The 56,880-nt window shown below is 69.0% G+C and carries 48 protein-coding genes (2 of these 48 cut by a window edge); 26 read left to right on the top strand and 22 right to left on the bottom strand.

Annotation, left to right across the window (positions count from 1 at the left end):
- From ABNQ39_RS09630 to ABNQ39_RS09605, 6 genes are all read left to right on the top strand, one after another.
- Positions 1–2,338 carry the 3' portion of a response regulator gene (locus ABNQ39_RS09630; protein WP_376957231.1) on the top strand. Its footprint begins 1,499 nt before the window's first position, so 2,338 of the gene's 3,837 nt are visible here — the last part of the coding sequence; its start codon lies beyond the left edge, outside the window; the stop codon is at positions 2,336–2,338.
- An 8-nt stretch (positions 2,339–2,346) separates the two neighbouring features.
- Positions 2,347–3,264 (top strand): diguanylate cyclase, encoded by a 918-nt coding sequence (locus tag ABNQ39_RS09625; RefSeq protein WP_376957229.1) that lies wholly within the window; start codon positions 2,347–2,349, stop codon positions 3,262–3,264.
- A complete protein-coding gene (locus ABNQ39_RS09620) occupies positions 3,261–4,433 on the top strand; it encodes a molybdopterin-binding protein (RefSeq protein WP_376957227.1) in 1,173 nt (390 codons plus the stop codon). Before ABNQ39_RS09625 ends, ABNQ39_RS09620 begins: the two co-directional genes overlap by 4 nt.
- 47 nt (positions 4,434–4,480) lie before the next feature.
- Positions 4,481–6,469 carry a molybdopterin biosynthesis protein gene (locus ABNQ39_RS09615; protein WP_376957225.1) on the top strand — a complete coding sequence of 663 codons (1,989 nt, stop codon included), beginning with the start codon at positions 4,481–4,483 and terminating at the stop codon, positions 6,467–6,469.
- 241 nt (positions 6,470–6,710) lie between these two features.
- Positions 6,711–7,286, top strand: a complete 576-nt coding sequence (locus ABNQ39_RS09610) for a sigma-70 family RNA polymerase sigma factor (protein ID WP_376957223.1) — start codon at positions 6,711–6,713, stop codon at positions 7,284–7,286.
- Positions 7,287–7,296: 10 nt separating this feature from the next.
- Positions 7,297–7,971 (top strand): ChrR family anti-sigma-E factor, encoded by a 675-nt coding sequence (locus tag ABNQ39_RS09605; protein WP_376957221.1) that lies wholly within the window; start codon positions 7,297–7,299, stop codon positions 7,969–7,971.
- Between the two features lie 76 nt (positions 7,972–8,047).
- Here the strand turns inward: ABNQ39_RS09605 and ABNQ39_RS09600 are convergent, their stop codons facing one another.
- From ABNQ39_RS09600 to ABNQ39_RS09585, 4 genes are all read right to left on the bottom strand, one after another.
- A complete protein-coding gene (locus ABNQ39_RS09600; protein ID WP_376957219.1) occupies positions 8,048–8,515 on the bottom strand; it encodes a preQ0 transporter in 468 nt (155 codons plus the stop codon).
- Positions 8,516–8,663: 148 nt separating this feature from the next.
- Positions 8,664–10,265 carry a citramalate synthase gene (cimA, locus tag ABNQ39_RS09595; RefSeq protein ID WP_376957214.1) on the bottom strand — a complete coding sequence of 534 codons (1,602 nt, stop codon included), beginning with the start codon at positions 10,263–10,265 and terminating at the stop codon, positions 8,664–8,666.
- 222 nt (positions 10,266–10,487) lie between these two features.
- Positions 10,488–11,375: an NAD(P)-dependent oxidoreductase gene (locus tag ABNQ39_RS09590; protein ID WP_376957212.1), complete on the bottom strand. Its 888-nt coding sequence runs from the start codon at positions 11,373–11,375 to the stop codon at positions 10,488–10,490.
- A 30-nt stretch (positions 11,376–11,405) separates the two neighbouring features.
- Entirely contained in the window at positions 11,406–11,831 is a 426-nt protein-coding gene (locus ABNQ39_RS09585) for a tellurite resistance TerB family protein (protein WP_376957210.1), read from the bottom strand.
- Between the two features lie 20 nt (positions 11,832–11,851).
- Between ABNQ39_RS09585 and ABNQ39_RS09580 the strand changes: the two genes are divergently transcribed.
- A complete protein-coding gene (locus ABNQ39_RS09580; protein ID WP_376957208.1) occupies positions 11,852–12,919 on the top strand; it encodes an AEC family transporter in 1,068 nt (355 codons plus the stop codon).
- A gap of 204 nt (positions 12,920–13,123) precedes the next feature.
- The gene (locus tag ABNQ39_RS09575) at positions 13,124–14,815 is read left to right on the top strand and encodes a methyl-accepting chemotaxis protein (RefSeq protein WP_376957206.1); all 1,692 of its coding nucleotides are present in this window, start codon (positions 13,124–13,126) and stop codon (positions 14,813–14,815) included.
- Between the two features lie 54 nt (positions 14,816–14,869).
- Here ABNQ39_RS09575 and ABNQ39_RS09570 read toward each other — a convergent pair whose 3' ends face one another.
- A complete protein-coding gene (locus ABNQ39_RS09570; protein WP_376957203.1) occupies positions 14,870–17,635 on the bottom strand; it encodes an ATP-dependent DNA helicase in 2,766 nt (921 codons plus the stop codon).
- Positions 17,636–17,747: 112 nt separating this feature from the next.
- Between ABNQ39_RS09570 and mtgA the strand changes: the two genes are divergently transcribed.
- The 3 genes from mtgA to ABNQ39_RS09555 all read left to right on the top strand — a co-directional run bounded on the left by mtgA (position 17,748) and on the right by ABNQ39_RS09555 (position 20,703).
- Complete coding sequence (gene mtgA, locus ABNQ39_RS09565; protein WP_376957200.1) at positions 17,748–18,422, top strand: monofunctional biosynthetic peptidoglycan transglycosylase; 675 nt, start codon at positions 17,748–17,750, stop codon at positions 18,420–18,422.
- Between the two features lie 98 nt (positions 18,423–18,520).
- Positions 18,521–19,045, top strand: coding sequence for a flagellar basal body-associated FliL family protein (locus ABNQ39_RS09560; RefSeq protein WP_376957197.1), 525 nt, complete (start codon positions 18,521–18,523; stop codon positions 19,043–19,045).
- Positions 19,046–19,338: 293 nt separating this feature from the next.
- Positions 19,339–20,703 (top strand): DEAD/DEAH box helicase, encoded by a 1,365-nt coding sequence (locus tag ABNQ39_RS09555; RefSeq protein WP_376957194.1) that lies wholly within the window; start codon positions 19,339–19,341, stop codon positions 20,701–20,703.
- 136 nt (positions 20,704–20,839) lie between these two features.
- Here ABNQ39_RS09555 and ABNQ39_RS09550 read toward each other — a convergent pair whose 3' ends face one another.
- Genes ABNQ39_RS09550 through ABNQ39_RS09540 form a run of 3 tightly spaced genes read right to left on the bottom strand, consistent with a single transcriptional unit; the run spans position 20,840 to position 22,900 of the window.
- Positions 20,840–21,370, bottom strand: a complete 531-nt coding sequence (locus ABNQ39_RS09550) for a pyridoxamine 5'-phosphate oxidase family protein (protein ID WP_109047958.1) — start codon at positions 21,368–21,370, stop codon at positions 20,840–20,842.
- 52 nt (positions 21,371–21,422) lie between these two features.
- Entirely contained in the window at positions 21,423–22,067 is a 645-nt protein-coding gene (locus ABNQ39_RS09545; RefSeq protein WP_376957190.1) for a histidine phosphatase family protein, read from the bottom strand.
- Positions 22,064–22,900 (bottom strand): adenosylcobinamide-GDP ribazoletransferase, encoded by an 837-nt coding sequence (locus ABNQ39_RS09540; RefSeq protein WP_376957187.1) that lies wholly within the window; start codon positions 22,898–22,900, stop codon positions 22,064–22,066. Before ABNQ39_RS09540 ends, ABNQ39_RS09545 begins: the two co-directional genes overlap by 4 nt.
- Positions 22,901–23,041: 141 nt before the next feature.
- On the opposite strand from ABNQ39_RS09540, the gene def reads away from it, so the two are divergent.
- Genes def through truA form a run of 3 tightly spaced genes read left to right on the top strand, consistent with a single transcriptional unit; the run spans position 23,042 to position 25,301 of the window.
- Positions 23,042–23,554 (top strand): peptide deformylase, encoded by a 513-nt coding sequence (gene def / locus ABNQ39_RS09535; RefSeq protein WP_109047955.1) that lies wholly within the window; start codon positions 23,042–23,044, stop codon positions 23,552–23,554.
- Between the two features lie 47 nt (positions 23,555–23,601).
- On the top strand, positions 23,602–24,558 hold the full coding sequence (gene fmt / locus ABNQ39_RS09530; RefSeq protein WP_376957184.1) for a methionyl-tRNA formyltransferase: 957 nt from the start codon (positions 23,602–23,604) through the stop codon (positions 24,556–24,558).
- A 5-nt stretch (positions 24,559–24,563) separates the two neighbouring features.
- Entirely contained in the window at positions 24,564–25,301 is a 738-nt protein-coding gene (truA, locus tag ABNQ39_RS09525; RefSeq protein ID WP_376957182.1) for a tRNA pseudouridine(38-40) synthase TruA, read from the top strand.
- Positions 25,302–25,307: 6 nt separating this feature from the next.
- Here truA and ABNQ39_RS09520 read toward each other — a convergent pair whose 3' ends face one another.
- Both ABNQ39_RS09520 and ABNQ39_RS09515 read right to left on the bottom strand, forming a co-directional pair.
- Positions 25,308–26,273 (bottom strand): alpha/beta hydrolase family protein, encoded by a 966-nt coding sequence (locus ABNQ39_RS09520; protein ID WP_376957180.1) that lies wholly within the window; start codon positions 26,271–26,273, stop codon positions 25,308–25,310.
- 60 nt (positions 26,274–26,333) lie between these two features.
- Positions 26,334–27,218, bottom strand: a complete 885-nt coding sequence (locus ABNQ39_RS09515; RefSeq protein WP_376957178.1) for a LysR family transcriptional regulator — start codon at positions 27,216–27,218, stop codon at positions 26,334–26,336.
- An 85-nt stretch (positions 27,219–27,303) separates the two neighbouring features.
- Between ABNQ39_RS09515 and ABNQ39_RS09510 the strand changes: the two genes are divergently transcribed.
- Positions 27,304–27,939, top strand: coding sequence for a cysteine hydrolase family protein (locus tag ABNQ39_RS09510; protein ID WP_376957175.1), 636 nt, complete (start codon positions 27,304–27,306; stop codon positions 27,937–27,939).
- Between the two features lie 91 nt (positions 27,940–28,030).
- Here ABNQ39_RS09510 and ABNQ39_RS09505 read toward each other — a convergent pair whose 3' ends face one another.
- The gene (locus ABNQ39_RS09505; RefSeq protein WP_376957172.1) at positions 28,031–29,641 is read right to left on the bottom strand and encodes an ABC transporter substrate-binding protein; all 1,611 of its coding nucleotides are present in this window, start codon (positions 29,639–29,641) and stop codon (positions 28,031–28,033) included.
- Between the two features lie 200 nt (positions 29,642–29,841).
- Between ABNQ39_RS09505 and ABNQ39_RS09500 the strand changes: the two genes are divergently transcribed.
- Complete coding sequence (locus tag ABNQ39_RS09500; RefSeq protein ID WP_376957170.1) at positions 29,842–30,861, top strand: aspartate-semialdehyde dehydrogenase; 1,020 nt, start codon at positions 29,842–29,844, stop codon at positions 30,859–30,861.
- A gap of 86 nt (positions 30,862–30,947) precedes the next feature.
- Positions 30,948–32,258, top strand: coding sequence for a branched-chain amino acid ABC transporter permease (locus tag ABNQ39_RS09495; protein ID WP_376957167.1), 1,311 nt, complete (start codon positions 30,948–30,950; stop codon positions 32,256–32,258).
- A gap of 180 nt (positions 32,259–32,438) precedes the next feature.
- On the opposite strand, the gene leuC is transcribed toward ABNQ39_RS09495, so the two are convergent.
- The 3 genes from leuC to ABNQ39_RS09480 form a co-directional block, all read right to left on the bottom strand.
- Entirely contained in the window at positions 32,439–33,842 is a 1,404-nt protein-coding gene (leuC, locus tag ABNQ39_RS09490; protein WP_376957164.1) for a 3-isopropylmalate dehydratase large subunit, read from the bottom strand.
- 167 nt (positions 33,843–34,009) lie between these two features.
- Positions 34,010–35,425 (bottom strand): FAD-binding oxidoreductase, encoded by a 1,416-nt coding sequence (locus ABNQ39_RS09485; protein WP_376957160.1) that lies wholly within the window; start codon positions 35,423–35,425, stop codon positions 34,010–34,012.
- Positions 35,426–35,493: 68 nt separating this feature from the next.
- Entirely contained in the window at positions 35,494–36,438 is a 945-nt protein-coding gene (locus ABNQ39_RS09480) for a DMT family transporter (protein ID WP_376957157.1), read from the bottom strand.
- 298 nt (positions 36,439–36,736) lie between these two features.
- On the opposite strand from ABNQ39_RS09480, the gene gcvA reads away from it, so the two are divergent.
- Positions 36,737–37,687, top strand: a complete 951-nt coding sequence (gene gcvA / locus ABNQ39_RS09475; protein ID WP_376957154.1) for a transcriptional regulator GcvA — start codon at positions 36,737–36,739, stop codon at positions 37,685–37,687.
- Here the strand turns inward: gcvA and ABNQ39_RS09470 are convergent.
- Positions 37,647–38,642 (bottom strand): L-threonylcarbamoyladenylate synthase, encoded by a 996-nt coding sequence (locus ABNQ39_RS09470; protein ID WP_376957151.1) that lies wholly within the window; start codon positions 38,640–38,642, stop codon positions 37,647–37,649. The two genes, gcvA and ABNQ39_RS09470, sit on opposite strands and share 41 nt — an antisense overlap.
- A 114-nt stretch (positions 38,643–38,756) precedes the next feature.
- On the opposite strand from ABNQ39_RS09470, the gene parA reads away from it, so the two are divergent.
- Positions 38,757–39,401, top strand: coding sequence for a ParA family partition ATPase (parA, locus tag ABNQ39_RS09465; RefSeq protein WP_376957148.1), 645 nt, complete (start codon positions 38,757–38,759; stop codon positions 39,399–39,401).
- A gap of 50 nt (positions 39,402–39,451) precedes the next feature.
- Here the strand turns inward: parA and bfr (ABNQ39_RS09460) are convergent, their stop codons facing one another.
- Together bfr (ABNQ39_RS09460) and bfr (ABNQ39_RS09455) are read right to left on the bottom strand one after the other, a co-directional pair.
- Complete coding sequence (gene bfr / locus ABNQ39_RS09460) at positions 39,452–39,931, bottom strand: bacterioferritin (protein WP_376957145.1); 480 nt, start codon at positions 39,929–39,931, stop codon at positions 39,452–39,454.
- A gap of 14 nt (positions 39,932–39,945) precedes the next feature.
- Entirely contained in the window at positions 39,946–40,428 is a 483-nt protein-coding gene (gene bfr, locus ABNQ39_RS09455; RefSeq protein ID WP_376957142.1) for a bacterioferritin, read from the bottom strand.
- 388 nt (positions 40,429–40,816) lie between these two features.
- Between bfr (ABNQ39_RS09455) and tyrS the strand changes: the two genes are divergently transcribed.
- A complete protein-coding gene (tyrS, locus tag ABNQ39_RS09450) occupies positions 40,817–42,085 on the top strand; it encodes a tyrosine--tRNA ligase (RefSeq protein ID WP_376957139.1) in 1,269 nt (422 codons plus the stop codon).
- A 51-nt stretch (positions 42,086–42,136) separates the two neighbouring features.
- Here tyrS and ABNQ39_RS09445 read toward each other — a convergent pair whose 3' ends face one another.
- Positions 42,137–45,868 carry a YhdP family protein gene (locus ABNQ39_RS09445; RefSeq protein WP_376957136.1) on the bottom strand — a complete coding sequence of 1,244 codons (3,732 nt, stop codon included), beginning with the start codon at positions 45,866–45,868 and terminating at the stop codon, positions 42,137–42,139.
- A gap of 114 nt (positions 45,869–45,982) precedes the next feature.
- Between ABNQ39_RS09445 and ABNQ39_RS09440 the strand changes: the two genes are divergently transcribed.
- The 4 genes from ABNQ39_RS09440 (at position 45,983) to ABNQ39_RS09425 (ending at position 51,753) form a co-directional block, all read left to right on the top strand.
- Positions 45,983–49,012, top strand: coding sequence for a bifunctional [glutamine synthetase] adenylyltransferase/[glutamine synthetase]-adenylyl-L-tyrosine phosphorylase (locus ABNQ39_RS09440; RefSeq protein WP_376957133.1), 3,030 nt, complete (start codon positions 45,983–45,985; stop codon positions 49,010–49,012).
- A 44-nt stretch (positions 49,013–49,056) separates the two neighbouring features.
- Positions 49,057–49,521, top strand: coding sequence for a thioredoxin-dependent thiol peroxidase (bcp, locus tag ABNQ39_RS09435; RefSeq protein WP_149229686.1), 465 nt, complete (start codon positions 49,057–49,059; stop codon positions 49,519–49,521).
- A gap of 216 nt (positions 49,522–49,737) precedes the next feature.
- Entirely contained in the window at positions 49,738–50,601 is an 864-nt protein-coding gene (locus tag ABNQ39_RS09430) for a hypothetical protein (RefSeq protein WP_376957130.1), read from the top strand.
- Between the two features lie 39 nt (positions 50,602–50,640).
- Positions 50,641–51,753, top strand: coding sequence for an anhydro-N-acetylmuramic acid kinase (locus tag ABNQ39_RS09425; RefSeq protein WP_376957127.1), 1,113 nt, complete (start codon positions 50,641–50,643; stop codon positions 51,751–51,753).
- On the opposite strand, the gene ABNQ39_RS09420 is transcribed toward ABNQ39_RS09425, so the two are convergent.
- Together ABNQ39_RS09420 and aat are read right to left on the bottom strand one after the other, a co-directional pair.
- The gene (locus tag ABNQ39_RS09420) at positions 51,651–53,237 is read right to left on the bottom strand and encodes a hypothetical protein (protein ID WP_376957124.1); all 1,587 of its coding nucleotides are present in this window, start codon (positions 53,235–53,237) and stop codon (positions 51,651–51,653) included. The genes ABNQ39_RS09425 and ABNQ39_RS09420 overlap by 103 nt on opposite strands.
- Positions 53,238–53,371: 134 nt before the next feature.
- On the bottom strand, positions 53,372–54,025 hold the full coding sequence (gene aat, locus ABNQ39_RS09415; protein WP_376959774.1) for a leucyl/phenylalanyl-tRNA--protein transferase: 654 nt from the start codon (positions 54,023–54,025) through the stop codon (positions 53,372–53,374).
- Between the two features lie 150 nt (positions 54,026–54,175).
- Here aat and ABNQ39_RS09410 point away from each other — a divergent pair, with 150 nt between their 5' ends.
- Positions 54,176–54,922: a ribonuclease T2 family protein gene (locus ABNQ39_RS09410; protein ID WP_376957121.1), complete on the top strand. Its 747-nt coding sequence runs from the start codon at positions 54,176–54,178 to the stop codon at positions 54,920–54,922.
- Positions 54,923–54,925: 3 nt separating this feature from the next.
- On the opposite strand, the gene ABNQ39_RS09405 is transcribed toward ABNQ39_RS09410, so the two are convergent.
- Both ABNQ39_RS09405 and ABNQ39_RS09400 read right to left on the bottom strand, forming a co-directional pair.
- Positions 54,926–55,849 carry an NAD(P)H-hydrate dehydratase gene (locus ABNQ39_RS09405; protein WP_376957118.1) on the bottom strand — a complete coding sequence of 308 codons (924 nt, stop codon included), beginning with the start codon at positions 55,847–55,849 and terminating at the stop codon, positions 54,926–54,928.
- Positions 55,850–55,888: 39 nt separating this feature from the next.
- Positions 55,889–56,653 carry a histidine phosphatase family protein gene (locus ABNQ39_RS09400; protein WP_174470874.1) on the bottom strand — a complete coding sequence of 255 codons (765 nt, stop codon included), beginning with the start codon at positions 56,651–56,653 and terminating at the stop codon, positions 55,889–55,891.
- Between the two features lie 197 nt (positions 56,654–56,850).
- Between ABNQ39_RS09400 and ABNQ39_RS09395 the strand changes: the two genes are divergently transcribed.
- Positions 56,851–56,880, top strand: partial view of an alkene reductase gene (locus ABNQ39_RS09395; protein ID WP_376957114.1) — the 5' end (the start) only. 1,077 nt of this gene lie beyond the right edge of the window; only the first 30 of its 1,107 coding nucleotides appear in the window; its start codon is at positions 56,851–56,853; its stop codon lies beyond the right edge, outside the window.

The raw sequence follows: 56,880 nt of genomic DNA, 5'->3' as shown, positions 1-56,880 counted from the left end.
GAGCCACGAGATCCGCACGCCGATGAATGCGATCCTCGGGCTGATCCACCTTTTGCAGCAGACCGAGCTGAATGGCCGGCAGGCCGATTACGTGCAGAAGGTGCGGGTGTCGGCGCAGTCGCTGCTGGGCATCCTGAACGACATCCTCGACTTCTCGAAGGTGGAGGCCGGCAAGCTTGAACTGGAGCGGGTCGATTTCCGGCTGGACGACCTGTTGCAGACGCTGGCGGTCATCGTCGGGTCGGCCGCGCAGGAAAAGGACATCGACGTCCTGTTCTCCGTCGCGCCGGACGTGCCGCTGGATTTGATCGGCGATCCGCTGCGGCTCCAGCAGGTCCTGATCAACCTCGCCGGCAACGCCATCAAGTTCACCGAGGCGGGAGAGGTCGTGGTGTCGGTCGGGGTGCGGTCGCTGGGCGACGAGCGCACGGTGCTGGAGTTCGCCGTGCGCGACACCGGCATCGGCATCGCGCCGGAACAGCGCGACCGGCTTTTCCAGGCCTTCAGCCAGGGCGACAGCTCCACCACCCGGCGGTTCGGCGGCACCGGGCTGGGGCTGGCGATCTGCGCCCGGCTCGTCCGGCTGATGAAGGGCGCGATGGATGTGGAGAGCGAGCCCGGCAAGGGCAGCGTCTTCCGCTTCCAGGCGGAGTTCGACCGTCATCCCGGCGGGGCTGCGGCCGGCTGGCCCGACTCCCACCCGCGCCCGGTGCCGCGCGACCTGACCGTGCTGGTGGTCGACGACAACCCCACCGCGCGCGAGGTGCTGGGCGCCATCGCCACCGCCTTCGGCTGGACCGTCACCGCCTGTTGCGACGGCCAGAGCGCCATCGCCGAGCTGGAGCGTGCCGCTGCGGCAGGCCATGCCTACGACATGGTGCTGATGGACTGGAAGATGCCGGGGATGGACGGCATCGAGGCGGCGCGCCGCATCCGCGCCGACGTCCATGCCGGCACCCCCATGATCATCGTCATCAGCGGCTATGGCCGCGAGCGGCTGGGCGCCCGCTTCGAGGAGGCCGGGATTTCAGGGTTCCTGGTGAAGCCGGTCACCGCCTCCACCCTGCTCGACGCCGTGACCGTCGCCTATGCCCAAGCCGGGCATGGCGCGTCTCTCCTGCCATCCCCGGTTCCGGCGCCGTCCGGCGGCAGCGGGTTGGGCGGGCTGAGCGGGCCGGCCTGGGACGCCAGCCGGGCGCTGCATGGCCGCCGACTGCTGCTGGCCGACGACAACGACATCAGCCGGCAGGTGGCGTTCGAGATCCTGGAGCGCGCCGGCGCGTCGGTCACCACGGCGTCGACGGGGCGGGAGGCGTTGGAATGCGTGCGCGCGGCCGGCCAGCCGTTCGATGCCGTGCTGCTCGACGTGCATATGCCGGACATGGACGGCTTCGCCGCGACTGCCGCGATCCGCGCGCTGCCGGGCGGGCAGCAGCTGCCGATCATCGCCATGACGGCAAGCGCCCTGCCGGAAGACCGGCAACGCTGCCTCGACAACGGGATGGACGCCCATGTGCCGAAGCCGCTCGACCTGCCGCAGCTGTTCGCCACGCTGGCCCGCTGGATCGGGCCGCCGCTGGTGGCGGTGCGGCCCTGCGCGCCCTGCGGTGCCGGCCCCGTCCCGCTGCACGGCGACGCCATGCTGACGCGCGCCCCGGCTCCGCCGATGCCGGTTGGCCGTCCCGCCGGACCGCTGGCCGATTTGCCCGATGGATTGCCGGGCATCGACCTTGCCGATGCGCTCAACCGGCTGGGCGGGGACACCGACCTGTTCCGCCGCTTCATCGGCCAGTTCGCCGACGGCTATGGCACCGTCGCCGAACGGATCGCCGCGGCGGTGGACGGCAACGATCTGGCCACGGCCAAGTCCATCGCGCATGAGCTGAAAAGCGTTGCCGGCAACCTCGGTGCGCGCCGCCTGTCGGTCGCCGCCGACGCCTTGCAGGTCGCCGTCTACAGGGACGATGCCGTCGCGGCTGCGGCCCAGGTGCCGGTGCTGCGCAGCGAACTGGCGCTCGTGCTGGAAAGCGCGCAGCGGCTGCGTGCGGCACCCGGCGGAAAGATGGGACCGGCGGGAGGGCCGGGGATGCCAGGCCGGTCGGCGGAGAGCCGGGCGCAGCTGGCGAACCGCCTGCCTCAATTCGCAACTTTGCTGCAAGAGAGTAACTTCGCAGCGGCGGAGGAGTTCGCTATGCTGGCGCCGTTGCTGACGGACTGGGTCGAGCCTTCGACGATGAAGGGGCTGTCCGCCGCCATCGACGGTCTGGACTTCACCAAGGCGCTTGGGATCGTGCAGCGGATCGCGCGAGACCTCGGCCTCCCGTTAGCGACGGTCTGAACGCGCCCATGGCCGACCTCCGCCCGAAAATCCTGGTGGTGGACGATATCCCGTCCAACGTCCATGTGCTGAGTCGCATCCTGAAGGACGATTACGACATCTATTTCGCCACCGACGGCGAAAAGGCGCTGGATCTGGTCCAGGCGCGGATGCCGGATCTCGTCCTGCTGGACATCATGATGCCGGGGATGGACGGGTTCGAGGTGTGCCGGCGCATCAAGGCCGATCCCGCCATCCACGACATCCCCGTCATCTTCATCTCCGCCAAGAGCGAGGTGGAGGACGAGACCCGCGGGCTGGAGGTGGGGGCTATCGACTTCATCACCAAGCCGATCAGCCCGCCCATCGTGAAGGCGCGCGTGCGCAACCATCTGCTGCTGAAGCGGCAGACCGACCTGCTGCGCAGCCTGTCCTTCCTGGACGGGCTGACCGGCATCGCCAACCGCCGCCGCTTCGACGACGCGATGGCGCGCGAATGGCGGCGCTGTGCCCGGTCGAACCTGCCGCTGTCGCTCATCATCCTCGATGTCGATCATTTCAAGGCCTACAACGACCATTACGGTCATCAGGCCGGCGACGAATGCCTGCGCATGGTGGCCGAGCTGCTGTCGGACCGTGCGCGGCGGCCGAGCGACCTCGTCGCCCGCTATGGCGGCGAGGAGTTCGTCTGCCTGCTGCCGGAAACCGACGGTCCCGGCGCCGTCCGCGTGGCGGAAGGCTTCCGGACCGGCGTCGTGGAGTGCCGCATCCCGCATGCGCAGTCGCCGGTCATCCCCTATGTCACCATTAGCCTGGGGGTCGCCACCGTGATCCCGTCGGCCGAGGACAGCCCCGAACAGTTGGCTGAGATGGCCGACCAGCTGCTCTACCGCGCCAAGCGCACCGGCCGCAACCGCGTGCAGGACGCCATGGTGCCGGCGCTGTGACGGCGCCGCTGCCGGGCCCGTCCTTTTACGATGTCCGCGGCCGCGGTTTCCCGCGCCGTGCGCCGCTGGCGGATGGCTGGAACTGGATCGGCCGCCGGGTCGCCGTGCCTGCCGCAAGGATCCTGCCCGTGGCGGACTGCGGCGGGCTGCGGCTGGCCGACGCCGTCGCTGCGCTGGGGGACTGGCCCCCGGCCGGCCGTGCCGCGGTGGACGGCTATGCCGTGGCGGCGGCCGACACGCTCGGCGCCGGCTCCTACAACCCGGTGCCGTTGACGGCGGCGGTTGCGGTGAGCGCCGGCGACCCTCTTCCGGCAGGCTGCGACGCGGTGATCCCCTATGAGGCGGCGCAGGCCGTCGGCCCCTTCATCGAGGCCATCGACGCGGTGGCGCCCGGCAGCGGGGTGGAGCGACAGGGCGCCTGGACCACCGCCGGAAAGGCGCTGTTGCCGGCCGGGCGGCGCCTGCGCCCCGGCGATCTCGGCCTGCTCGCCGCCGCGGGGCATGACACCGTATCGGTCCTGCCGGCACCGCGGCTGCGGATTCTGATGGCCGGAGGTCCCAAGGCCGGCGCGCCGGAGCAGGTCGCGGCCATGCTGGCGGCGCTGGTCGGGCGCGACGGCGGGGCCGTCGAGGCGGTCGAGGTCGTGCCGGCCGACCCGGATGCCCTGGCTGAAGCCTTCGCCCGGCCGGGCGCCGACCTGATCCTGTCGGCCGGACGAACCGGCACCGGCCCCGACGATGTGGCGGCGCCCGCCCTGGCCCGGGCTGGCCGCATCGACCTGCACGGCATCGCCATGCGGCCGGGCGGCAGCGCCGGGCTGGGTGTCGTCGGCGACGTGCCCGTCCTGCTGCTGCCGGGGGAGCCGATGGCGGCGCTGGCGGCTTACGAACTGCTGGCCGGCCGCGCGGTGCGGCGCGCTGCCGGCTTGTCGGCCGATCTGCCTCATGTGACGGTCCGGGCGGTGACGGCCCGCAAGCTGGTGTCGGAAATCGGCTGCCTCGACCTGCACCGGGTCCGGCTGGACGGGGACGGCAGGGTGGAGCCGGTGGCCTCGCCCGGCTGGCCGGGGCTGGCGGCGGCGGCGCGGGCCGACGGCTTCGTCCTGATCGGCGCGGACAGCGAAGGCGTGCCGGACGGCGTTCCCGTCACCATGTACAGGTTCGACTGAGAGGCGAGGACGTATCCCGCCGCTCTTATCCAGCAAGGGTTTGCCGCGTGCACAGTTCCGACCGCAGCCGCGAGGACATCCGCCGTTTCGTCGCCCAGGCCGCCCGCCAGGACCAGTTCCTGGAGGTGGTCAGCGGCGAGGAGGCGCGCCCCCGCTTCCACCGCCATCTCGACCTGTCGCCACGGGGGGAGGAGCGGGTGCCGCTGTCGGCCTCCCTGGGGCGCGTGCTGTCCGCCGATGTGACGGCCGATGTGGATGTTCCCGGTTTCGACCGCTCGGTGGTCGACGGCTTCGCCGTGCGCGCCGCCGACACGGCGGGTGCTGCCGAGGACCGGCCGGTCGCCCTGCGCCTGAACGACGAGGTGCTGGCCGCCGGCCATGCCCCCGAACTGACGGTGGAGCCCGGCACCGCCACGGTGATCGCCACCGGCGGCATGCTGCCGCGCGGCGCCGATGCCGTGGTGATGGTGGAGACGACCGAGGCGGTGGAGCGGCCCGACGGCCTGTTCGTCACCCTGACCCGCCCGGCCACCCCTGGTGCCTTCGTCGCCGCCGCCGGCTCCGACATCGGCCGCGGCGAGGTGGTTCTGCGCAAGGGCCAGTTGCTGACCTCGCGGGAGATCGGCGTGCTCGCTGCCATCGGGCTGGGCGAGGTCGCGGTGGTGCGCCGGCCGCGCGTCGCCATCCTGTCGACCGGCGACGAGATCGTCGCACCCGGCCAGCCGATCCGCACCGGAGCGGTCTATGACAGCAACGGCGCCATCCTGGCCGCCGCCGTCGCCGAACTGGGCGGCGAGCCGGTGCCGCTGGGCATCGCCCCGGACGAGGACGAGGCGCTGGAGAGGCTGGTCGCCCAGGGGCTGGAGTGCGACGCGCTGCTGCTGTCGGGCGGCACGTCGAAGGGGGCGGGCGACCGTTCCCACCGCATCGTTGCGCGGCTGTCGGACCCCGGCATCGTCGCCCATGGCGTGGCGCTGAAGCCGGGCAAGCCGCTGTGCCTCGCGGTGACCGGCGGCAAGCCGGTGGTGATCCTGCCGGGTTTCCCGACATCGGCCATGTTCACTTTCCACAGCTTCGTCGCCCCGGTGATCCGCGCCCTGGCCGGCCTGCCGCCAGCGCTGGCGGAGGAGGTGCCGGCCACCCTGCCGGTGCGGCTGGGGTCGGAGCGCGGGCGCACCGAATATGTCATGGTCTCGCTGGTCCATATCGCCAATGGGGGCACCGGCGGGGACGAGCTGGCGGCCTATCCGCTGTCGAAGGGGTCGGGGGCGGTCACCGCCTTCAGCCATGCCGACGGCTTCCTCGCCATCGATGCCCAGGCCGAGGCGGTGGAGGCCGGCACGCCGGTGTCGGTCCAACTGCTTGGCCGTTCACTGACGCCCGCCGACCTGATCGTGGTCGGCAGCCAGTGCATCGGCCTGAATGCCGTGCTCGGCCGCCTGATCGGCGAGGGGATGACGGTCAAGGCGCTGAATGTCGGCTCGATGGGCGGGCTGGCGGCGGCCCGGCGCGGGGAGTGCGACATCGCCCCCGTCCATCTGATGGATCCCGCCACCGGCGCCTACAACACGCCGTTCCTGGCACCGGGTCTCGACCTCGTCACCGGCTACCGCCGCATGCAGGGCATCGTCTTCCGCCGCGGCGACCCGCGGTTCGAGGGGCGGACGGCGCAGGAGGCGGTGGCCGCGGTGGCCGGTCTGGCCGACTGCATCCTGATCAACCGCAATGCCGGCAGCGGCACCCGCATCCTGACCGACCGGCTGCTGGGGCCGGCGCGGCCGACCGGCTATTGGACGCAGGCCAAGTCTCACAACGCCGTCGCCGTCGCGGTGGCGCAGAACCGTGCCGATTGGGGCGTCGCCATCGAAACCGCGGCGAATCTCTACGGGCTGGGCTTCCTGCCGTTGCAGGAGGAGCATTACGACTTCGTCATCCCCGCCGCCCGCCGCGACCGTCCGGCCGTCCGCCGCTTCGTCGAGGCGCTGGAGATGCCGGAAGTTGCCGACGCCCTGCGCGCCATGGGGTTCATCAGATAGAGCCGGTTCGGCCCGCTCATCCGGCTAAATCGAACGAAATGCCGCAGGTCGGGTTTTTTCGTGATCCAGCGGTCGGACGGTTGCGTACCGAAGGTCACGATGCGACATACAGCCCGGTGTGAAAGCCCGTGGGGTGCAGGATTGACGCAGAGGTCTTGAAAACGGGGCGGCTGCCGCGAATTCCGGGAATGGGTGCCATCCCCGGCTTGTGCGGAAGCCGATGTTCCCCTTGAATGGGACCATGCAGGACCAGCACACCCCCGCGGCCGACATGGCCCCCAGCCTGGAAGACCTGCTCGTCGCCGTAGGGCGCGAGCGGGACCGCCAGGCGTTCGGGGTTCTGTTCGGCCACTTCGCGCCACGGCTGAAAACGTATCTGCGCCGGTTGGGATGCGATTCCGGCGCGGCGGAAGAGCTTGTTCAGGAGGTCATGCTGTTGGTCTGGCGTCGTGCCGAAACCTACGATCCGATCCATGCCTCGGCCGGCACTTGGGTGTTCACCATCGCCCGCAACAAGCGAATCGATGTGTTGCGGCGCGAACAGCGGCCGGAGATCGACCCCGACGATCCCGCCCTGGTGCCCGAACCCGATGAGGCCGCCGACCGCCGGATCGAGGCGAAGGAAAGCAGCGGGCGCCTGCGCGCCGCGCTGAAGGATCTGCCGCCGGAACAGGCCGAGCTTCTGCGCATGGCTTATTTCGAGGACAAGCCGCACAGCGTCATTTCCGCGGAGCACGGCATCCCGCTCGGCACCGTCAAATCGCGCCTGCGTCTGGCGATGGAACGCCTGCGCCGGTCGCTGAAGGATGTCGGATGAGGCATTTCCGATGAACCGGCCGAGCCACCACCCCGGCGACACCCTGCTGATCGACTATGCCGGCGGCGCCCTGTGCGAGGGCGCGTCGCTGGCCGTCGCCACCCACATGGCTTTCTGTCCCGCCTGCCGCCACGCCGTGGCGGAGATGGAGGCGGTCGGCGGCGCCCTGTTGGACGATCTGGAACCGGAACCGCTGTCCGATGGCTGCCTGGAAGCGCTGATGGCCCGCCTGGACCATGAGCGGCCGGCGCCTTGCCGCCCGGCCGTCAAGCCGTCGGTGCAGCAGTCGCGCTATCCGGAACCCCTGCGCAGCTATCTGCGCGGCCGGCTCGACCGCGAGGGGCGGCTGGGGGCGGGCGGTTGGCGGTTCCTCCAGCCGGGCATGCGCAGCATGGAGCTGCTGTCCGGTCCGGACGGGACCACCAAGCTGATCCGCATGAAGGGCGGCGTCGGCGTGCCGGTGCACACCCATGGCGGTATCGAGCTGACCGTTGTGCTGGAGGGCGGTTTCTCCGACGAGTTCGGCGCCTTCCTGCCCGGCGACATCGCCGTCGGCGACCCGTCGCTGATCCACCGGCCGGTGTCCGACCCGGAAGGCTGCCTGTGCCTTGCCACCACCATCGGCGGGCTGCGGATGACCGGGCCGCTGGGGCGGCTGTTCAACCGGTTCGTGAAGCGGTTCTGAAGGAGAGGCCAACCCTCCGCCTATCCTCCCCCGCCCGGCGGGGGAGGATCAAGGTCGGAGCGTTCGAGCCGGCCCTTTACGCCGCGACCGCCACGCGCCCGTCGCGGGCGCGCATCAGCAGCCAGACCACCGAGACGCCCAGCAGCTTCGAGGCGAAGCTGGCGGCCCAGACGGTCGGATCCCAGACGTCCAGCATGCCGAAGAAGATGGCGGTGTCGACCGGCACCGACAGGGCGGCGCTGATCCACAGCCGGTCGCGCAGCGGACGTCGGGTGACGGTGAAGACCGCCCAGTCGATCATCTCCGACACGGCGAAGGCGACAACGCTGGCGGTGGCGACGAAGGGGTCGGTCAGCAGATAGGACAGCACGGTGCCGCTGAGCATGGCGGCGAGCGCCCAGTGGCCGAAGCGCACCTGCACCATGTCGCGCAGGATGAAGATCAGGCCGGCCCAGCAGGACCAGACCAGATCCAGGTGCGGAAACAGGCTGAAGGCGAAGTTGATGGCAAGAATGCTGCCGATATAGGCGGCGAGCCAGAGCATGGCGATGATCCTCCGAGAGCGGACCCGCGGCAATACGGGCGCTGATGACCGGAGCCGGCCCCGCGTGAATGCGAGCGCCCCGAAACCGCTCTAGCTAACAGAACATCGCCATGCTGGGAAGGTGCCGCGTGGCCCTTCGCGCCGACTCTCAGACCGGCTTCGCGTCGCCCTTCATCAGGGCGTAGGTGTAGCTGTCCACCAGCGCCTCCATCGAGGCCTCGATGATGTTGGTGGACACGCCCAGCGTCGACCATTCGGTGCCGTCGGTGCGGGCGCTGCGGATCAGGACGCGCGGCATGGCGCCGGTGCCCTCCTTGGCGGCCAGGATGCGGACCCGGTAGTCGGACAGGCTGACCTTGGCCAGCGCCGGATAGGCCGGCTCCAGCGCCTTGCGCATGGCGACGTCCAGCGCATGCACCGGGCCGTTGCCGTCGGCAACCTCCATCCGCACGGCATCGCCGACCCGCACGCGCACCACAGCTTCCGACTCCACCACCATTTTGCCGACCGCGTTGTAGCGGCGTTCGTCGGTGACGTGGAAGCGCAGCAGTTCGAAGAAGCGCGGCACCTCGCCCAGCTCGCGCCGGACCAGCAGTTCGAAGCTGGCCTCCGCCGTGTCGTAGGCGTAGCCGTCGCTGTCGCGCTGCTTGACCAGATCGAGCAGGCCGGCAAGGCGGTCGTCCTTCGCATCCACCGCCATGCCGATGTCGCGCAGCCGCACGATCAGGTTGGAGCGGCCGGCCTGGTCGGACATGACGATCTGGCGGCGGTTGCCGATGGCTTCGGGTGCCACATGCTCGTAGGAGGACGGGTCCTTCTCGACCGCCGAGACATGCAGCCCGCCCTTGTGCGCGAAGGCGCTGGCGCCGACATAGGGAGCGTGGCGGTTGGGCGCGCGGTTCAGCCGGTCGTCGAAGGCGCGGCTCAACTGGGTCAGGAGATGCAGATCCTCGCGGCGGATGCCGGTCTCGTAGCCCATCTTCAGCATCAGCGTCGGGATCAGCGAGACGAGGTTGGCGTTGCCGCAGCGCTCGCCCAGCCCGTTGATGGTGCCCTGGATCATCCGCGCGCCGGCCCGCACCGCGGCCAGCGAGTTGGCGACCGCATTCTCGGTGTCGTTGTGGCAGTGGATGCCGAGCCGGTCGCCGGGGATGCCGTGCGTCTCCACCACCTCGCGGACGATGGCGTCGACCTCGTGCGGCAGCGTGCCGCCGTTGGTGTCGCACAGCACGATCCAGCGCGCCCCGGCCTCGAACGCCGCCCTGATGCAGGATACGGCATAGGCCGGGTTGCGCTTGTAGCCGTCGAAAAAATGCTCCGCGTCGAACAGCGCCTCGCCCTTGGCGGCGTGCAGCGCCGCGATGCTGTCGCGGATGAGGTCGAGATTCTCCTCGCGCGGGATGTTCAGCGCGACGTCGACATGGAAGTCCCAGCTCTTGCCGACCATGCAGACCGCCTTGGCGCGCGACTGGGCCAGTGCCGTCAGCTGCGGGTCGTTGGCGGCGCTGCGGCCGGGGCGGCGGGTCATGCCGAAGGCGGTGAAGGTGGCGCGCGTCAGCTCCGGCGCCTCGGCGAAGAACTGGTCGTCGGTCGGGTTGGCACCGGGCCAGCCGCCCTCGACATAGTCGATGCCCAGCCGGTCGAGATCCTTGGCAATCGCGATCTTGTCGGCGACCGAGAAATCGACATCCTGGGTCTGCGCCCCGTCGCGCAGCGTGGTGTCGTAGAGATAGATGCGCTCGCCCGTCATCGCCGCCTGACCTGTGAAGATGTCCTGTTTAGACAAAGGGGCCGGCAGTGCTTTGCCACCCTGCGGAAAGCCGGGAGAATGGACGATGCGGCGCTTATCCTCAACCGTTTTGAGAAGAAACTTGCGGAAAGCGAGGCTTTGCCGCAACGGAGGGAATGATATGCCGGAGAATGGCGACCGGAGGACGGAGCGTCGCGCTCCGTCCCCGGCCGTCCGCCGGGATCAGCGGGCGAACAGGCGGTAGAGGGCGGAATGGTCCAGCGCGCCGTCGCCCTGGTCCACCAGCATCTCGAACAGCTCCAGCGACAGGCCGAGCGTCGGCAGGTCGATGCCGGACTGCTGCGCCAGCTCCTCTGCCTGTTTCAGATCCTTGACCTGGGTGGTGACGCGGCCGCCGGGTGTGAAGTCGCCGCTGACCATGCGGCCACCATGCAGGTCGAGGATACGGGATTCGGCGAAGCCGCCGCGGATGGCGTCGCGCACCTTGGCCGGATCGGCGCCGGCCGCCCTGGCGAGCGCCAGCGCCTCCGCCACTGCGCCGATGGTCAGGGCGACGATGACCTGGTTGGCCGACTTGGCGATCTGGCCGGCGCCGCTGTCCCCGACATGGGTGATGCGGCGGCCCATCGCCTGCAACACCGGCAGGGCACGGGCGAAGGCAGCCTCTGACCCGCCGGCCATGATGGTGAGGATGGCACCCTCGGCCGCCACGGTCCCGCCGGAGACCGGCGCGTCGAGCCACTCCGCCCCGACGGCGGCGACGCGCTGGGCCAGCGCGCGGGTGGCGGCGACGGCGGTGGTGCCCATGTCGATCACCAGATGGCCGGGACGCAGGACCGGCAGCAGAGCCTCGGCCACCGTTTCCACCGCCGTGGTGTCGGTCAGCATCAGGATGACGATCCCCGCCTGTCCGGCGACGGCGGCCGGGCCGGTGGCGGCGAGCATGCCCTCCGCCGCCAGTTCGGCGACCGGGCCGGGGCTGCGGCTGGTCACCACCAGCTCCGCGCCGGCACGGGCGAGCGCTCGGGCCATCGGCTTGCCCATCAGGCCAAGCCCGATCACGCCGACGCGCTGGCCGGTGAGATCGGGGCGGATGGTTTCTTCGGTCATGTCGAGGCTTTCACTATACGTGGAATAGGGTCACAGGCGCATGTGGCGGGCGCGGGCGCCGCGCTCGATGGCGGCGGCGCACAGCCGGTCGACCCCCAGCCGGTGGCGGATCAGTTCCAGCATGCGCAGTTCCTCCTGCGATGCCTTGGGATCGGCGGCGGCGATGTCGCAGGCCACCGCATAGGCGGTCTCGCGCAGCTTGGACGGCAGCGCCTGCTCGATGATGGTCAGCACGGTGTCCAGCCCGTCGCTGTCGCTCAGCATGGCGGTGCATTCGCGGGTGGCGGCCATCACCTGATCGCCGCTGTAGTCCTTGAAGATCGGCAGGTAGCGCACATTCTCGCCGATGGCTTCCAGTTCAAGGTCAGTCATGTCGCCGTCGCAGGCGGACACCAGGACCATGACGTAGATGAGTGCGCTGTGGTGGTCGATCATGGAATCGGTCGGCTTTCTCATGGGGCGGTCTCCGCTGGGGAGTGGTCGCGTGTAAGGTCGGCAATCTCGAACGCCGCACCAGCCGCGTCAAGGGTGCCATGCCGGGAGTGGAGGGGTCGGCCGCTCGACGCGACGGTTGGCGTTGCCTATTGTCGCGCACCATGAACGTCGTCCTCAATGTCGCATTTCCCGTATTCGCCATCATCCTGGCCGGCTTCCTGTCCGGGAAGTCGAAGCTGCTCGGCGCCGCCTCGTCGGAGGCGCTGAACAAGTTCGTCTATTGGATGGCGCTGCCGCCGGTGCTGTTCCTGGGCACCGCACGGCGGTCGATCCCGGAGATCTTCAACGGCCCGTTCATCGGCGCCTTCCTGGGGTCGATGCTGCTGGTCTATGCGCTGGGCGCGGTGATCGGCCGCCTCGTCTACCGCGAGCGCACGCAGATCCAATGCATGCAGGGGCTGAACTCGGCCTTCTCCAACACCGGCTACATGGGCATTCCGCTGTTCCTGGCCGCCTTCGGGCCGGACCGGCTCGCCCCCACCATCCTGGCGACCGTCATCATGAGCGCCATCATGGTCGGCATCGCGGTGATCTGGATGGAGTTCGCCAACAGCCATAGCAGCGGGCTGGGCAAGGCATTGCGCGATGTCGGCCGGGCGCTGGCGAAGAACCCGCTGATCCTGTCCACCGCCGCCGGCCTCGCTTGGTCGGCGCTGCTGCCCGGCGTCGCGGTACCGAAGCCGATTGCGACGTTCTGCGAACTGATGGGCTCCCCCGCCGGACCCTGCGCGCTGTTCGCCATCGGCCTGTTCCTGGCCTCGCAACGGCTGACCGCCGGGCTGGCGGAGGCGGGCTGGATCAGTGCCCTGAAGCTGCTGGTCCACCCGGCGCTGGCCTGGGTGCTGACGCAGACGCTGTTCCCGATGGACCCGTTCTGGACCGGCAGCGCGGTGATCCTGGCGGCATTGCCGACCGGCGCGCTGACCTTCGTGGTGGCGAGCCAGTACCAGACCTATGTGGAACGCACCTCTTCGGCCATCCTGGTGTCGACGGTGCTGAGCGTGGTGACGCTGTCTGCATTGCTGGCGGTGTATGCGCCGGCGGGGTGACCGGCCTCCGGACTTGAGCCTGCGATGTAATCTGATTGAGATTTTTGTTTGCGGCTTGTTTCATTTATCTTTCGAACATTTCCCTACCGCTTCTTTAAGGTATTTTTTACCTCGCGAACTTAGGTGAGTCTGGAATTGCTTTCACCATGTCGGCCGAAGTCGGCAGGGGAAACGCTCTTTTCAGAGGTCAGCTGAGGTGTCGCTGTGAAACTTATCGAAAATCTCCGGATCGGCACGAAAATCTACGCGGTGGTGGCGCTTCTCAGCCTGATCACGCTGGGGCTGTCGATCTACATGAGCAACCGGATCGGTGAGATCGACGACCGCTACAGCAGGCTGATCGATGGAGACGTGACGTTTTCGCTGAAGCTGGAACGCATGCGCGGCGACCTCGCCAACCTCGGCCGTCAGGCCAACAACGTGCTGCTGCTTCAGGATCCCGCGGGACTTCCGCCTCTGGTCAAGGCGATGGACGACATTCAGGCGGCCGTCGTCGAATCGAGCACGGTGATGAACCGTCTGGTCAGGCCCGAGCACAAGGACAAGGTGGCGCGGATCGCGGAACTGACGGCAATGGTGAAGTCCTCGCTGCCCAAACTCTTCGCGGCGAAGGAGAAGGGCGATCACGCCGGGGCTGCCGCCGTCTATGGAAAGGAAGGGCGCCCCCAGGTGGTGGAGGCCTTCAACCTGGCGGCAAAGCTGTCGGATGAGGTGTCCGCCGGAGTGTACCGTTCGTCCGACGATCTGACCGACCAGACCAACCGGACGGTGTTCAATTCCCTGTCGATTGCGGTCGCGCTGCTTGTCGTCGGTGCCATCGGGTCCGTGCTGCTGGTGGTCTATGGCATTCGCCGTCCGGTCGCCGCCCTGAATGCGGCGATGGTGCGTCTGGCGACCGGCGACACCACGACGGAGATTGTCGGGGCCGGCCGTGGCGACGAGGTCGGCGAAATGGCGCGGACGGTGGAGGTGTTCAAGCAGAGCATGATCCGCACGCGCCAGCTGGAGCAGGACGCCAAGGACGCCGAGGCGCAGGCGGCTGTGGAAAAGCGCCGCGGGACGCTGGACATGGCGCGGTCCTTCGAGGAGCGGGTCGGCTCCATCGTCGATGCGGTCGGCAGTTTCGCGACCGAATTGCAGGCCACCTCGTCGCAGCTGGCCGCCGCCGTGGAAGAGGTCGGCGCCCAGTGCACCGCCGTCGCCGCCGCGTCGGAGCAGGCGAGCGCCAATGTCCAGACGGTCGCCGCCGCGTCTGAGGAACTGTCCGCCTCGATCGGCGAGCTGTCCGACCGCGTGGGGCGTGCCGCTGACCGCTCCCGCATGGCGGCCGAGGGGGCCGGCGAGGCCCAGCGCCAGCTCGACCTGCTGTCCGCCTCCATCGATCAGGTCGATCAGATCGTGGCGTCGATCAATGCGGTGGCCAGCCAGACCAATCTGCTGGCCTTGAACGCGACCATCGAAGCGGCCCGCGCCGGCGAGGCCGGCAAAGGCTTCGCCGTCGTCGCCAGCGAGGTGAAGAACCTCGCCAACCAGACCCACGCGATGACCGAGCAGATCACCAACCAGATCGGCGCGGTCAAGGCGGCGTCGGGCCGGACGGTCGGCGCCATGCGCAGCATCATCGGTCAGGTGGAGGAGATCAGCAATTCCACGGCCGACATGGCGCAATCGGTGAACCAGCAGAGCGGCGCCACGTCCGAAATCAGCCGCAACGCCCAGCAGGCGGCGGTCGGCACGACCGAGGTTTCGCGCAACGTCCTGGGTATTCAGCAGGCGGAGAACGAGACGGGGGCCGCCACCAACAACGTCAAGCATGCGTCGGACGATCTCGCCCGGCAGGCTGCGATGCTGAAGCAGGCGATGGACAGCTTCCTCAGCGAGCTGCGCGCCGCCTGACAGGCTACGGAGGACAGGCCACGGAAAGGGAGGTGGAGAGGTGCCGGGCCGGCCTCACCGCCCCCGCAGGAACTCCGCCGTCTCCTCGACCGCCTGCTTCAGTCCGACGCGCCGCATCTCCACCCCTTCGGGGAAGGCGCCGGCCAGCCGGCTCGGCATCATCGGGTCGAGCAGGACGAAGACCCCGGTGTCGTCGGCGCGGCGGACCAGCCGGCCGAAGGCCTGCTTCAGGCGCAGCCGCGTGATCATGTCCTCGTAGCGCCGGCGGCCGAAGGCCTCGCGCCGTGCGCGGTGCAGGATGTCGGGACGCGGCCAGGGCACGCGGTCGAAGACGATCAGGCGCAAGCTGCGCCCCGGCACGTCCACCCCGTCGCGCACCGCGTCGGTGCCGAGCAGGCAGGCGTGCTCCTCGTTGCGGAAGATGTCGATCAGGGTCGACACGTCCAGCGGATCGACATGCTGGGCATAGAGCGGAATGTTGACCTGATCCAGCGGCTCGGCGATGCGGTCGCGCACGGCGCGCAGCCGGCTGATCGCGGTGAACAGGCCGAGCCCTCCGCCGCCCGCCGCCATGAACAGCGATTTATAGGCCGCCGAGACCTGTCCCAGATCGTCCTTGCGCACGTCGTTGACGACGAAGACGCGGGTGCGGTTCGGGTAGTCGAAGGGGGAGGGGACCTGGGCGCGGATCGCCGGGGCCGGCAGGTGGCTGGCGCCGCAACGGTCCTCCGCCGCGCGCCAGTCCTGGCCGATGTCGCCGGTGCCGTCGGTCAGCGTGGCGCTGGTCACCACCAGCCCATGGGCGGGACCGGCCAGCGCCTCGGCGAAGGGCACCGTCGGATCGACCCAGTGACGGTACAGCCCGACATCGATGTCGCGGCCGTCGATCCGCTCCACCGCGAACCAGTCGACGAAATGGGACGGCGTCTCGGTTGGCAGGGTGCGCAGCATGGCGCGCCACCCCTCGACCGTCAGGGTGCCGCGGCGGTGCAGGCTGCGCGACAGAGCGTCGATGCGGCGGCGCTGGTCGGAATCGAGTTCGGCGCTCTCGTCCTCCAGCCGCTGGGCCAGCCGGCGGGCAAGCGCCTCGACCGGCTCGGACAGGCGGACCAGGGACTGCTCCAGCTCCGCCGCGGCCTCCAGCAGGCCGTCCACCGGATAGGCCTTGTCGGCCTCCAGGCTGTAGGGGCCGCCCTGGCCGGCGGTGCGGGCATAGACCTGCTGGCGGGCCAGCAGCAGGAAGCGCTCGGTCGGCCCCTGCGGGTTGTCGGCGGCCAGACGCGCCGACCAGCCGTCGGCGGGCAGGACGCGGGCGCCGATCAGGATGTCGTCGAGATGGCGCAGAGCCTCCTCGTCACCGGCGACGATGTCCTCCAGCCGGCGCTTCAGGCCGCGGGCGCGGCTGCGGCCGGTCTCCTCGGCACCCAGCAGCCAGCGGCGCAGCTCCTGCGTCTCGCGGCAGGTCAGATGGCCGGCGAAGGCGCTGTCGGCGGCGTCGAAGACATGGTGCCCCTCGTCGAAGACATAGCGGCTCGGCAGCGTCGGTTCCTCGCCGCCGCCGAGCGCCGCCTGCACCATCACCAGCGCATGGTTGGCGATGACGATGTCGGCACGGCGGGCGCGGCGCACGCTCTTCTCGATGTAGCAGCGGGCATAATGGTCGCAGGCGGAATAGATGCACTCGCCGCGGCGGTCGGCCAGCCCCATGGTCGGGCCGCGCCCGGCGATGTCGACCAGCCAGCCGGGGAAGTCGCCGCCGGTCATGTCGCCGTCGCGCGTCGCCGCCGCCCAGCGCGCCATCAGCCCGACGCCGATGGCGTTGTGCGGCTGGAACGGCATGGCGCGCACCGCCTCCTCCAGGTTCAGCAGGCACAAGTAGTTCTCGCGCCCCTTGCGCAGCACCACCTTGCGCGCCTTGGTCGCCGGGTCGGCATAGAGCCGGTCCAGCTCGGCGTCGATCTGGTGCTGGAGGTTGCGGGTATAGGTGGAGATCCACACCGTCCCGCCATTCTTCTCCGCCCAGACCGTGGCCGGCGCCAGATAACCCAACGTCTTGCCGACGCCGGTCCCGGCCTCCGCCAGCACGACGTTCGGGGTGTCGGGAAGCTGGCGTGGGGCGAAGGCGGCGGACACCGCGCTGGAATAGTCGGCCTGCTGCGGCCGCGGCTCCGCCACCTTGCCCAGCACATTGGCCGACAGCATGGCGGCGAGGCGGCGGCGCGCCTCGTCGGGATCGACCGGGTTCTGGGCGGGCGGCGGCGGCGGTGCGCCTTCCTCCCACTCCTTGATGCGGGTCCAGACGCGCAGGCCCGAGCGGGCGGCACCCTTCTCCGGCCCGTCGGGCTTGCCGAGCGCGGCCAGCACCGCCGCCGCCCAGGGCCAGCCGGCACGCCCCATCTCCCAGGCGAAGGCGACGGGATCGGAGGACTCCTCCCGTCCGGCAGCGCCCAAGTCGCCCAGCAGACGGCGCACGGCGCGCTGGAGGGCCAGCGCCTCCGCCTCGTGACCCTCAGGCGTGGGCAGGTCGAGCGCCTCGGCGATGCCACGCGGGGTGGGGACGCAGAAGCGGGCGGGGTGGACGAAGGCGAACAGCTCCAGCACGTCGAAGGCCGGGAAGGCGTCGATCCCCAATCGGCGGGCGAAGGCGCGGGCATGGCAGACCAGGGGCGGCTGGCGGCGCACCTTCGCCGCGGCGGCGGCCAGCGACAGCTCCTCGACCTCGCCATCGAGGGTCAGCGACACGACACGGCGCGCGCCTGCCACCATGGCGGGCGCGTCGTCGAGGCTGTGGAGCGGGGTGGGATCGGCTGTCAGGTCCATCGGCGGCACTATATGGCGGTGGCATGCCGCAAAGCGAGCGCCGCATGTTGACGGCGCACCGCTTCACCCCCATTGAGGGAAGTCCGAAGGAGCCGAGCGGAGACGGGGCTGTATGCGGAAACTGCTGCGCTGGGCGCTGATCGGGATCGCGGGGCTGATGGCCTTCACCATCCTGTGGGCGGCGCTCTACCGGGTCGTGCCGCCGCCGGCGACGCCGCTGATGCTGATCCGGGCGCTGGGCGGCTCCGGCCTTTCGCGTGACTGGGAACCGCTGGAGCGCATCTCTCCCGCCCTGGTCGAGGCGGTGATCGCCTCGGAGGATACCGGATTTTGCGGCCATGGCGGCTTCGACTGGGCGGCCATCGAAGGCGCTTTCGAGGAGAACGAGGAGGGCCGACGCCTGCGCGGCGGCAGCACAATCAGCCAGCAGACCGCCAAAAACGCTTTCCTGTGGCCCGACCGCAGCTGGACCCGCAAGGGGGCGGAGGCGTGGTTCACCCTGCTGATTGAAAGCCTGTGGAGCAAGCGTCGCATCCTGGAGGTCTATCTGAACATCGTGGAGTGGGACGATGGCGTCTATGGCGCCGAGGCGGCGGCGCGGCACCATTTCAACAAATCCGCTGCGGCCCTGACCCGGCGCGAGGCGGCGCTGCTGGCGGTGGTGCTGCCCAGCCCGCGCAACTGGTCGCCCACCCGGCCCAGCGCCTATGTCGCCCGCCGCGCCGGGGTGATCGAGCGGCGCATGGCGGTGGTGCGGCGGGACGGGCTGGCCGACTGCGTGCGGTGAGACAGGGCGCGCCCCTCCATCGAATCTTAACACCCGGCGCACTACGCTCCACACTGCTCCCGCCCGGCTTTCAGAAGGCCGACCCCAGGAGGCCGATCATGGCCACGCACCGCACGCTGCACGGAAACCTGTTCTCGACCCCGCCTCCCGACCCGTTGCGGGACGAGCTGGCGCCGCGCCATGAAACCCAGCCGGAACCGGGAAACCCCACCCGTCTGCTGATCGTCGTCCTGATCGCCCTGTTCACGCTGGCCGGGCTGGCCTATGCCGGCGGCATCGCGCTGGACCGCATCCTGGAACAGCGGCGGATCGAGGCGCGGATGGGGCCGAAACCGCAACTGGCGCGGCTGCCTGCCATCGAGGTGCCGCTGGGCAGCGTGCGGGCGGTGGAGATGCAGGTCTCGCTGGTCCTGGCGCCGAAGGTCGAACTCGACCGCATCCTGCGCTATCAGGACCGCATCGCCGACCGGCTGTTCCAGACCGTCGGCCGGATCGACAGCGAAACCCTGACCGGCCCCGGTGCCGCCGAAATCCTGAAGGCGCGCATCAAGGAGGCCGTGAACCGCGAGGCGGGGGCCGGCCTGTTCCGCGACATCTACATCGAACGCATGGTCGTCAAGTGATGCGCGCGGGGCTCGTTCTGCGATGGGGCTTGTGTTGTGCGGCGCAATAGCATATCTAGAGCGTCTTGATCGCTGGAGGCTCGCGCGTCTCTTGAGCGAGACGCGCTGTGATTGCGCAACGGCAGTCCCCTAGGGGGCAAACGTCCCAGGGTTCTAGGGACGCAATGGCCGCTGCATCGGATAGACGCCTCTCCCTCTATCGACCTCCTCCCGGCGAGTCCGCCGGTATATCCCACGCCCGCCATAGGGGCGCGCGGGGGTGTGCCGTGTTGCTTTGAGAAGGTTGTTACAACTTGACGTTTTCCGAACTCGGTCTGCACCCGCTCGTCCTGAAGTCCCTCGAGGCGTTCGAATACACCGTCCCGACCCCGGTCCAGCTCGCCGCCATTCCGCCGGCGCTCCAGGGCCGCGACATCCTCGCCACCGCCGAGACCGGCACCGGCAAGACCGCCGCCTTCATGCTGCCGGCGCTGACCCGCACCGCCGAGCTGCCGCTGAACGGCGCCGCCACCCCGCGCGTGCTGGTGCTGGCCCCGACCCGCGAGCTGGCCAAGCAGGTCACCGACGCCGCCCGCAAATACGCGAAGTTCATGAAGCTGAACATCGTGGACGTGGTCGGCGGCATGCCCTACCGCGAGCAGCTGCGCCTGCTGTCGCGTCCGGTCGACGTTCTCGTCTGCACCCCGGGCCGCCTGCTGGACCACGTCGCCCGTCGCCGCATTTCGCTGGACGAGGTCGAGGTGCTGATCCTCGACGAGGCCGACCGCATGCTGGACATGGGCTTCCTCGACGATGTCGAGACCATCGCCAAGTGCTGCCCGCCGACGCGCCAGACCATGCTGTTCACCGCCACGCTGGACCGCCGCATGGCGCAGCTGGCCGGTAACCTGCTGCGCAACCCGGAGCGTGTGGCCGTCGAAAGCCAGGCGACCGCGATCAATGTCGAGCAGCGTCTGCACCATGCCGACGATCTCGACCACAAGCGCCGTCTGCTGCAGCATTTCGCCGCCCAGGAAGAGGTCGGCAAGGCGATCATCTTCGCCGCGACCAAGCGTGATGCCGACACGCTGGCCGAGGAGCTGAGCGCCGCCGGCCATGCCGCCGCCGCCCTGCACGGCGACATGGACCAGACCAAGCGCAACCGCACGCTCCAGCGTCTGCGCACCGGCCAGGTCCGCCTGCTGGTCGCTACCGACGTCGCCGCCCGCGGCATCGACGTGCGCGACATCACCCATGTCATCAACTTCGACCTGCCGCGCTCGGCGGAGGACTATGTCCACCGCATCGGCCGCACCGGCCGCGCCGGCGCCTCGGGCGTTGCGATCTCCTTCGCCGCCCGCGCCGACCGCGAGACGCTGGTCCGCATCGAGCGTTACACGAAGGCGACGCTCGAGGTGCATGTGGTGCCCGGCCTGGAGCCGACGCGTCCCTTCACCACCGGCGGCGCCGGCCGTCCGGCCGGTCGCAGCGGCCGTCCGTCCGGCGGCGCCGGCAAGCCGTGGCACCGCAACGGCGAGTCCAAGGGCCCGCACGCCCCGCGTGGCCCGCGTCCGGACTATGCCCGCAACGACAACCATCGCGGCGATGCCCGCCCGGACCATGCCCGTCGTGAAGCCCACGGCAACGGCAAGCCGGCGGCCCGTGCGAAGAGCTGGTAAGCAGCATTAGCGGGTGCTTCTTGAGCCCTGCTGGTGATCGTTAAATGAAAAAGCCCTCCCTGCTGGCCTCGCGGTCGGCAGGGAGGGCTTTTTCATGTCGGGCCAGCGTGCATAGCCGGCTTTCACCAGAACGCGGTTACTGGAACGCGATCTTGGCGTGGTCGCCCGGATCCGGCGACTGGCCGGTCAGCTTGGCCTTCACATAGCCGTAGGCGTAGACCATGGTGCTCGACGGGCTGTCCCAATATTCGGCCTGATCGACCGACACCTTCAGCAGCGCCACCTCGGGATCGTCCGGACCCTGGGGGAACCAGGTGGTCATGATGTCGCGCCACAGGAAGCGGATCTTGTCGCGGTCGCGCACGACCTCGGCGACGCCGGAGGCGGACACGTAATCCTGCTTGTCGGGGTTGGCATAGGCGAGGTTGACGCGCCAGTGGCGATCGATCTCGTCCACCTTTTCGGAATGGGCGCGGGTGAAGAACCACAGGGTGCCGTCTTCGAACCCCGCATGGGACAGCGTCGCCATCGGACGGGAGTTCATCCGGCCGTTGTCGTCCAGCGTGGTCATCATCGCGACCTGGACGCCCTTCATCATCTCCCAGAGCTTTTTCACATCGCCCTGGTCGGGGCTGTGGCCGTGGCCGGCGGTGGTGCTATGGACCATGGTCTGCCTCTCGTTCGGTAGCCCAACTGAGACTGGGGAACGCCCGCCGCGGTCAGAAAGTTCCGACCTGCTGATTCACTCCCCCGACAGACCAGGATCCCGTCCCGGCGTGGTGGTGGTCGATCCGGGTCAGCGACCAGGGGTCGATCCGCAGCCGCAGAGCCGCCTCCGGGGTCAGATCCAGCGCCAGCGCCAATGCGCCGCGGATGGTGCCGGCATGGATTACCGCAACCAGATCGCGTCCGGCATGGAGATCGGTCAGCCGTTGCAGTGCGCCCGCCGTACGGTCCATCACCGCGGCGAAGCTCTCGCCGCCCGGCGGGGCATGGCGGGCCGGGTCGCGCCAGAAGCGCGCCGCCGCCTCGGCATCGCGCCGGGCGGCGGTGTCGTGGCTGATGCCCTCCCAATCGCCGAAATCCTGCTCGGCCAGCGCCGGCTCCACCACGGCGGTGCCGGCAAGGCGGGGGTTGCGGCTCCACAGCGCCTGGGCGGTCTGGCGGCTGCGGCGCAGCGGGCTGGTCAGCCACAGGGCGTCGGCGGGAAGGCCGGCCGCGAGCGCGGTTGCCGCGGCGCGGTTGCCGGTGTCGGCCTCGCGGTCGCTCGACCCACAGATGACGTTGTCCGGGTTGCGGACCGGCGCATGGCGGATCAGCCACCAGCGGGTGACGGTCAGGGGGGTAAGGTTCAACGCGGTCATGCCGCTGCTCCGATGGCCGCTGTTCCAATGAGGGCCGACAGGGTCAGCAGCGCCGCGGCTTCCGCCGCCTGCTGCGCCGCGCCGAAAACGTCGCCGGTGTGCCCGCCGATCTGTGTCCGGGCGAGTGACGCCACCGCGGCCACCGCCAGCAGCGATGCGGCCAGCGCCGGCAATGCAAGTCCGCCGAGCGCCACGGCGGCGATTGCGATGCCCAAGAGGAGAGCCAGCAGCACCGTCGCCATCGCCGGCCGGCCCTGCGCCGCCGCCAGCCCGTCGCGCCGCGCCGCCGGCAAAACGCGCGCCACCGCCGCCAGTCCGCAGCGCGACAGGGCGCCGCTCGCCACCAGCGCCGCGATAGCCGCCGGCACCGGCAGGGCGGCCAGGGCCGCGGCACGGATGCCGACCGAGAAGACCAGCGCCAGCACGCCATAGCTGCCGACGCGGCTGTCGCGCATGATCTCCAGCTTGCGCACCGGATCGCGCCCGCCGCCGAAGCCGTCGGCCACGTCGGCCGCCCCGTCCTCGTGCAGCCCGCCGGTCAGCCGGACGGTCGCCGCCAGGGCCAGCAGCGCGCCGGCCAGCGGCGGCAGGTGCAGGGCGGCGGCAGCAGCGTATACCGCTCCGCCCGCCAGCCCGATCAGCGCGCCGACCGGCGGAAACCAGCCCATCGCCCGTGCCGACGCGCCTTCGGCCAAGGGGCCATTGAGCAGGCCATTCAGCGGGCCGATGGGGGGTAGAGGCAGGCGGGTCAGGAACACCAGCGCCAGGGCGGCGTCCTGTGTCCAGCGCGGCGGCGGGGAGGGGGCGGTGGTGGCATCCGGCATGATCGGCATCGACTACGCCCAACCGGCGCCGGGCGCAACCCCACACGGCGGGCGGTTCTGCATCGTTCGCATAGGTCCGATTCCTTGACCGAAACGCTCGGTCCGCCTACTTTGTCCGTTTGAACTTTCCCTTACCAGCATCGAGCACCCATGGCCCGTCTTCCGATCCTCGTCGCCCCGCATCCGATCCTGAAGCGCAAGGCGCAACCCGTCGCCGAAGTGGATGCGCGCGTCGTCAAGCTGATGGACGACATGGTGGAGACCATGTACGACGCCGCCGGCATCGGTCTGGCCGCTCCGCAGGTCGGCGTGCTCGACCGTGTCATCGTCGTCGATGTCCATGAGAAGGGCGAGCCGCCGAACCCGATCCGCCTCGCCAACCCGGAAATCGTCTGGTCGTCGGACGAGAAGGCGGTGTGCGAGGAAGGCTGCCTGTCGGTGCCGGAACAGTACGCCGACGTCACCCGGCCCGTGCGCATCCGCGTCCGCTATCTGGACGAGAAGAACCAGCCGCAGGAGATCGAGGCCGACGGAATGCTCGCCACCTGCATCCAGCATGAGATCGACCATCTGAACGGCGTTCTGTTCGTCGACTACTTGTCGATTCTGAAGCGGAACATCCTGCTGAAGAAGGTCCAGAAGATGCAGAAGGCCACGGCCTGATCAGTTGCAAAAGACCGGCCGCAACCCAGATCGGCGATACACATCCGATGACCCCGCTCCGTCTCGTCTTCATGGGCACGCCGGATTTCGCCGTGCCCAGCCTTGCCGCGCTGATCGAGGCGGGGCATCAGGTCGTCTGCGTCTACAGCCAGCCGCCGCGTCCGGCCGGCCGCGGCCAGCAGGTGCAGAAATCGCCCGTCCACCGCTTCGCCGAGGAGAACGGCATCCCCGTGCGCACGCCCAAGAGCCTGCGCAATGCCGAGGCCCAGGCCGAGTTCGCCGATCTCAAGGCCGATGCCGCCGTGGTCGCTGCCTATGGCCTGATCCTGCCGCAGCCGATCCTCGACGCGCCGCGGCTGGGTTGCGTCAACGTGCATGGCTCGCTGCTGCCCCGCTGGCGCGGGGCGGCGCCGATCCAGCGCTCCATCCTGGCCGGCGATGCCGAGACCGGGATCACAATCATGCAGATGGACATCGGGCTCGACACCGGCGCCATGCTGTCTCGGGAAGCGGTGGCGATCACCCCCGCCACCACCGCAAGCAGCCTGCATGACGAGCTGGCCGCACTCGGCGCCCGCATGATCGCCCCGGCGCTGGACGGTCTGGCTGCCGGCACGCTGGCCGCCGTGCCGCAGCCGGAAGAGGGCGTCACCTATGCCGCCAAGCTGACGCGCGAGGATGGCCGCCTCGACTGGAACCGGCCCGCCGCCACTGTCGAGCGGCAGGTCCGCGCCCTGACCCCTTGGCCCGGCTGCTGGTTCGACGCTTCCAATGGTGAGCGCATCAAGGTTCTGGCCGCCGAACCCGCCTCCGGAACCGGCACGCCCGGCACCCTGCTGGACGACCGGCTGACGGTCGCCTGCGCCGACGGGGCCGTTCGGCTGACCAGGGTGCAGCGGCCGGGCAAGGCGCCGGTGGATGGCGCCGCCTTCCTGCGCGGCTTCGCGCTGGCGGTCGGGCAGCCGGTCTCCGCTCCCGAAGCCGCCGAACCCGTCGCGGATTGACCATCGTGCAGCGCTGGAAATTGACCGTCGAGTATGACGGCCGTCCCTTCGTCGGCTGGCAGCGCCAGGACAACGGCCCCTCGGTCCAGCAGAGCCTGGAGGAGGCGGTGCAACGGCTGTCGGGCGAGGTGGTGCGGGTGCATGGCTCCGGCCGCACCGACGCCGGTGTTCATGCGTTGGGACAGGTCTGCCATTTCGACCTGGAGAAGTCCTTCACCGGCCTGAAGCTGCGCGACGCCCTGAATTTCCACCTGAAACCGGCGCCCATCGCGGTGCTGGAGGTGGAGGCGGTGACGGAGGATTTCCACGCCCGCCTGACCTCGACCGGCCGCGCCTATGTTTACCGCATCGTCAACCGCCGGGCGCCGCTGGCGCTGGAATCCGGCCGGGCCTGGCACGTCACCCGTCCGCTGAACGCCGAGGCGATGCATGAAGCGGCGCAGGTGCTGGTCGGCCAGCATGACTTCTCCAGCTTCCGCGCCGCGCTGTGTCAGGCCAAGTCGCCGGTGAAGACACTCGACCGGCTGGCCGTGGAGCGACAAGGCGAGGAAATCCGCATCCATGCCGCCGCGCGGTCGTTCCTGCACCATCAGGTCCGCAACATGGTCGGCACGCTGGAACTGGTCGGTGCCGGCAAATGGACGGTGGACGACGTCCGCCGTGCGCTCGATGCCCGCGACCGCGCCAAGGCGGGGCCGACCTGCCCGCCGGACGGGCTCTACTTCATGGCGGCGCGTTACTGAAGCGGGTCAGTTGCTGATCCGCTCCGGCTGTTCGGGCATGGATTGCAGCGTCTTCAACAGCCTGTCCGTCTCGACGCCCTGGGCGCAGAGGCCGGTGGCGGTTTCGCCGAAATCGACCAGACCGTGGTAGCGGGGCGGCCGGGCCCGTTCGAGCGGCACCAGCCAAGCCTTGTGCCCGCGTGCCGCCAAGCCGTCGAAATGCAGTCGCTGGGTACGGAACAGCACATTCGTTTCCCGCGGATCTCCGATGACGAAGATCCGGCGCGCCGGATCCTTGGGAATCAGGTCGAGCGAGCGGTAGGGGTCGAACCAAGTCTCCGGCTTTGCCAAGCGGGCCTTGACGCCATGCGCCTGGAGGTAGGCTTCGTAAGCGGAGGCGCCGGACGAGATGACCGCGCATTTCAGGTCTGTGCGGCGGGCCAGGAATTCAGCCGTCAGCGTGCCTCCGGCACTGCTTCCACCGAGCGACCATTGCCCGATGCCATAGCGCTTCTTGAGCAGATCGAGATGGGCGTTCATCAGCGCCGCCTCGCGCGGGGTATGGCGCATGGTCCAGAATTTGCCGGAACTGCCATAAGCTCCCGGACGAGCCAGGAAGAGGAAGGGCACGCCGAAGCGCTCTGACAAAGCCCGCTCCTGTTCGATCATTCCGGCGACGCTCAACCCCTCCTGATGCCCGATCTTGTCCGGCTTGGAGCCCATGACATCGCCATGCATCCAGGCCGCGACAATCGGATTTGAGCCGGGCTTCAGGCCGGCCGCATAATAGCGCAGGCATTCGCCGCGACCGTCGACCTCCACCCAGCTGGCAGTTTCCTGCGCCTCCAACTCGGCGCATTGCGGGCGGGTGACGCTTTTCCCGGCTGCGACAGCCGCGTTGGTGAAGGCTTCGTCGTTGGGCCGGGACTGTGCGTGGACGGGGACCGCCGCGACGATGGCGAGGCTCGCCAGACACAGGGAGCGGAGCGACATGGCGGACAAGCCCCTTTGCGGCGATGGCTGAAGGAGGGTGGTGGAGGTGGCGGGGCACCGTCAACCGCCTTCCAGCCGTTCCCGCTCCGCCGTGAAGACGGCCACCAGGTGCTCGATCACCGTGCGCACCCGCGGCACGTCGCGGCGGTCGCGGTGAACCAGCAGCCAGACCTCGCGGGTTAATGGTGAGCCGGACGGCGGACCGGGCAGCGGCTGCCGCACCAGTCCCGGCACGCCGTCCGCCAGCATGCAGGGAAGGAAGGCGGTGCCGAAGCCGGCGACCGCCGCCGCAAGCTGTCCCTGCACGCTGTTGGAGCGGAAGGCAACGCGCCGTCCGCCGCCATGGCGGTCCAGCCACAAAGCCTCCGGCAACTCCGCCATCGATTCGTCATAGGCGATCAGCGTGTCGGGTGCGTCCGGTGCCGCGTAGAGCCCATAGCCCAGCGTCGCCAGCCGCCGCCCGACCAGATCGCCGCGCTGCGGCCGGGCCAGCCGGACCGCCAGATCGGCTTCCCGACGGGCGAGGCTGAGGGTGCGGTTGTCGACGATGATTTCCAGGTCCAGGGCAGGGTTGGCGGCGCGCAGCGGTCCCAGCCGGGGGATCAGGAAGATGTCGGCCAGCGCCTGGGTCATGGTCAGCCGCACGGTGCCGGTCAGCCCGGCAGCGTCGCCCTCGCGGCGGCGGATCGCCTGCGCCCGCTCGTCCATCGCCTCGGCGAGCGCTCGGACGGCTTCACCGTCCTCGGTCAGGACATAGCCGTCGGGCCGGCGCTCCATCAGGCCGCGGCCGAGCGTTGCCTCCAGCGTGGCCAGCCGGCGCCCGACCGTGGCGTGGCTCAGCCGCAGGCTGCGCGCCGCCGCCGACAGGCTGCCGGCGCGTGCCAGTTCCAAGAAGACGCGCAAATCGTCCCAATCGAGCGGGCCTATGAATTTCTGAACAGCCATCGTGCAAGCATAGCGAATAGCCGCGCATCGGTGAACAGGGCAGCATCGCCGTCATCGATTCTCAGCGACCACGGAGCATCTCCCGATGACGATTCTTCCTGCCCCTACCCTGCGCCAGATCGTCGGTGCGCCGGCTGCCCCGGCCCCCTTGGACAAGGCGGTGCTGGTGCTGATCGACCTTCAGCGCGAATACACCGACGGCGCCCTGCGGCTGTCGGGAGTCGATGCGGCGGTGGAGCGGGCGGCGGAACTGCTGGCGCTGGCCCGTGCCAACGGCGTGCCGGTGATCCACATCGTCCATCACACCGCGGCGGGCGCCCCGGTGTTCGACCCCACCGGACCGCTGGCGGAAATCGTCCCGGCCGTCGCCCCGCGCGACGGGGAACCGGTGATCGTCAAGAAGCTCGCCAACGCCTTCGCCGGGACGGAGTTGCAGACGGTGGCGCGCGACAGCGGGCGGACGGAGATGATCGTCGCCGGCTTCATGACCCACAACTGCGTCAGCAGCACGGTGCGGTCGGCGGTGGACCATGGCTGGCGGGTGACGGTCGTGGCCTCGGCCACCGCCACCCGCGACCTGCCGGACGGCAAGGGCGGCGTGGTGCCGGCGGCCGACATCCAGCGCGGCGTGCTGACCGGCCTGTCAGACAGCCTCGCCGTGGTGGTCGAGGATGCGGGCGCCTGGGAAAAAATCCCCTCTCCCCCCCGGGGAGAGGGTTAGGGTGAGGGGGACGCGCGGCGGCCCCTTACCGAGAATCCTCCCTGTGCATCCCCCTCACCCCGACCCTCTCCCGGGGGGAGAGGGAGATCCCTTACTTCTTCTCGGCCTTCCAGTAGAAGTTGGTGTCGAAGCTCGGGCCCCAGACGAGGCCGCTGACGCTCTTGCGCTCGGCGACCATCTCGGTCTGCTGGAACATGATGACGAAGGGCGAGTCGGCCAGGACCGAGCGCTGCAACTCCTCGTACATCTGGGCGCGCTTGGCGCCGTCGCGCTCCTCGATGGCAGCCGCGGTCTTCCTGGTCAGCTCCGGAATGTCCCAGGCGTTGCGCCAGGCCAGCGGCTTGGACTTGGCGTTGTCGCTGTTGTCCGGGTTGGAGGCGAAGGTGTCGGCGTTAGAGTTCGGGTCCTGATAGTCCGCGCCCCACTGCTGGATCATCAGTTCGTGGTTGCGGGCGCGGTACTTGGTCAGCACCTGCTTGCCGTCGCCGGGGATGATCTCGATCTTGATGCCGGCCTTGGCGGCGCTGGCCTGGATCGCCTGTGCCATGTCCTGGGTCGGGTTGGTGTTGCGGACGTCCATGCTGACGGTGAAGCCGTCGGGATAGCCGGCCTTCGCCAGCAACTCCTTCGCCTTGGCCGGATCGTACTTGTAGGGGTTGTCGTTGACGGCCCCGAGGAAGCCCTTGGGCAGGAAGGCCTGATGGACGGCGCCGATGCCGTTCATGATGGTTCTGGCCATGCCGTCATAGTCGACCAGATACTTGAACGCCTCGCGCACCTCGGGCTTGGCCAGGGTGGCGTTCTTCTGGTTCAGGCTGAGATACCACAGCGTGCCCTTCGGCGCCTGGACCAGACGGATGGCGTCGCTTGATTTCAGCGGTTCGAACTGCTCCGGCTTCAGGTTGCGCGCGACATCGACGTCGCCCTTCTCCAGCAGCAGGCGCTGGGTCGCCGGTTCCGGGATGTGGCGGATCAGCACGCGCTTCAGCTTCGGCGCGCCGCGCCAGTATTTCGGGTTGGCGTCGAAGGTCAGCAGCTCGCTCGCCTTCCACTGTTTCAGGATGAAGGGGCCGGAGCCGGCGGAGTTGGTCTTCAGCCAGCCGGCGCCGAAATCGCCGTCCTTCTCCTTGCCCTTCACCAGCTTGGAATCGACGATGGAGGCCACGTCGGCGGTCAGGCAGTAGAGCACGAAGGTCGGCGCATAGACCTTGTCGGTGGTGAAGACCAGCGTCTTCGGATCGGTGGCGCGCACCATCTGGTCGACGTTCTCGGGCGTCAGGCCGAACTGGGTCAGGATGAAGGCCGGCCCCTTGTTCATCTTCACCGCGCGGGAGAAGGACCACGCCACATCCTCGGCCGTCATCGGATTGCCGGAATGGAAGGCGATGCCGTCGCGGATCTTGAAGGTGAAGGTCTTGCCGTCGGGCGACACGGTCCAGCTTTCGGCGGCCTCGCCTTCGATCTTGCTGACGTCGTTGACGTCGAAATGGATCAGCCGGTCATAGACCTGGGCGCTGTATTCGGCGCCCGACAGCTCGAAGATCTCGCCGGGGTCGAGGCTGACGATGTCGTCGAACTGCCATGCCATCACCAGCGCGTCCTTCGGCGTGTCGGCGAGGGCGGGGGCGGCAAAACCGGCGAGGGCGAGAGCGGCGGCGCCAAGAACAGTCTGCGCAATTAGGCCGCGCTTGAAGCTGGTCATCCGTGAAGTCTCCCTGGAGGCCCGTTCGGGGCACTGTTGAGGGATGGAATCTTCCCGCCGCCTTCCCTGGCATGTCAACTCGGCTGGAGGGCAGGTTTCGCGGCGGATGGGTTGCAATTCGTGGGGAAAGCGCCTAGCTCCTAACGCCCCCCGGCACCATTCTTGTCTTTGCGGACATTCGGCAGAAGGAAACCACCGTCATGGGCTATACCGTCGCGGTCATCGGCGCCACCGGCAATGTCGGGCGCGAGATCCTGCAAACGCTGGCCGAGCGGAAGTTCCCGGCCGACAAGGTCATCGCTCTAGCCTCCGAAAAGTCGATCGGCCAGGAGGTCTCCTATGGCGAGGACGAGATCCTCAAGGTCCAGGATCTCAACAAGTTCGACTTCCACGGCGTGGACATCGTGCTGTCGTCGCCCGGCGCCAAGGTGTCGGCCATCCATGTGCCGCGCGCGGCTGCCGCCGGGGCCATGGTGATCGACAACACCTCGCAGTTCCGCATGGATCCCGATGTGCCGCTGGTGGTGCCGGAGGTGAACCCGGAGACGCTGGTCGGCTATCGCAAGCGCGGCATCATCGCCAATCCCAACGGTGCCACCATCCAGATGGCGGTGGCGCTGAAGCCCTTGCACGACCGCTTCAAGATCCGCCGCGTCGTGGTCTCGACCTACCAGTCGGTGTCGGGTGCCGGCAAGGAGGCGATGGACGAGCTGTTCACCCAGACCCGCGCCATCTTCGTCAACGATCCGGTCGCCAAGAGCGTCTTCCCCAAGCAGATCGCCTTCAACGTCATCCCCCACATCGACGCCTTCATGGAGGACGGCTCCACCAGGGAAGAGTGGAAGATGACGGTGGAGACCAAGAAGATCCTCGATCCCAAGATCAAGGTCTCCGCCACCTGCGTCCGCGTGCCGACCTTCATCGGCCATGCCCTGTCGATCAACATCGAGACGGAGGAGCCGATCAGTGCGGAAGAGGCCCGCCTCGTCCTGCGCGCCGCCCCCGGCGTGTCGGTGATCGACCTGCAGACCGGCGACGGCTATGTCACCCCGGTGGAGATCGCCGGCGAAAACCCGGTCTTCGTCAGCCGCATCCGCGACGACATCACGGTGGAGAACGGCCTGTCCTTCTGGTGCGTCGCCGACAACCTGCGCAAGGGCGCCGCGCTGAACGCCGTGCAGATCGCGGAACTGCTGGTGCGCGACCACATGGTGGAGTGACGGGACGGGTGGGGGCACAGTGCCGACGCTTCCCACCCTTCCAAATTGTCGGTAGGCTGAACTGTCCCACCTGACCGGGCGGTTCCGTGCTCCGCATCCTGCCGCTGTTGTGCCTCGTCCTGCTGATGCTCACCGGGTGCGGCGTCGATGCCGACCAGGACGTGCTGTGCCGGAAATTGATCCCGGCCTTCGAACCCGGCCGCGTCACCGACCTGTCCACACGCAGCTATGCCGAGGACAAGCGGGTGCTGCGCGTCGATTACCGCAGCGGCAGCCAGTCCCATTGGATCGCCTGCCGTTTCGCCGGCACGTCGATGGAGGAGGGGCGGCGGACCCTGGTGGCGGTGGCGACCGACCGCAGCGGCTGGCTGACCGGGATGCGCTTCGCCATGCTGCAGCAATGGCTGCGCATCAAGCCGCCGCGCGACGCCATCGGTGGCGTTGCCGAGACGGAAAGGCCGCCGCCGACGCGCTGGACACCCGTCCTGTTCCTGGCCCAGCAAATCATCAACGCCGCCACCGTCGCCTGCGTCTATGGGCTGCTCGCGCTCGGCTACACGCTGGTCTATGCCATCCTCGGACAGATCAATCTGGCAATGGGGGAACTGACCATGGTCGGCGCCATGGTGACGGCGATGGCGGCGGCCGGGCTCGGCATGGCCGGCTGGGCAACATGGCCGCCGGCGCTGCTCGGCGTGCTGGTGCTGGTGATCGGCTTCACCGCGGTGCAGGGCTGGACGATGGACCGGCTGGTCTTTCGCCGCCTGCGCGGGGTGCGCAGCCACACGCCGCTGATCGTCGCGGTCGGGCTGTCCATCGCCTATCAGGAGGGGGTGCGGCTGCTGCACGGCGCGCGCGACTGGTGGCCGGCACCCGTGCTGAGCGGCCGCTACGACCTGTTGAGCGACGGCGCCTTCACCGTCACCGCGCTGACCGCGCAACTGGCGATCCTGGTGCTGACCGGCGGGCTTTATGCGGCGCTTTGGGGAATCATGCAGCGCACCGCCTTCGGCCGGGCGCACCGCGCCTGCACAGACGACATCGCGGCGGCGGAACTGGTGGGGGTGGATGTCAACCGCACGGTGGCGGCGACCTTCGCCATCGGCGGCGGGCTGGCCGCGGCGGCGGGGGCGGTGATCGCGCTCTATTACGGCGGGGTGAACTTCTTCACCGGCTACCTGATCGGCTTCAAGGCGCTGGCCGCGGCGGTGGTCGGCGGCATCGGCTCGGTGCCGGGGGCGATGCTCGGCGGTGCCCTGCTGGGGCTGGTGGAGACGTTTTGGTCAGCCTATTTCGCGCTCGCCTACAAGGACATCGTGGCGTTCGGGCTGCTGACGCTGTTCCTGATCTATCGGCCGCAGGGACTTCTGGGGCAGGCGAGGGGCAGGGGGGACTAGAGTCTGTCTGGTGCTTATTGAAGCACCAGACAGACTCTAAGTTTTTGATTTTCCGTGTGATTCACGCTTCAAGCGATACCGCTTGAAACGATCACACTCTAGCAGGAAAGCTTCGCTGTGGGCGCCCCCTCCCTCCGCAGTCGGAGAGAGGGGGCGGGAGAGAGGGGGCTATAACAGCCCTTACAGCGTGCGGACGTCCGTCAGGTGGCCGGTCACCGCCGCCGCCACGGCCATCGCCGGGCTGACGAGGTGGGTGCGGCCGCCGCGGCCCTGACGGCCTTCGAAGTTGCGGTTCGAGGTCGAGGCGCTGCGCTCGCCCGGAGCCAGACGGTCGGCGTTCATCGCCAAGCACATGGAGCAGCCCGGCTCGCGCCACTCGAAGCCGGCCTCGGTGAAGATCTTGTCCAGACCCTCTTCCTCGGCCTGCTCCTTGACCAGACCCGAACCGGGGACCACCAGGGCGCGGACGCCCTCGGCGACCTTACGGCCCTTGGCGAGGTCGGCGGCGGCGCGCAGATCTTCGATGCGGCCGTTGGTGCAGGAGCCGATGAAGACGGTGTCGACCTTGACGCTCGACAGCGGCTGGCCGGGGGTCAGGCCCATGTAGGCGAGCGAGCGCTCGACGGCGGCGCGCTTGCCCTCGTCGGCGATGTCGGCCGGGTTCGGCACGGTCGCGGTGATCGGCAGCACGTCTTCCGGGCTGGTGCCCCAGGTGACCTGCGGCGCGATGTCGGCGGCGTTCAGCACGACGGTGGTGTCATAGACCGCACCCTCGTCCGACGGCAGCGTCTTCCAATACTGGACGGCCTGCTCGAAGGCGCCGGCCTTCGGCGCCAGGGCACGGCCCTGCACATACTCGAAGGTCTTCTCGTCCGGGGCGATCAGGCCGGCGCGGGCGCCGCCTTCGATCGCCATGTTGCAGACGGTCATGCGGCCTTCCATCGACAGCTCGCGGATGGCTTCGCCCGCGAACTCGATGACGTAGCCGGTGCCGCCGGCGGTGCCGATCTTGCCGATGATGGCCAGCACGATGTCCTTGGCGGTGACGCCCGGGTTCAGCGTGCCGTCCACGCGGATCAGCATGTTCTTGGCCGGCTTCTGCAGCAGGGTCTGGGTGGCCAGCACATGCTCCACCTCCGACGTGCCGATGCCGAAGGCCAATGCGCCAAAGGCACCGTGCGTGGCGGTGTGGCTGTCGCCGCAGACGATGGTGGCGCCGGGCAGGGTGAAGCCCTGTTCCGGGCCGACGATGTGCACGATGCCCTGGCGGACGTCGTCCATCGGGAAGTAGCGGACGCCGAAGTCGCGGGCGTTCTTGTCCAGCGTCTCGACCTGGATCCGGCTCTCCTCCTCGACGATGCCCTTGGAGCGGTCGGTGGTGGGGACGTTGTGGTCGGGCACGGCGAGAGTGGCTTCCGGACGCCGCACCTTGCGGCCGGCGACGCGCAGTCCTTCGAACGCCTGCGGGCTGGTCACTTCATGGACCAGATGGCGGTCGATATAGAGGATGCAGGTGCCGTCGTCCTGGCGATGCACGACGTGGCTGTCCCAGATCTTGTCGAACAGAGTGCGCGGCTTGGACATCGGAAAAACTCTCTCTCGCGGTACGACAGGCGCAGAAGAAACGGAGGCCGCACCATAGCCTTGTGTCGTGCCGGGGACAAGCATTGCGCTACGTCTGTCGTCGCAAGCCTGTCCCCCGCAATATTATGACACTGGAGGCCGATGAGGGGCGACCGGTGAGGGGGTGCTCAGGGCAGCATCTTGCCGGGGTTCAGCAGACCGTTGGGGTCGAGCGTCGCCTTGATGGCGCGCAGCATGTCGAACTCCACCGGACCCTTGATGGCCGGCATCTCGTCCTTCTTGAAGCGGCCGACGCCATGCTCGGCGGAGATCGAGCCGTCGAGCTTGAAGATCACCTCGTTCACCACGTGGCAGATCTCGTCCCAGCGGTCGAGATAGGCCTTGGTGTCGGCACCTTCGGGCTGGCTGAGGTTGAAGTGGATGTTGCCGTCGCCGACATGGCCGAAGGGGGTCGGGCGGATGCCGGGGCAGGCCCGCTCAACCGCCGCTTCCGCCAGTTCGATGAACGCGGCGACGCGGGAGACCGGGATCGACACGTCGTTCTTGATCGAGCCGCCCTCGAACTTCTGCGCCTCGACGATGGCCTCGCGGATGAACCACAGCTGCTTGGCCTGGGCGTCGGACTGGGCCAGCGTGGCGTCGGTCGCCAGCTCGGCCTCGAACGCTTCGCCCAGCGCGGTCTCCACCGTCTCCTGGAAGGCGTCGGACTTGGTGCCGGCGGTCAGTTCGGTCAGGACATACCAGGGCGACGACTCCGACAGCGGATCGATGGTGCCGGCGACATGCTTGAGGGCGAAGTCCAGGCAGCGGCGCGACATCAGCTCGAAAGCCGAGACGGCGTCGCCCGAGGCGGCGCGCAGGCGGGCCAGCAGTTCGATGGCGGCGGCCGGGCTGGGCACGGCGACGAAGGCGGTGATCGACTGGCGTGGGCGCGGGAACAGCTTCAGCACCGCGGCGGTGACGATGCCCAGCGTGCCCTCGGCGCCGATGAACAGGTTCTTCAGGTCGTAGCCGGTGTTGTTCTTGCGCAGGCGGCGCATGCCGTCCCAGACGCGGCCGTCGGCCAGCACCACCTCCAGCCCCAGCACGAGGTCGCGGGTGTTGCCGTAGCGCAGGACGTTGATGCCGCCGGCATTGGTGGAGATCAGGCCGCCGATCTGCGCGGTGCCCTCCGCCCCCAGGCTCAGCGGGAACAGGCGGTCGGCGTCGGCCGCGGCCTCCTGGATGCTGGTCAGCACCACGCCGGCCTCGACCGTCATGGTGTAATTCAGCGTGTCGATGTCGCGGATGCGGTTCAGGCGCGACAGGCTGAGAACGATCTCACGCCCTTCCTCATAGGGGATCGAGCCGCCGACGAGGCTGGTGTTGCCGCCCTGGGGCACGATGGGAATGCCGGCCTCGGCGCAGATCTTCACGACCGCCGCCACCTCGGCGGTGTTGGCCGGGCGGACCACCGCCGGGCTGTTGCCCTTGAAGCGCCCGCGCCACTCCGCAAGGTAGGGGGCCATGTCGGCAGCGTCGGTGAGGATGCCGGACGGGCCGACGATGGCGCGGATCTGGTCGAGGGCGGCGGCGACGGTCATGGCAAGGCGTCCGAAGCAGGTTAAGGGGCTTACAATCGTTCCCTTCTAACGTCTTCGCCGACCATTTTCTATCCCTTGGCGGCCGATGCGGATCTGTGTTGTCCCAGCCGTGCCAACAACCTTCCATCAATGGCAGCGAGACCGCAGGCGATCAGCGCCATCCCGACCCCATGCCTGACCGCCAGCCGTTCGCCGAGAAACAGGCTGCCCAGCAGGATGGCGCTGACCGGGATCAGGAACGTGACCAGCATCAGGTTGGTTGCGCCGGCCGATGCCAGGACGCGGAAGAAGATGACGTAGGCCAGAGCGGTGGACAGCAGGGCGATGCCGATCACGGCGCCCCAGGCTGCCGCACTGGGCATCGGCAGGGTCCAGGGACGATCGACCAGCAGGGCCACCGGCACCAGCATCAGGGTGGAGGCGGTGACCTGCCCTGTCGCGGTAACCAGGGGCGATACGCCCATGCTCTTGAACCGGCGACCGAAGATGCCGGCGAAGGAATAGGAGAGGGCGGCACCCAGCACCGCAAGCTGCGGCAACAGCCCGTTCCCCAGCCCGGCCAATGCCGTCGGACCGATCATGACCGCCACGCCGGCGAAGCCGACGAGCACACCGGTCAGCCGGTTGCCGGTCATCTTCTCATCTTTGGTCAGGACATGCGCAACCAGTACGCCGAACAGCGGGGTGGTGGCGTTGAGGACCGAAGCGACGCCGCTGGAGATCTGCGTCTGTCCCCAGACGATCAGGCAGAAGGGAAGCAGGTTGTTCAATACCCCCATGGCGAAGAAGGCGACCCATGTCCGGCGGTCCCGCTGCATCGGCAGTCCCAGGATCCGCAACAGCCCGCCGAGTGCCAGGGCTGCCAGCGCGACCCGCATTGCGACGATGGTGAGCGGCGGCAATTCCCGTACGGCGATGCCAACGAAGAAAAAGGAACCTCCCCACAGGATCGAAAGCGCGACCAGAAGGCCCCAGTCGGTCAGGTCCATCGGTTTGTGGCTCGGTGCGGTCATCGGGCAACCTCCGTTGATGGCTTATGAGTGTTCGTCTGTATCTGTGTCCGGGGCTGGACATGCCAGGTTCCGGCATCCTGCACGGCGGTGTCGGCCAGCCGCGATCCGTTTCTTGCGGTGGAATTGCCATCGCCGTCGAAACGGATGTTTCAGGCGCCCGTGCCATGATCGGGCTTGACCCACGCGCCCCGCCATTGGGCGGCCTTTTCTGCTCAATCGAGCTGAGCTAAAATTAACGTCCAGCCCCAATATTGTGCAAACGAGTGTTTTTCCGCATGCGGTTGAGATTTTCTAAACCATGATGCTTTCCTTGCCCCCGCTTGCGGGACTGCGCGCCTTCGAAGCGACCGCGCGTCACCTGAGTATGACTCTCGCCGCGCGGGAGCTGCACGTCACGCCCGGCGCGGTCAGCCTCCAGGTCAAGGAGCTGGAAACGGCGCTCGGCTTGCGGCTGTTCGAACGCAAGCCGCGCAGCCTCGCCTTGACCGCCGAGGGGGCGGCCTATCATGCGGCCATCCGGACCGCCTTCCGCCTGATCCGGGATGCGACCGCCGAACTCACGACAGGGCTTCGCAGGCCGGAGCTGACGCTGTCCTGCACCGCGGCCTTCGCCGTTCAATGGCTGGTTCCGCGTCTGCCGCGGTTCGAGGCAACTGCGCCCGGGATCGATGTACGGATCGGGGTCACCAACCGGCTTGTCGATTTCGTGCAGGATCGTGTCGACGTCGCCGTGCGTCACGGGTTGGGCGCCTACGAAGGCCTATGTGCCGAGCGGTTGATCGACGACGAGCTGGTTCCGGTGTGCAGCCCCGACTATCTGCGCGCTGCACCGCCGGTTCGGCATCCGGCCGATCTGGCAGCCGATCCGGCAGGGGTGCCAGCGGCTCACCGGCTTCTGCATGACGAGCACCGCGGGGACTGGGCGCTCTGGTTCCGAGCGGCCGGCGTGCCGGATGCGGGCGTGGATCGCGGGCCGGTTTTCGCCGATGGCAACGGGGTGATGGAGGCTGCCAAGGCCGGATTGGGTATAGCGCTGGTCCGGGACCGTTTTGCTGCGGACGATCTCGCAGCGGGGCGGCTTATCGTCCTGTTCGACCAGCGCCTGTCGAACGGCCTCGCCTATCACCTCGTCTATCCTGGCGGGGTGGAGGAAAAGCCGGCAGTGGCCGCCTTTCTCCGCTGGATCAGGGCGGAGGCCGGCAGCGCCCTTATCCCCGCGGTGCCGCCGCCCGGCGCAGGCGGTCGTTGATCGCCAGCCCCAACCCCACATCGGGGATCGGCATCACCGCGATGCGGCGGGCGCCGCTCTGGTCCAGGTTGCGCAGGTGGGAGAACAGGTTGGCCGCTGCCTCGTTGAGGTCGCCTTCCAGGCTCAGGTTCAGCCGCGTGGTGCCGCCGAAGACGAAGCGGTCGGGGCCGAAGGTCAGGAAGGCCTCGTCCTCCTCCGCCGACGACGCGTTCAGGCGCACCGAGGCGTTGGGGGCATAGTGGCTTTCCAACTGGCCGGGCGATTTCGGCGCGGTCGGATCGCCGGCCGACAGGCGGACCGGGCCGATCAGCCGCTCCATCTCGTCGGGCAGCACGGCGCCGGGGCGCAGAAGCGCCGCGTCGGGACCGGTCAGGTCGATGACGGTGGACTCCAGCCCGACCATGCATTTGCCGCCGGTGACGATGGCATCGACCCGGTCGCCCAGGCTTTCCAGCACATGATGCGGCGTGGTCGGGCTGACGGCGCCGGAGCGGTTGGCGCTGGGGGCGGCAATCGGCTTGCCGGCGGCGCGCAGGATCGCCTGGGCCACCGGGTGGTTGGGCACGCGGATGGCGATGCTGTCCAGCCCGGCGCTGACCAGCAGCGACAGGGCGGAGTTGGCCGGGCGCGGCACGACCATGGTCAGCGGGCCGGGCCAGAACTGCGTCGCCAGATCGTGGGCGCGGTCATCGAACAGGCCCCAGGAGTGGGCGGCGACCAGATCGGGGACATGGACGATCAGCGGATTGAACTGCGGCCGGCCCTTGGCGGCGAAGATCGCGGCGACGGCGCGGTCGTCGGTGGCGTCGGCGCCCAGCCCATAGACCGTTTCGGTCGGGAAGGCGACCAGACGGCCGGTGCGCAGCAGGTCGGCCGCGCGGGCGATGCCGGCGGGGGTGGCCGGGATCAGCGCCGGGCGCTTTTCACCGGTATCGGGTGCGGAATGGTCGGTCACGGCGTCTTTCTAGCCCGTGCAGCACCGGTGTCAATTCGCGCGGTTGCACCGGTGCCATGCCCAAGGTTATGAGGGGGATGCGCAATCAACCAACACAACATGATGGGTGCGGGCATGACGGGCAAGGTCTTCACCGTGGCGCAGCAGAAAGGCGGCGCCGGCAAGACCACGCTGGCGGCCCACCTCGCCATCGCCTGGGCGCAGCTCGGCCACAAGGTCGCCACCGTGGACATCGATCCGCAGGGCAGCCTGACCCGCTGGCATTCCGTGCGGTCGGAGGCCACCGGCGGCCAGCCCGGCTTCACCCATGTGCAGATCACCGGCTGGCGCACCCAGGCCGAGGTGGAGAAGCTGGCCCGGTCCCACGACATCGTGGTGATCGACAGCCCGCCCCATGCCCAGACCGAAGCGCGCATCGCCGTGCGCGCCGCCACGCTGGTGGTGGCGCCGGTGCAGCCGAGCCCGATGGATTTGTGGGCGGTGCATCCGACCATCGATCTGGCGGCGCAGGAGAAGCGCCGGCTGCTGCTGGTGCTGAACCGGGTGCCGCCGCGCGCCCGCATCGCCGACGAGCTGGTCGGCAAGGTGCATGAGCTGGTTGCGCCGCCTGCGGTGGAGCTGGCGACGGCGCAGGTCGGCAACCGCACCGCCTATGCCGGCACGCTGATGACCGGGCTCTCGGTGACGGAGGCCGCACGCAAGACCCAGGCGGCGGCCGAAATGCAGGCGCTGGCGGAAGAGATTTTGCAGCGGGCCTGAAGGGGCGGGTTTGAGGGGGCGCTCTTCGCAGAGTCTGCCCCCGCACAACCTCAGTCCTTGAACTCGCCCATCGCCGACTGGATGTAGTTGGGCAGACCGATGTCGTCGATCAGGCTCAGCTGGGTTTCCAGATAGTCGATGCGCTCTTCCGACTCTTCCAGCAGTTCGGACAGCTCGTCGCGCGACACGTAATCGGCCTTCTCCTCGCACACGGAGATGGCGTGGGCGATGCGGTCGCGGGCCTCGCGCTCGGCTCCGAAGTCGCTGGAGATAATCTCCGCCACATCCTCGCCGATATGGAGCTTGCCCAGGTCCTGGAGGTTGGGGATCGCCTCGATGAACAGGATGCGTTCGATGATCTCGTCCGCGCTCTTCATCACTTCGATGGAGGCGTGATACTCCCACTTGCCCAGTGCCTTGACGCCCCAGTTCTTCAACATGCGGGCGTGCAGGAAATACTGGTTGATCTGCGTCAGCTGGTCCTTCAGGACGATCTGAAGCTGGACGATGACGTCGCTGTTGCCCTTCATGATCCGTCCTCCGCTCAGGTGGGGAAGCCGCCCATGGCCGACTGCAGGTAATTCTGCAGGCCGAGCATGTCGATCAGGCCAAGCTGCTGTTCCAGCCAGTGGGCATGGTCTTCTTCGGTGTCGACCAGCAGTTCCAGCAGGATGCGGCGGGTGTCGTAATCCTTCACCTGCTCGCAATAGGCGATTGCCTCCTTGAGCGCGGCCACCACCTCATATTCGAGGGTCAGGTCGTTGCGCATCATCTCCGGCACGGTCTTGCCGATGTGGATCGGGTCGCGGCTGGCGACGTCGGCCGTACCCTCCAGGAACAGGATGCGGCGGATCAGCTTGTCGGCGTGCTCCAGCTCTTCGACCCGCTCGTGCGAGATGCGCTCGCTCAGCGCCTTGAGGCCCATGTCCTCCATGGTGCGGGCATGGGACAGATACTGGTCGGCCGCGCTCAGTTCACCGGTGAGCAGCTTGTTCAAACGGTCCAGGACCCCTTGATCGCCTTGCATGATGCGATACTCCGAAATAGACGATTTGTCGCACCTTGGCACAGCCGAAGGACTCGTACAATAAAAATATCCCTTTGAAACAAAGATGTAGTTGATAGTCACTATCAATTGGAATGAGGTGGCCTGCCCAAAATACAGTCAGGGCCGGACTCCTGTTTTGCGAATCAATGTCAATTGCGATTGGGGAGGATTTTCGTGAAATACCTGGCCTGCGCTCAGGGTTTTGACTTGCGGCGGCGCAGCGATGCTTGGGCGGGAGAACGGGCCGGCCCGCATGCCGGTTCCAACCATGGCAATCGGGGCCGCCGCATTGAGGCAGGGGCCGTTCCGTGCTAACAGACCGCGGGATTTCTCCGCCCTTCATTCCAACGACAGCCGGATTGCGGCCATGACGACGACCACCCCCTCGGCTCCCGTCTCGGAGTTCCTGCGCACCCTTCAGGAGCGCGGGTTCATCCACCAGTGCACCGACTTCGCCACGCTGGACGAGCGTGCGACGAAGGGGCCGATCGTCGCCTATATCGGCTTCGACTGCACCGCCGATTCCTTGCATGTCGGCAGCCTGCTGCCGATCATGATGCTGCGCTGGTTGCAGAAGACCGGCCACAAGCCGATCGTCCTGATGGGCGGCGGCACCACCAAGATCGGCGACCCGTCGGGCAAGGACGAGGCGCGCCAGCTGCTGACCGACGAGGTCATCGCCAACAACATGGCGGGCATCAAGCGCATCTTCGGCCGTTATCTGACGTTCGGGGACGGTCCGACCGACGCGGTGATGGCGAACAATGCCGACTGGCTGGACGAGCTGAAATACATCCCGCTGCTGCGCGACATCGGCCGGCATTTCACCATCAACCGGATGATGAGCTTCGAGTCGGTCAAGCTGCGGCTGGACCGCGAGCAGCCGCTGACCTTCCTGGAATTCAACTACATGATTCTCCAGGCCTACGATTTCGTGGAGCTGAAGCGCCGCCACGGCTGCACCTTGCAGATGGGCGGGTCGGACCAGTGGGGCAACATCGTCAACGGCGTCGAGCTCGGCCGCCGCACCGACGGCGCCGACCTGTTCGGCCTGACCACGCCGCTGCTGACCACCTCGTCGGGCGCCAAGATGGGCAAGACGGCGGCCGGTGCGGTCTGGCTGACCGCCGACAAGCTCAGCAGCTACGATTTCTGGCAGTATTGGCGCAACACCGAGGACGCCGACGTCGGCCGCTTCCTGCGCCTCTACACCGAACTGCCGCTGGACGAGGTCGCCCGGTTGGAGAGCCTCCAGGGTGCAGAGATCAACGAGGCCAAGAAGATCCTCGCCAATGAGGTGACCAAGCTCGCCCATGGCGAGGAAGCCGCGCTGGAGGCCGCCGAGACCGCGCGCCGCGCCTTCGAGGAAGGTGCCGCGGCCGAGGGGCTGCCCAGCATCGAGGTCGCCCGTGCCGATCTGGAGGCCGGCCTGCCGGTGGTGGATTTGCTGGTGGCGGCCGGTCTGGCCGCGTCGAAGGGCGAGGCGCGCCGCCTGATCAAGGGCGGCGGGGCCAAGCTGAACGACGGGCCGATTGCCGACGAGACGGTGAAGGCGACCGCGGCGGACCTGAACGCCGACGGCGTGGTGAAGCTCAGCGCCGGCAAGAAGCGCCACGCGCTGGTGAAGGTGGGCTGACGGCTTTGCAGGGGAGGGGCGCCAGCAGGCAATTGCCGGCGCTCCTTTCCGTCACCGCATGTGCGACTCCGGCGGTGGCTTGGTGTCCGGCGTCGGCGTGCCGTCGCCGCCCAGGAAGAACAGGTTGCGCAGGAAGCCCGGCGCCAGCACCGCCAGCGGGTTGACCGACACGTCCGGGTCGGACAGCGGTCCCTGGACATGCCAGGTGGCGGAGAAGATGCCCTGGCCCTCGCCGCCGCTCAGCACGTCGCCCAGCAGCGGGATCTGGCCGATCAGGCGGTTCAGGCCATAGACCGGGACGATGGTGCCCTGGAGGTTGGCGGTTTCCGTCTCCAGGTCGATCTGGCCCTCCAGCGTCAGGCCGAGCGCCGAGCCGGAGGTGCGCAGATCCTTCAGGGTCAGCAGGCGGCCCTCCTTGCGGAAATCCGCCGACATGCGGCCGAAAGCGACGCCCTTGCCGCCGCCCAGCAGTTCGGCGAAGCCGGATGGCGAGATGGCGTTCAGGATGCGCGCCAGGGCCGGCACGTCGATCAGGGTATAGTCGCGGATCTCCGCCTTGCCGACGATGGCGGCATCGGCCCGCGCTTCCGCCGACCGGCCGGTCAGGGTCAGCCGTCCGCCGCGCATGCGGTCATTCAGATCCATCGCCTGCAGGGCCGATCCCAGATCCTCGGCATTGATCGCGAGGTCGTAGACGCCTTGCGGACTCGGCCGCCATTTCAGCGAGACGCCGCCGCCTTCGCTGCGGCCGGTGAGGTCCAGCAGGGTCCAGGCGCTGGCATCCCGTTTCATGGAACCGGCGACCTGTCGCAGCCGCCGGCCGTCGCCGAACACCACCGAGTCGAACTTGATGGCAATGTCCAGCGGGGTCTTGCGGCCGTCATCGGCGGGTGACGGCGGCTTTTTCGGCGGGGGCGTAACCGCGCCCTCGCCGGACGGCGTCTTGCCGGTCAGGCCGCGGGCGTCCAGGCTGGTGCCGGTGATGGTTCCGGCATAGCCACCGGATGATGGGCCTCCAGCTGGCCCGCCGGGCTTCAGCGGCGGCAGTACGGTCAGGTCGGCGCGCAGGTCGGTCTGGCCCAGCTTGAAGCTGGGGGTCTGCACCCGCGCCACACGCTTGCCGCCGTCGGCCAATTCCAGGTTGGTGACGGACTTCAGCCCGCCGGCATCGATTGTCAGGTTGCTGATCCGGGTCGGGCGATCCTTGTCGAACTCCAGCGTCAGCTTGCCGGTGCCGGGCTTGCCGGGCGGCTTGGCCCAGCCGAGTTCCTCGATGGACAGCCGGGTCTTCTCCAGATTCAGGGCGCCGGTCAGCAGCAGCTTGTGCTTGCGGTCCACCGTGAACAGGATGTCAGCGCCGAACGAGCCCTGCACCCGGTCTTCCAGATCGATGCCGTGCGCGCGCAGATCGTCGGCGGTGGCGTCGCCCTTCACAGCGATGCGGGTGCGCGGGCCCTTGGCCGCGCTGTCGAAGGATTCGTTCCAGTCGATGCTGACCGGGATGCCGTCCAGCTTGGTGGCGCCCTTGATCTGCATCGCCTTGAGGTCGAGCGCCAGCGACAGCTCGCCGTCGGTGGCGTTCATCCCGGCCGCCACCTTCTCCACCGCCACCTTGCGCAGCTTGCCGGTCACGTCGAGGTCGAGCTGCTCCACCTTCAGGTCGGCCAGCAGCGGGAAGGCGAAATGCAGCTTCGCCTCGGCCGTGCCCTGGGTGCGCGCCGGGTCCATCTCCAGCTTGGTGGGATAGCCCAGCGGCGGCATGTCGATCAGGGTCAGGATCGAACGCACCGGTCCCTGCACCGGCAGGCGGATGTCCATCGTCTCCTTGCCGATGTCCAGTCCGCCGATCACCACCTTGCCGTCGCCGACCTCGATGTCGCCCGATTTCGCATCGGCGATCCGCCCGCCCTTGGTCAGGACGGTGAAGGTCTTGCCGTCGGTCGTCGCCTCCACGCTGGCGCCGGTGACCGGCGTCAGGTTGTGGAAATAGCGGACGCTGATGTCCTCGCCGGCGATGGTGGCAAGGAAACGCGTCTGCTCGGGCGGCTCTCCCGACGGCTTCCCTTGCCCGTCGAGCGGCACGGACAGCGCCGCCTCCGCCCGCGCCTGCGTCACCGTTCCGTGCGACAGGTTGCGGGTCACCCACTCGCGCGCGTTGGGGCCGGCGACGGTGGGCCAATAGCGGCGAAGCTCGTCCAGCGCCACGCCGTGGGCAGTCGCCTGCGTCTCCACCGCCATGCGGTTGCCCTCGCGCCGGGCGGTGGCGGTGGCCTCCACCCGCGGCTGCGGTCCGCCGACCTCGCCCAGCACGGCCTCGAACCCGTCCAGCTCGATGCGGTCGCGGTCTCCATGCAGGCGCAGCCGGGCCCTGTCCACCGGCACCGGCCCTTCGAACAGGTTGGGCCGCAGCAGCCGGCCGCGGTCGGCGACGATGTCGGCCTTGCCGGCGGTCGGCTGGAACGACGGATCGAAGGCCACCTCCACCGTGCCCGACAGCGGCAGGTCCGCTGCCTTCAGCGGCGCCAGCACCGGGGCGAGATCGGCGAACGCGGCGGGGACGAAGCCGGCCAGCCGCGCAGTCGCCTGGCCAGCCTTGTCCAATCCCTGCTGTCCCGACAGCTCCAGCCCGGCGGTGCGTCCACCGGCGGTCAGCGACAGGCGGGCCTGGAGGTCGCGGCCGCGGTCGGTTTCGGCCAACTGGCCCTGGGCGCTCAACGCCAGCGGTTCGCCGCCGTCCGGCGCGCCGGCCTTCAGCGACAAATCCTCGACCCGCAAGCGCCGGCCCGGAACGTCCAGCTTGCCGCGCAAGGCAAGGCTTTGCACCGCGACCGGCTCCGGCCGCAGCGCGGGCAAGGCGACGGTGCCGGCGCCTCCGCGCAGGTTCAGGTCGACCGTCAGGGGTTCGAAGCGGCGGTCGAGCCGCGCCGTGACGGTGCCGGACAGCGGCAGCTTCACCGCCGACAGCGGCGCCAGGGCTGGTCCGAACTCTGCCAATGCCGCCGGTTCCAGCCCGTCGATCGACACCGTCAGGTCGCTGGTGGTGTCGGCGATGTTGTAGCGGCCGGCGGCGGAGACGGTCACGGCGCGCTGGGGCGCCGTTCCGCCGGCATTGCCGAGATCCAGCGTCACGCGGGCACGGCCCTGGGCGCCTTCGGCATCGCGGGTCAGCACCATGTCGGCGCGGGTGGCGTGCCAGGCCAGATCGAGCATGCGGTTCTCGACCCGCAGGTCGGCTCCCGTCACCGACAGCCGGCGCAGCAGCCCCAGCGGCCGGTCGATGTCGGGCGGCTGGCGCAGGCTTTCCAGAGCCTCGTCGATCAAATCGGGGCTGCCGTCCTCGGCCTTGCGGGTGGACTGCGCATCCGACCGCACGTCGAAGGCGAGGCTGCCGTCGGCCCGGCGCAGCACGGACAGGCGCGGCCGGACCAGATCGAGGCGCGTCGGCGACAGGGTGCCGCGGAACAGCGCCGGGATGGAGAAGCCGATGCCCATCTCCGGCACCGCGGCCAGCTCCGTCCCGTCGGCATTCAGCGCCTGAACCCGGCGGGCGCGCAGGTCGAGACGGCGGCCGGCGGCCTCAAGCCCGTCCTCCTCCTCCAGCGACAGCACCAGCTCGCCGATGTCGACGTGGAACCGGCCGTCGCGGTCGCTCAGCGCCCGCTCGACATAGGGGATCAGCGGGTCGAGCGCGACCGGCCCCTGCGACAGCCGCCAGGCGAACAGCCCGCCGGCCGCCAGCGCCACGGCGCCGATCCCGGTCAGCGTCAGGCCGATGATTCTCACGGTGCGCCGGATCATCGGGCACCGTGAGGAAAAGACGGAGAATCGGCCCGATTGACCTTCTCGTCCGAGACGTGCAGCTTTCTGCACATGTTTTGAGCAGGAAAGACGGTTGCCATGCCCAGCCCCATCGCGTTCTCAAGCCCCTTGCCGAAGCCTTTCGACAGCGCGCAGGCGGCGCTGGGGATGGAGCGCTGGCGCCAGCAGGCCGCCGCGGCGGAGCCGGAGACCCGCGCCTGGGCGGAAGCCTTCGCCGATTCGGAGACCGGCCGGGCGCTGATCGGGGCGGTGTGCGGCAACAGCCCGTATCTCGGCCACAGCCTGACGCGGGAGTTGCCCTTCGTCGCCCGTACAGTGCAGGACGGCTTCGACGACACCTTCGCCGCGCTGATCGCCGCCCTCCATGCCGAGCATGGCGAGGAGAAATCGATGGACCGGCTGATGGCCGGCCTGCGGGTGGCGAAACGGCGGGCGGCGCTGCTGATCGCGCTGGCCGACATCACCGGCGCGTGGCCGCTGTTCCGCGTCACCGGCGCCCTGTCGGAGCTGGCGGAGACGGGGGTCCAGTTGGCCGCGAATTTCCTGCTGCGCCGCGCCGGGGAGGCGGGGACGCTGACGCTGCCGGATCCGCAGCGACCGTGGGTGGGTTCGGGCCTGATCGTTTTGGGCATGGGTAAGCTTGGCGGGCGCGAACTCAACTATTCCAGCGACATCGACCTGATCGTCCTGTACGACGACGCTGTTGTGCAGACGCCCCAGCCGGACAACCTCGCGCGAACCTTCATCAGGCTCGCACGCGATCTTGTCCGCATTATGGATGAACGGACCAAGGACGGCTACGTCTTCCGCACCGACCTTCGGCTTAGGCCCGATCCCGGCGCCACGCCGCTGGCGGTTTCCGTCTCCGCAGCCGAAATTTATTACGGCAGCGTCGGTCAGAACTGGGAACGCGCGGCGATGATCAAGGCCCGTCCCATCGCCGGCGATCTAGAGGCGGGCGCCTCCTTTGTTCGCTTCCTGGAGCCCTTCGTCTGGCGCCGCAACCTGGATTTCGCTGCCATCCAGGACATCCATTCGATCAAGCGCCAGATCAACGCCCACAAGGGCCACCGCGAGGTGACGGTCAACGGCCACGACATCAAGGTCGGCCGCGGCGGCATCCGCGAGATCGAGTTCTTCGCCCAGACCCAGCAGCTGATCTTCGGCGGGCGCGACCCGCGCGTGCGAATCGCTCCGACCCTGATGGCGAACGAGGCGCTGCGCGACGTCGGCCGCGTGCCGCCGCAGACGGTGGAGGAGCTTGCCGGGGCCTATCATTTCCTGCGCCGTGTCGAACACCGAATCCAGATGATCGACGACCAGCAGACCCATCGTATTCCCGCCGACGATGCCGGGGTGGCGCATCTGGCGACCTTCCTCGGCTATGACGACCCCGCCGCCTTCCGGGCGGAACTGCTGGCGACGCTGGGGCAGGTCGAGGACCGCTATGCCGAGCTGTTCGAGGAGGCGCCATCGCTGTCCGGCCCCGGCAATCTGGTCTTCACCGGCACCGATCCCGATCCCGGCACGATGGAGACGCTGAAGGGCATGGGCTTCGCCGATCCGGCCCGCGTCATCAGCGTGGTGTCGGCCTGGCATCGCGGCCGCTACCGCGCCACCCGGTCCGGCCGGGCGCGGGAGCTGCTGACTGAACTGACGCCGGCCCTGCTGAGCGCACTGGCGAAGACTCCGGCCCCCGATTCGGCGCTGATGAACTTCGACGATTTCCTCGGCAAGCTGCCGGCCGGCGTCGGTCTGTTCTCCCTGTTCGTCGCCAATCCCTGGCTCTTGGAGCTGGTGGCGGAGATCATGGGCATCGCGCCGCAGATGGCGCAGACCCTGTCGCGCAACCCGTCGCTGCTTGACGCCGTGCTGTCGCCGGACTTCTTCGACCCGCTGCCGGGCAAGGAGGACGGGCTGGCCGACGACCATGCCCGCGTCATGGCGCCGGCCCGCGACTTCGAGGATGCGCTGACACTGTCGCGGCGCTGGACCAACGACCAGCGCTTCCGCGCCGGGGTGCATATCCTGCGCGGCATCACCGACGGTGACCGCTGCGGTGCCTTCCTGGCCGATCTGGCCGACATCGTCGTTCCCGACCTCGCCCGCCGGGTGGAGGAGGAGTTCGCCCAGCGCCACGGCCATATTCCCGGCGGTGCCTGGGTGGTGGTGGCGATGGGCAAGCTCGGCAGCCGGCAGCTGACCATCACGTCCGACATCGACCTGATCGTCATCTATGATGTGGCGCCGGGCCAAGGGGGCGGGGGCGGTCCCCGCTTGTCGGATGGCGCCAAGCCGCTGTCGCCCAACGAGTATTACATCAAGCTGACCCAGCGGCTGACCAACGCCATCACCGCCCCGATGGGCGACGGCCGGCTCTACGAGGTCGACATGCGGCTGCGCCCGTCGGGCAATGCCGGGCCGCTCGCCACTTCGCTGGACGCCTTCCTGAAATATCAGGCGACCGATGCCTGGACCTGGGAGCATATGGCCCTGACCCGCGCCCGGGTGATCGGCGGCGATGCGGAGCTGGCCGGGCGGGTGTCGGCGGCGATCCGCTCGGTGCTGACGGCGCCGCGCGATGCCGACCGGCTGCTGTGGGACGTGGCCGACATGCGGCGGCGGATCGAGAAGGAGTTCGGGACGACCAATGTCTGGAACGTCAAATACGCCCGCGGCGGTCTGATCGACATCGAGTTCATCGCCCAGTACCTGCAACTGCGCCATGGTCACGAGCGGCCGGACATCCTGCACATCGGCACCGCCAAGGCGCTGGGCTGCGCCGCCCGGACGGGGGCGCTGGCGCCGGAGGTGGCGGAGGATCTGGAGACGACGCTGCGGCTGTGGCGGCGGGTGCAGGGCTTCCTTCGTCTGACCACCGCCGGGGTGCTCGATCCCAATCAGGTGTCGCCCAGCCTGCTGGCCGGGCTGGTCCGCGCCGCCTTTCCTGCCGACTTTCAGGGCGAGCGTGAGCCTGGCACTGTTGACTTCCCCGAACTGGACCACAGAATCCGTGCCGTCGCCGCCCGCGCCCATGGTCATTTCAAGACCCTGGTCGAGGAACCGGCGGGCCGTCTGGCCCCACCCGCCACCACGCCTCCGGCCTGAGACCTCGTTTCCCGGCCGGCAAGAAGAAGGATAGTCAAGCAGCCATGACCGTAGACGTCGGAACGCCCGCCCCGGATTTCACCATGCCGACCGACGGCGGGGGCAGCGTCACGCTGTCGGCCCTGCGCGGCAAGCCGGTGGTTCTGTATTTCTACCCGAAGGACGACACGTCGGGCTGCACCTCGGAAGCCTGCGGCTTCCGTGACCAGCTGCCCGACTTTTCCGCCGTCGATGCGGTGGTGATCGGCGTGTCCAAGGACAGCGTCGCCAGCCACGACAAGTTCAAGGCGAAGCATGAGCTGACCTTCACGCTGGCGTCGGACACCGACGGCGCCGTTTGCGAGGCCTACGGCACCTGGGTCGAGAAGAGCATGTACGGCCGCAAGTACATGGGCATCGACCGCGCCACCTTCCTGATCGACAAGGACGGCGTGGTGCGCAATGTCTGGCGCAAGGTGAAGGTCACCGGCCATGTCGCAGCGGTTCTGAAGGCCGTGCAGGCACTCTAACCTTAAGCGGGAGGGCGGGGCGCCTTTTTCTCCCGGTTTGGACCGTAGGGGAAGACGTTCCGCCGGCCCGGCTATTCCTCCGGCGTGTGGGCGTACGCCACAAGGGTATTTTTAGAATCGCCCCAAACCTGCCTACACTTCGTGCATTCCGGCACCAGAGGCCGCGCAACCCACCGCGGTTTTGGTCCTTCGGCTGCCCCCAGGGATGCACATGCCATGAACGTTGCGAACATTGCCCGGCGCCTCGTCGCCGGAGAGCTTCACTATGCGCTGGGCCGGTTCGAGTCGGTCCGGCGCGGCTACAGCGCCCTGCGCCGGCTGTCTCCCCGGTCGCGCCAGCGGGCGCCGGCCGGCCCGCCCATCGCCTTGCCTCCGCTGCCGGCCACCCTGTTCGCTGGCCAGACCGTGGAGCGCGCGCTGGGCGACCTGCGTCGCGATTCGATCGCGTTCGGTTTCGACCTGCCCTGGTCGATGGTCGAGGAGATGGTGGAGTTCGCCACCCACTCCCCCCTGCAGCGGCGGCTGCGCGACGACCGCGTGTTCTATCGCCACGACGTCCGCAAGGGCCGGCTGGAGGACGGATCGCCCGCGGTGATGGGCATCGTCCCCGATCCGCTGGACTGCCCGGCGGTGCGCCGGGTCTGCCGCGATCCGCTGCTGATGGAATGTGCCGGCAAGTTCCTGGGCTTCCCCGCCACCAAGATCATCCCGCGCCTGTTCTGGAGCTTCGTCACCGACGCCACCGACGACGAGCGCCGCCAGCTGGGCCAGACCATCGACTGGCATTTCGACGTCCACGACTTCCATTTCTGTTCGGCGCAGTTCTACCTGACCGATGTCGGGCCGGGCGCTGGGGAGCATGCGCTGGTCCGCGGCAGCCATCACGGCAAGTCGCTGCGCATGCTGATGGGCTCCGCCAACGTCCGCGACGAGCAGCTTTTCACCCACTTCGACCGCGACCGCATCCTGGTGGTGGAGGGGCCGGCCGGCACCGGCTTCCTGGAGGACACCTCCTGCTACCACCGGGCCACTCCGCCGGCCAGCCGCGAGCGGCTGATGCTGCAGCTTTGGCTCAGCTGAGCTAGACTGCTCCGCATCGTCACAGGGGATGCGGAACGGATGATGGAAGCGAAGGAGGGGCTGCGCACGGTCGTCGGCCTGATGAGCGGCACGTCGATGGACGGCATCGACGCCGCTCTGCTGTGCACCGACGGCCGCGACCGGGTGGAGGCGCTGGACTTCCTGACCATCCCCTATGATGACGGCTTCCGGACCCGGCTGCGCGGCTGCCTCGGCAAAAGCGATGTCGGCGGCGGGCCGGTGGCGGAGGTCGAGCGCGACCTGACCGACGCCCATGCCGACGCGGTGCGCCGCCTGCTCGACAAGGCGGGCGTCGCGGCGGCGGAGGTCGAATTGATCGGCTTCCACGGCCACACCATCCATCACGATCCCGACCGGCGCATGACCTGCCAGATCGGCGACGGCGCCCGTCTGGCCGCGGCCACCGGCATCGCCGTGGTCAATGATTTGCGCAGCGCCGACGTCGCCGCGGGCGGGCAGGGCGCGCCGCTGGTTCCGCTGTTCCACCGGGCGCTGGCCCATGGGTTGCCACGCCCGCTCGCCGTCCTCAACATCGGCGGCGTCGCCAATGTCAGCTGGATCGGCTCCGACCCGCAGGAGGGGGAAGCCGATGTGGTCGCCTGCGACACCGGGCCGGGCAATGCCCTGATCGACGACTGGGTGCTGCGCCATGGGCTTGGCCGCTTCGATGACGGCGGCACGCTGGCGGCGGCGGGCCAGGTGGACGATGCGGTGCTGGCGGCGTTGATGGCCCATCCCTATTTCGGCCGCCCGGCGCCCAAGTCGCTGGACCGAGACGCCTTCGACCCGGCGCCGGTGGCGGCATTGTCGCCGCAGGACGGTGCGGCCACCCTGACCGCCTTCACCGCCGCATCGGTCGCCTCCGTCGTGCCCCATTTGCCGGCGCCGCCGGTGCGCTGGCTGGTCTGCGGCGGCGGGCGCCACAACGCCACGCTGATGGCGATGCTGGCCGACCGGCTGGGCGTGCCCGTCTTGCCGGCCGACACCGTCGGTTGGGACGGCGACGCGCTGGAGGCGCAGGCCTTCGGCTATCTCGCCGTGCGCAGCAGGCTGGGGCTGCCGCTCAGCCTGCCGGCGACCACCGGGGTGCCGGTGCCCATGCCCGGCGGCGTGTTCCACCCGGTCGGCTGACCGGAGCCGGTGCGCCCCGTCTGGCTGGCGGGCAGGGCATTGCGGCTGGCATCGCGGCTGCGGGCCGTCGCCAGCAGAACCAATGCTGCGAAGGGCACGAGCCAGATCACGCGGTTCTGATAGCGGTCATGGACGGCCGACAGCCCGCCGGTGACGACGGCGTTCAGCGTCAGCCCCATGCCGATCACCAGGATCAGCATCCGCACCCGCGCGTCGACCCGCCGCCAGCGCCCCAGCCCCAGCGCGGCCAGCCCCAGCATGCCGAGCGACAGCGACAGATCCTGGACCCGAGCCAGCCCGTCGCGGGGAAAGCGCTGCTGCGTTTGCAGCGACCGGTCGAAGGCGTCATAGACCGCTGCCGGGAAACGGCTGAACAGGCGGCGGGTCAGCGGCTTGACCGGGTCGTTGATGGTGTCGTCGGGCTGGACCTCCACGAACTGGTCGGCGGCATTCGCCAGCCCATGCGCGGCGACCGCAGCCGGGCGGCTGGCGATGGTGTTGTGAGCGATCTCCGCCGCCTCCGCCACGAAGCGGGGCTGGTCGCCGAAGCGGCGGCGGGCACCGTCGGGGTGCCAGAGGAAATAGTCGGAGGTGACGTAGCCGGGCGCGCTGCGGTCCAGCGTATCGAGGCTGCCGCACAGCAGGTAGTCGCGGCTGGGGCAGGCCTCCGCCAGATAGTCGCGCGCCGGACCGTCGCCGATCAGCCGGGCGAGCAGGAACACGGGCGAGCTTTCGGACAGCACCGGCCGGCCGGCGGTCAGCAGGTTGGAGCCGGTCAGCAGCCCGACCGCCAGCACCATCGGCAGCAGCACCCCCCAGGCCAGCGACCGCAGCATCGCGCGGTCGTGCCACAGCGCCCAAAGCGCGAGCAGAACGATCATCCCGCCCAGGATCGCCAGATGGCTGAGATGGGAGACGATCATGCCGGTGAGCGCCGCAACCGTCAGCAGCCGCTGTACGAGGGTCAGGGCCGGCCAGCGGACGACGACGACATAGACCAGCAGGATCACCAGCCCGGTCAGGAAATCCGGCATGATCGTCGCGGCGTGCAGAGACAGGCTGGTGGTCAGCCCCAGCACCGCGGCGATGCCGAGGAACAGCACCGGCCGCTCCGGCGCTCCCGCCGCGGTCAGGGCCGCGCGCAGGACGGCCGCCGCCAGGATGCCCTGGGCGAGCGGGATCAGCCAGACGCCCCAGCCGCCGGCGAAGGGCAGCAGGAACAGCATGTAGCCGAAGGGCCGCAGGAAGAAGATGTTGGATGACGGGAGGCCGTGCGGCGACGGGTCCGGCGGCGGTGTCCAGGCTGGCTGGGCCGCCCGGTGCAGGATGTTGAAAGCCGGCTCCAGATAGCCCGGCGTGTCGTCGAAGGTCAGCGGAAAGCCGTTCAGCACCAGCAACGGTGCGCCGATCAGAGCCCCTGCCAGGATGATCGTCAGGACGGTGATCAGGGCAGGCGAAATCCAGGATGCGTTCCAGAAGCGCATGGGCGCCTTCCAGCCATTGCGGTGGATGCGCGGAGGATGGCTGCCGCCGTTGCGACGCACAACGGATCGGGGGTGGTAGAGCGGGGCGACGGGGCGGCGCTTCCGGGCATAACCCCCGGCGGCGGGATAATCCGTCAGCCGGGGGGCATTGCGGCCGACTCCAGCAGCTCGGCCAGCGCCGCCTGCTGGTCGACGCCGCGGAAGTCGGTCTTGCGCTCCATCGCCGCGGCAAGGCGGCGGCGGTACTCGTTGCGCGGGATTTCGACGGCGCCGAAGCGGCTGAGATGCTCGGTCACGAACTGGGTGTCGAGCAGGGCGAAGCCGGCGGCGCGCAGCCGGGCGACCAGATGGACCAGCGCCACCTTGCTGGCCCCGGTCTCGCGGCTGAACATGCTCTCGCCGAAATAGGCGCCGCCGATCGCCACCCCGTACAGCCCGCCGACCAGCCGGCCGTCGCGCCAGCATTCCACGCTGTGGGCGAAGCCGGCATCGAACAGATCGCCGTAAAGGCGGACGATGTCGTCGTTGATCCAGGTCTTCGGCCGCTCTTCCGTCGCTTCGGCGCAACCCTCGATCACCGCGCGGAAGGCGCTGTCGAAGCGTAGGTCGAACGGACAGCGCCGCAGCGTCTTGCGCAGGCTGCGCGCCACATGGAAGCCGTCCAGCGGCAGGATGCCGCGGCGTTCCGGATCGAACCAGTGAAGCTCCCGCGATTCGGCGCTTTCGGCCATCGGGAAGATGCCGGCGGCATAGGCGCGCAGCAGAATCGGGGCGGACAGGGTGAACATGCCGGTCACTATACCCTCTGCCGGGACGGAACGCGCAAACGTTCGGCACAGTGAGATTTGGCCGGGTGATGCCGGTGTCGAGACCCCGCGACAGAAACATCCTTCCATGGTATGCAACGCAGGGAAGCATAGATCTGGGGGAAGACCGTCATGCGAAGCGCCGCCGCCGCCATCCTGTCCGTTCTGGTTGCCGGACTGTTCACCGCAAGCCCCTCCTGGGCGCAGAGGCGGGCGGAACCGGGGACCTTCGATTACTACATCCTGTCGCTGTCCTGGACGCCGACCTACTGCGCCCGCGACAAGAACGGCCCCGATCCCGACCAGTGCGGCGACCGGAAATACGGCTTCGTCGTCCATGGCCTGTGGCCGCAGTACAATGACGGCAGCTATCCCGCCACCTGCACCCGCGACCGCAACCTGCCCAAGGCGGTGGTGGACCAGACCATGCCGGTTATGCCGAGCGTCGGGCTGATGATGCATGAATGGCGCAAGCACGGCACCTGCTCCGGCCTGACCGCGACCGACTATTTCGCCAAGCTGCGCGCCGCCGCGGCCAAGGTGGCGATCCCCGAGACGATCAGGACGCCCGGCCCGACCGTGCCGGCGACCCAGGTGGAACGACTGTTCCTCGACGCCAATCCCGGCCTGACGGCGGAAGGGGTGGCGGTCATCTGCTCCCGCCGCGACGTGTCGGAGGTGCGGGTCTGCCTGAACAAGGATCTGGGCTTCGTCGCCTGCGGCCAGAAGGTGGTCGACCGCTGCCGCGACCGCGATGCGGCCCTATCGGCCGACGTCGCGCCGTCGCAACCGCGCCGCAGCATGACGCCCCCGGCCACCCCGGCCCTGCCGCCGGCCCCAGCCCCAGCCCCGGCCAGCGTCGGCGCCCCGGTGCGGTAAGGATCAGCGGCCGTCCGAGTCGCTCGCCAGCGCCACCATCACCGCCGGGATCTCCGCCAGCAGTTCGCGGGCGAGGAAGCCCAGCGGGCCGATGCGGCGGGTCAGACGGTTGCCTGCCTCGCCATGCAGGTAGACACCCCAGATTGCGGCCTGTTCCGGGCTGGCGCCGCGGGCCAGCAGGCCGGTGACGATCCCGGCCAGCGTGTCGCCGGATCCGGAGGTCGCCAGCCCCACCGTACCGCCGCGGTAGGCCCAGGCGCGGCCGTCCGGGGCGACGATGCGGGTGCAGCTTCCCTTCAACGCCACCACCGCCTTCAACTGGTCCGCCGCCTGCCTCGCGCAGCCGAGCGGATCGGCATCCACACGGTCGCGGGAACAGCCGAGCAGCCCGGCCATCTCGCCGGCATGGGGGGTGATCACCACGCGGCCCTCATGACGGTGCAAAGCCGCCGCGTTCCGGCGCAACCCGGCCAGCGCTCCGGCATCCAGCACGAAGCATGGCCCGTCCTCGCCCGCCTCAAGCCGGGTCAGCAGTTCTGCGGTCAGGTCGGCGACCGCCGCCTCGTTCATCATGCCGGGACCGATCAGCACCGTGTCGCAGCGCGAGGCCCGCTCGGACAGCGCCCCGGCCGAATCGGGGGCGATTTCGCCGTCGGCGGTCTCGGGCAGCCCGGCGACCAGCGCCTCCGGCAGGGCGAGTCCCAGATGGGGCGCGATGCTGGCTGCGGTGGCGATCTGCAACTTGCCGGCTCCCGCCCGCAGCACACCGATCCCGGCGAGCAAGGCACCACCCGGAACCGGAACGCTGCCGGCAACCACCAGCACCCGGCCGCGGGTTTCCTTGTCGCCGTGACCGTCCGGCTGGGGCAGGGGCATGCCACGCAAAAGCTCGGTGGTGACGGGGATTTCCTCGGCTGGGGCGTCCAATCGCTCCTCCTCGGCGGGTGGCAAGTGGTGGATGGCGGCTTAGCGGGCGGCGATGGCGGCGTCCGGCTCGGCAGTGACCGGGGCGCCGGCCTCCTCCAGCGGAGCGACGAAGTTGTAGCGGTGCAGCAGCAGTCCGCCGCGAGGGCCCGCTTGGGCGTCGAATCGGTATTCGGTGACGGAACAGTTGGCGACGTCGCCGGCCGCGTCGATGGCCAGGATCTCCTCCTCCGTCAGGTTCTCCAACAGGTAGCGCAGGCACAGCACCACCACCTGGTGCCCGACGATCAGCACCCGCCGGCCACCGTGATGCAGGCTGACGGTGTCGAGCGCGCTGCGCAGCCGCAGGATCACGTCGCACCAGCTCTCGCCCCCCGGCGGCCGGTGATAGAACTTGCCGAGCAGGCGGCGGAACTCGGCTTGCTCGGGAAATTCCTGGCGGATGCCGGCGGTGGTCAGCCGGTCGAGCACGCCGAACTCCTTCTCGCGCAGCCGCTCGTCGACGACGAAGTCGTTGGGGTGGACCGGCATTCCGCCCGACTGGTGCAGCCGTTCCGCCGTGCGCATCGCCCGCCGGTAGGGCGAGGTCAGCACCACGTCCGGCCGCTCCACCGCCGGCATGGCGGCGAACCAGCGGCCGAGCGCGTCGGACTGCCGCTCGCCCAGCGGGCTGAGCGGAACGTCCACGTCGCGCTCGGCGATGTCGATCCGGCTGAGTCCGGCGGCGTGCGCGGCGTCGCGGGCGACGTTCCCGGCGCTTTCGCCGTGGCGGACGATCCAGAGGCGGTCGGGCCAGGGATGCTGCATCGGCGGTTCCGTTTCTTGTTGAGGGAATCTGCCGGGAATAACCGCTGGGGAGCCCGAAAGGTCCCGCAGAAGTCTCCGACCCGGTATGGCAGCCATGCCGCCCTTCCGGTTTCTGCGGTGCAGCGGAGCCTTGCCGGAGGCCGATGGCGCGCCACACTTTCCTGTCCAGTTTCCAAAACATACAGAATGGATCGGACATGACGGACAGCCAGGACGCGGCCCCCCTG

It is taken from the genome of Azospirillum sp. A26 (genome assembly GCF_042604635.1).
Classification (GTDB): domain Bacteria; phylum Pseudomonadota; class Alphaproteobacteria; order Azospirillales; family Azospirillaceae; genus Azospirillum; species Azospirillum palustre.
Note: the sequence above shows the minus strand (reverse complement) of the source record. Positions and strands in the feature narration are given on the sequence as shown.

Bases quoted from the DNA above. Each gene is read 5' to 3' on its own strand.
- ABNQ39_RS09545 (WP_376957190.1), bottom strand. From the start codon at position 22,067: ATGACCGCGTTGAACCTTACCCCCCTGACCGTCACCCGCTGGTGGCTG.
- ABNQ39_RS09480 (WP_376957157.1), bottom strand. From the start codon at position 36,438: ATGACCGCACCGAGCCACAAACCGATGGACCTGACCGACTGGGGCCTT.
- leuC (WP_376957164.1), bottom strand. From the start codon at position 33,842: ATGTCCAAGCCGCGCACTCTGTTCGACAAGATCTGGGACAGCCACGTC.
- bfr (WP_376957145.1), bottom strand. From the start codon at position 39,931: ATGAAGGGCAACAGCGACGTCATCGTCCAGCTTCAGATCGTCCTGAAG.
- ABNQ39_RS09570 (WP_376957203.1), bottom strand. From the start codon at position 17,635: ATGGACCTGACAGCCGATCCCACCCCGCTCCACAGCCTCGACGACGCG.
- cimA (WP_376957214.1), bottom strand. From the start codon at position 10,265: ATGACGGGCGAGCGCATCTATCTCTACGACACCACGCTGCGCGACGGG.
- parA (WP_376957148.1), top strand. From the start codon at position 38,757: ATGACGGGCAAGGTCTTCACCGTGGCGCAGCAGAAAGGCGGCGCCGGC.
- mtgA (WP_376957200.1), top strand. From the start codon at position 17,748: ATGCGGAAACTGCTGCGCTGGGCGCTGATCGGGATCGCGGGGCTGATG.
- ABNQ39_RS09590 (WP_376957212.1), bottom strand. From the start codon at position 11,375: ATGACCGAAGAAACCATCCGCCCCGATCTCACCGGCCAGCGCGTCGGC.
- ABNQ39_RS09425 (WP_376957127.1), top strand. From the start codon at position 50,641: ATGATGGAAGCGAAGGAGGGGCTGCGCACGGTCGTCGGCCTGATGAGC.
- bfr (WP_376957142.1), bottom strand. From the start codon at position 40,428: ATGCAAGGCGATCAAGGGGTCCTGGACCGTTTGAACAAGCTGCTCACC.
- def (WP_109047955.1), top strand. From the start codon at position 23,042: ATGGCCCGTCTTCCGATCCTCGTCGCCCCGCATCCGATCCTGAAGCGC.
- fmt (WP_376957184.1), top strand. From the start codon at position 23,602: ATGACCCCGCTCCGTCTCGTCTTCATGGGCACGCCGGATTTCGCCGTG.
- ABNQ39_RS09520 (WP_376957180.1), bottom strand. From the start codon at position 26,273: ATGTCGCTCCGCTCCCTGTGTCTGGCGAGCCTCGCCATCGTCGCGGCG.
- aat (WP_376959774.1), bottom strand. From the start codon at position 54,025: ATGTTCACCCTGTCCGCCCCGATTCTGCTGCGCGCCTATGCCGCCGGC.
- ABNQ39_RS09540 (WP_376957187.1), bottom strand. From the start codon at position 22,900: ATGCCGATCATGCCGGATGCCACCACCGCCCCCTCCCCGCCGCCGCGC.
- ABNQ39_RS09560 (WP_376957197.1), top strand. From the start codon at position 18,521: ATGGCCACGCACCGCACGCTGCACGGAAACCTGTTCTCGACCCCGCCT.
- ABNQ39_RS09625 (WP_376957229.1), top strand. From the start codon at position 2,347: ATGGCCGACCTCCGCCCGAAAATCCTGGTGGTGGACGATATCCCGTCC.
- ABNQ39_RS09585 (WP_376957210.1), bottom strand. From the start codon at position 11,831: ATGAGAAAGCCGACCGATTCCATGATCGACCACCACAGCGCACTCATC.
- ABNQ39_RS09440 (WP_376957133.1), top strand. From the start codon at position 45,983: ATGCCCAGCCCCATCGCGTTCTCAAGCCCCTTGCCGAAGCCTTTCGAC.
- ABNQ39_RS09420 (WP_376957124.1), bottom strand. From the start codon at position 53,237: ATGCGCTTCTGGAACGCATCCTGGATTTCGCCTGCCCTGATCACCGTC.
- ABNQ39_RS09410 (WP_376957121.1), top strand. From the start codon at position 54,176: ATGCGAAGCGCCGCCGCCGCCATCCTGTCCGTTCTGGTTGCCGGACTG.
- ABNQ39_RS09550 (WP_109047958.1), bottom strand. From the start codon at position 21,370: ATGGTCCATAGCACCACCGCCGGCCACGGCCACAGCCCCGACCAGGGC.
- ABNQ39_RS09400 (WP_174470874.1), bottom strand. From the start codon at position 56,653: ATGCAGCATCCCTGGCCCGACCGCCTCTGGATCGTCCGCCACGGCGAA.
- ABNQ39_RS09500 (WP_376957170.1), top strand. From the start codon at position 29,842: ATGGGCTATACCGTCGCGGTCATCGGCGCCACCGGCAATGTCGGGCGC.
- ABNQ39_RS09510 (WP_376957175.1), top strand. From the start codon at position 27,304: ATGACGATTCTTCCTGCCCCTACCCTGCGCCAGATCGTCGGTGCGCCG.
- gcvA (WP_376957154.1), top strand. From the start codon at position 36,737: ATGATGCTTTCCTTGCCCCCGCTTGCGGGACTGCGCGCCTTCGAAGCG.
- tyrS (WP_376957139.1), top strand. From the start codon at position 40,817: ATGACGACGACCACCCCCTCGGCTCCCGTCTCGGAGTTCCTGCGCACC.
- ABNQ39_RS09610 (WP_376957223.1), top strand. From the start codon at position 6,711: ATGCAGGACCAGCACACCCCCGCGGCCGACATGGCCCCCAGCCTGGAA.
- ABNQ39_RS09485 (WP_376957160.1), bottom strand. From the start codon at position 35,425: ATGACCGTCGCCGCCGCCCTCGACCAGATCCGCGCCATCGTCGGCCCG.
- ABNQ39_RS09505 (WP_376957172.1), bottom strand. From the start codon at position 29,641: ATGACCAGCTTCAAGCGCGGCCTAATTGCGCAGACTGTTCTTGGCGCC.
- ABNQ39_RS09600 (WP_376957219.1), bottom strand. From the start codon at position 8,515: ATGCTCTGGCTCGCCGCCTATATCGGCAGCATTCTTGCCATCAACTTC.
- ABNQ39_RS09430 (WP_376957130.1), top strand. From the start codon at position 49,738: ATGAACGTTGCGAACATTGCCCGGCGCCTCGTCGCCGGAGAGCTTCAC.
- ABNQ39_RS09515 (WP_376957178.1), bottom strand. From the start codon at position 27,218: ATGGCTGTTCAGAAATTCATAGGCCCGCTCGATTGGGACGATTTGCGC.
- ABNQ39_RS09605 (WP_376957221.1), top strand. From the start codon at position 7,297: ATGAACCGGCCGAGCCACCACCCCGGCGACACCCTGCTGATCGACTAT.
- bcp (WP_149229686.1), top strand. From the start codon at position 49,057: ATGACCGTAGACGTCGGAACGCCCGCCCCGGATTTCACCATGCCGACC.